At 60.4% G+C, this 57,115-nt stretch carries 51 protein-coding genes and 4 pseudogenes (1 of these 55 cut by a window edge); 12 read left to right on the top strand and 43 right to left on the bottom strand.

Annotated features, from left to right (window positions below):
• The 14 genes and pseudogenes from M0D67_RS31460 to M0D67_RS31395 all read right to left on the bottom strand — a co-directional run.
• Nucleotides 1-541: the 5' portion of a flavin reductase gene (locus tag M0D67_RS31460; RefSeq protein WP_266240909.1), read on the bottom strand. The gene continues 386 nt to the left of window position 1, outside the view; only the first 541 of its 927 coding nucleotides appear in the window; its start codon is at nucleotides 539-541; the stop codon falls past the left edge of the window.
• Between the two features lie 11 nt (nucleotides 542-552).
• The gene (locus tag M0D67_RS31455; RefSeq protein WP_154563639.1) at nucleotides 553-1,380 is read right to left on the bottom strand and encodes an alpha/beta fold hydrolase; all 828 of its coding nucleotides are present in this window, start codon (nucleotides 1,378-1,380) and stop codon (nucleotides 553-555) included.
• The gene (locus M0D67_RS31450; RefSeq protein ID WP_154563637.1) at nucleotides 1,370-1,957 is read right to left on the bottom strand and encodes an amino acid synthesis family protein; all 588 of its coding nucleotides are present in this window, start codon (nucleotides 1,955-1,957) and stop codon (nucleotides 1,370-1,372) included. The genes M0D67_RS31455 and M0D67_RS31450 overlap by 11 nt, the downstream gene beginning before the upstream one ends.
• A gap of 185 nt (nucleotides 1,958-2,142) precedes the next feature.
• On the bottom strand, nucleotides 2,143-2,835 hold the full coding sequence (locus M0D67_RS31445; RefSeq protein ID WP_154563635.1) for a GntR family transcriptional regulator: 693 nt from the start codon (nucleotides 2,833-2,835) through the stop codon (nucleotides 2,143-2,145).
• 91 nt (nucleotides 2,836-2,926) lie between these two features.
• Nucleotides 2,927-4,009 (bottom strand): ABC transporter ATP-binding protein, encoded by a 1,083-nt coding sequence (locus M0D67_RS31440; protein WP_168435831.1) that lies wholly within the window; start codon nucleotides 4,007-4,009, stop codon nucleotides 2,927-2,929.
• Complete coding sequence (locus tag M0D67_RS31435; protein ID WP_154563633.1) at nucleotides 4,006-4,803, bottom strand: ABC transporter permease; 798 nt, start codon at nucleotides 4,801-4,803, stop codon at nucleotides 4,006-4,008. The genes M0D67_RS31440 and M0D67_RS31435 overlap by 4 nt, the downstream gene beginning before the upstream one ends.
• Nucleotide 4,804: 1 nt before the next feature.
• Nucleotides 4,805-5,638, bottom strand: a complete 834-nt coding sequence (locus tag M0D67_RS31430; RefSeq protein WP_266240940.1) for an ABC transporter permease — start codon at nucleotides 5,636-5,638, stop codon at nucleotides 4,805-4,807.
• A gap of 85 nt (nucleotides 5,639-5,723) precedes the next feature.
• A complete protein-coding gene (locus M0D67_RS31425) occupies nucleotides 5,724-6,785 on the bottom strand; it encodes an ABC transporter substrate-binding protein (protein ID WP_308112620.1) in 1,062 nt (353 codons plus the stop codon).
• Between the two features lie 60 nt (nucleotides 6,786-6,845).
• Nucleotides 6,846-7,160, bottom strand: coding sequence for an NIPSNAP family protein (locus M0D67_RS31420; protein ID WP_154563629.1), 315 nt, complete (start codon nucleotides 7,158-7,160; stop codon nucleotides 6,846-6,848).
• A gap of 10 nt (nucleotides 7,161-7,170) precedes the next feature.
• Nucleotides 7,171-8,643, bottom strand: a complete 1,473-nt coding sequence (locus M0D67_RS31415; RefSeq protein ID WP_266240908.1) for an aldehyde dehydrogenase — start codon at nucleotides 8,641-8,643, stop codon at nucleotides 7,171-7,173.
• Between the two features lie 47 nt (nucleotides 8,644-8,690).
• Nucleotides 8,691-9,737: an LLM class flavin-dependent oxidoreductase gene (locus tag M0D67_RS31410; RefSeq protein ID WP_154563625.1), complete on the bottom strand. Its 1,047-nt coding sequence runs from the start codon at nucleotides 9,735-9,737 to the stop codon at nucleotides 8,691-8,693.
• 652 nt (nucleotides 9,738-10,389) lie between these two features.
• Nucleotides 10,390-11,487, bottom strand: coding sequence for a branched-chain amino acid aminotransferase (locus M0D67_RS31405; RefSeq protein WP_266240907.1), 1,098 nt, complete (start codon nucleotides 11,485-11,487; stop codon nucleotides 10,390-10,392).
• Between the two features lie 99 nt (nucleotides 11,488-11,586).
• A pseudogene (locus M0D67_RS31400) lies at nucleotides 11,587-11,709 on the bottom strand (Rid family hydrolase); the annotation flags it as partial.
• A 92-nt stretch (nucleotides 11,710-11,801) separates the two neighbouring features.
• Nucleotides 11,802-12,032: pseudogene (locus tag M0D67_RS31395) on the bottom strand (FAD/NAD(P)-binding oxidoreductase); the annotation flags it as partial.
• Between M0D67_RS31395 and M0D67_RS31390 the strand changes: the two are divergent.
• Nucleotides 12,033-12,284 (top strand): annotated as a pseudogene (locus M0D67_RS31390) (hypothetical protein); the annotation flags it as partial.
• A gap of 15 nt (nucleotides 12,285-12,299) precedes the next feature.
• On the opposite strand, the gene M0D67_RS31385 reads toward M0D67_RS31390, so the two are convergent.
• The 5 genes from M0D67_RS31385 to M0D67_RS31365 form a co-directional block, all read right to left on the bottom strand.
• The gene (locus M0D67_RS31385; RefSeq protein WP_154563621.1) at nucleotides 12,300-13,067 is read right to left on the bottom strand and encodes an IclR family transcriptional regulator; all 768 of its coding nucleotides are present in this window, start codon (nucleotides 13,065-13,067) and stop codon (nucleotides 12,300-12,302) included.
• A gap of 240 nt (nucleotides 13,068-13,307) precedes the next feature.
• The gene (locus M0D67_RS31380; RefSeq protein ID WP_266240906.1) at nucleotides 13,308-14,033 is read right to left on the bottom strand and encodes a class II aldolase/adducin family protein; all 726 of its coding nucleotides are present in this window, start codon (nucleotides 14,031-14,033) and stop codon (nucleotides 13,308-13,310) included.
• Nucleotides 14,018-14,860, bottom strand: a complete 843-nt coding sequence (locus M0D67_RS31375) for a VOC family protein (protein ID WP_266240905.1) — start codon at nucleotides 14,858-14,860, stop codon at nucleotides 14,018-14,020. Before M0D67_RS31375 ends, M0D67_RS31380 begins: the two co-directional genes overlap by 16 nt.
• 9 nt (nucleotides 14,861-14,869) lie before the next feature.
• Nucleotides 14,870-16,540: a bifunctional 3-(3-hydroxy-phenyl)propionate/3-hydroxycinnamic acid hydroxylase gene (locus M0D67_RS31370; protein ID WP_266240904.1), complete on the bottom strand. Its 1,671-nt coding sequence runs from the start codon at nucleotides 16,538-16,540 to the stop codon at nucleotides 14,870-14,872.
• A gap of 93 nt (nucleotides 16,541-16,633) precedes the next feature.
• The gene (locus tag M0D67_RS31365) at nucleotides 16,634-17,488 is read right to left on the bottom strand and encodes a fumarylacetoacetate hydrolase family protein (protein WP_266240903.1); all 855 of its coding nucleotides are present in this window, start codon (nucleotides 17,486-17,488) and stop codon (nucleotides 16,634-16,636) included.
• A 196-nt stretch (nucleotides 17,489-17,684) separates the two neighbouring features.
• Here M0D67_RS31365 and M0D67_RS31360 point away from each other — a divergent pair, with 196 nt between their 5' ends.
• From M0D67_RS31360 to M0D67_RS31340, 5 genes are read left to right on the top strand one after another with little or no spacing between them, the layout of a single operon-like run.
• On the top strand, nucleotides 17,685-18,473 hold the full coding sequence (locus M0D67_RS31360) for a porin (RefSeq protein WP_266240902.1): 789 nt from the start codon (nucleotides 17,685-17,687) through the stop codon (nucleotides 18,471-18,473).
• Nucleotides 18,424-18,723, top strand: coding sequence for a porin (locus M0D67_RS31355; protein WP_266240901.1), 300 nt, complete (start codon nucleotides 18,424-18,426; stop codon nucleotides 18,721-18,723). Before M0D67_RS31360 ends, M0D67_RS31355 begins: the two co-directional genes overlap by 50 nt.
• Nucleotides 18,724-18,762: 39 nt before the next feature.
• Complete coding sequence (locus M0D67_RS31350; RefSeq protein ID WP_266240900.1) at nucleotides 18,763-20,178, top strand: MFS transporter; 1,416 nt, start codon at nucleotides 18,763-18,765, stop codon at nucleotides 20,176-20,178.
• A gap of 24 nt (nucleotides 20,179-20,202) precedes the next feature.
• Nucleotides 20,203-21,024, top strand: a complete 822-nt coding sequence (locus tag M0D67_RS31345) for a LysR substrate-binding domain-containing protein (RefSeq protein WP_266240939.1) — start codon at nucleotides 20,203-20,205, stop codon at nucleotides 21,022-21,024.
• Between the two features lie 42 nt (nucleotides 21,025-21,066).
• Complete coding sequence (locus tag M0D67_RS31340) at nucleotides 21,067-21,264, top strand: hypothetical protein (RefSeq protein WP_171925604.1); 198 nt, start codon at nucleotides 21,067-21,069, stop codon at nucleotides 21,262-21,264.
• Nucleotides 21,265-21,377: 113 nt separating this feature from the next.
• Here M0D67_RS31340 and M0D67_RS31335 read toward each other — a convergent pair whose 3' ends face one another.
• A complete protein-coding gene (locus tag M0D67_RS31335; RefSeq protein WP_171925603.1) occupies nucleotides 21,378-21,563 on the bottom strand; it encodes a hypothetical protein in 186 nt (61 codons plus the stop codon).
• Between the two features lie 1,094 nt (nucleotides 21,564-22,657).
• Here M0D67_RS31335 and M0D67_RS31330 point away from each other — a divergent pair.
• Nucleotides 22,658-23,641: a GlxA family transcriptional regulator gene (locus tag M0D67_RS31330; protein ID WP_266240899.1), complete on the top strand. Its 984-nt coding sequence runs from the start codon at nucleotides 22,658-22,660 to the stop codon at nucleotides 23,639-23,641.
• A gap of 26 nt (nucleotides 23,642-23,667) precedes the next feature.
• On the opposite strand, the gene M0D67_RS31325 is transcribed toward M0D67_RS31330, so the two are convergent.
• The 9 genes from M0D67_RS31325 to rfbB form a co-directional block, all read right to left on the bottom strand.
• Nucleotides 23,668-24,216, bottom strand: coding sequence for a hypothetical protein (locus M0D67_RS31325; RefSeq protein WP_266240898.1), 549 nt, complete (start codon nucleotides 24,214-24,216; stop codon nucleotides 23,668-23,670).
• Nucleotides 24,217-24,268: 52 nt separating this feature from the next.
• Entirely contained in the window at nucleotides 24,269-25,360 is a 1,092-nt protein-coding gene (locus tag M0D67_RS31320; RefSeq protein ID WP_266240897.1) for an undecaprenyl-phosphate glucose phosphotransferase, read from the bottom strand.
• A gap of 24 nt (nucleotides 25,361-25,384) precedes the next feature.
• Nucleotides 25,385-26,404 (bottom strand): GlxA family transcriptional regulator, encoded by a 1,020-nt coding sequence (locus tag M0D67_RS31315; RefSeq protein ID WP_266240896.1) that lies wholly within the window; start codon nucleotides 26,402-26,404, stop codon nucleotides 25,385-25,387.
• A gap of 294 nt (nucleotides 26,405-26,698) precedes the next feature.
• Entirely contained in the window at nucleotides 26,699-28,945 is a 2,247-nt protein-coding gene (locus tag M0D67_RS31310) for a polysaccharide biosynthesis tyrosine autokinase (protein ID WP_266240895.1), read from the bottom strand.
• 14 nt (nucleotides 28,946-28,959) lie between these two features.
• On the bottom strand, nucleotides 28,960-29,409 hold the full coding sequence (locus M0D67_RS31305; RefSeq protein ID WP_266240894.1) for a low molecular weight phosphotyrosine protein phosphatase: 450 nt from the start codon (nucleotides 29,407-29,409) through the stop codon (nucleotides 28,960-28,962).
• Between the two features lie 37 nt (nucleotides 29,410-29,446).
• Complete coding sequence (locus tag M0D67_RS31300; protein WP_266240893.1) at nucleotides 29,447-30,685, bottom strand: polysaccharide biosynthesis/export family protein; 1,239 nt, start codon at nucleotides 30,683-30,685, stop codon at nucleotides 29,447-29,449.
• 97 nt (nucleotides 30,686-30,782) lie between these two features.
• Complete coding sequence (rfbC, locus tag M0D67_RS31295) at nucleotides 30,783-31,331, bottom strand: dTDP-4-dehydrorhamnose 3,5-epimerase (RefSeq protein WP_266240892.1); 549 nt, start codon at nucleotides 31,329-31,331, stop codon at nucleotides 30,783-30,785.
• A complete protein-coding gene (gene rfbA / locus M0D67_RS31290; RefSeq protein ID WP_266240891.1) occupies nucleotides 31,328-32,215 on the bottom strand; it encodes a glucose-1-phosphate thymidylyltransferase RfbA in 888 nt (295 codons plus the stop codon). Before rfbA ends, rfbC begins: the two co-directional genes overlap by 4 nt.
• Before the next feature lie 3 nt (nucleotides 32,216-32,218).
• Nucleotides 32,219-33,280, bottom strand: coding sequence for a dTDP-glucose 4,6-dehydratase (rfbB, locus tag M0D67_RS31285; RefSeq protein WP_266240890.1), 1,062 nt, complete (start codon nucleotides 33,278-33,280; stop codon nucleotides 32,219-32,221).
• Nucleotides 33,281-33,645: 365 nt separating this feature from the next.
• On the opposite strand from rfbB, the gene M0D67_RS31280 reads away from it, so the two are divergent.
• Nucleotides 33,646-34,908, top strand: coding sequence for a DUF1972 domain-containing protein (locus M0D67_RS31280; RefSeq protein ID WP_266240889.1), 1,263 nt, complete (start codon nucleotides 33,646-33,648; stop codon nucleotides 34,906-34,908).
• Nucleotides 34,909-35,327: 419 nt separating this feature from the next.
• On the opposite strand, the gene M0D67_RS31275 is transcribed toward M0D67_RS31280, so the two are convergent.
• Complete coding sequence (locus M0D67_RS31275; RefSeq protein ID WP_266240888.1) at nucleotides 35,328-36,698, bottom strand: O-antigen ligase; 1,371 nt, start codon at nucleotides 36,696-36,698, stop codon at nucleotides 35,328-35,330.
• A 40-nt stretch (nucleotides 36,699-36,738) separates the two neighbouring features.
• Nucleotides 36,739-38,238 carry a hypothetical protein gene (locus M0D67_RS31270; RefSeq protein ID WP_266240887.1) on the bottom strand — a complete coding sequence of 500 codons (1,500 nt, stop codon included), beginning with the start codon at nucleotides 38,236-38,238 and terminating at the stop codon, nucleotides 36,739-36,741.
• Nucleotides 38,239-38,800: 562 nt separating this feature from the next.
• Between M0D67_RS31270 and M0D67_RS31265 the strand changes: the two genes are divergently transcribed.
• Nucleotides 38,801-38,965, top strand: coding sequence for a hypothetical protein (locus tag M0D67_RS31265; protein ID WP_266240886.1), 165 nt, complete (start codon nucleotides 38,801-38,803; stop codon nucleotides 38,963-38,965).
• Between the two features lie 92 nt (nucleotides 38,966-39,057).
• On the opposite strand, the gene M0D67_RS31260 is transcribed toward M0D67_RS31265, so the two are convergent.
• The 6 genes from M0D67_RS31260 to M0D67_RS31235 all read right to left on the bottom strand — a co-directional run bounded on the left by M0D67_RS31260 (nucleotide 39,058) and on the right by M0D67_RS31235 (nucleotide 45,813).
• The gene (locus tag M0D67_RS31260) at nucleotides 39,058-40,518 is read right to left on the bottom strand and encodes a lipopolysaccharide biosynthesis protein (RefSeq protein WP_266240885.1); all 1,461 of its coding nucleotides are present in this window, start codon (nucleotides 40,516-40,518) and stop codon (nucleotides 39,058-39,060) included.
• A gap of 32 nt (nucleotides 40,519-40,550) precedes the next feature.
• The gene (locus tag M0D67_RS31255; protein WP_266240884.1) at nucleotides 40,551-41,663 is read right to left on the bottom strand and encodes a glycosyltransferase family 4 protein; all 1,113 of its coding nucleotides are present in this window, start codon (nucleotides 41,661-41,663) and stop codon (nucleotides 40,551-40,553) included.
• A 19-nt stretch (nucleotides 41,664-41,682) separates the two neighbouring features.
• Complete coding sequence (locus M0D67_RS31250) at nucleotides 41,683-42,837, bottom strand: glycosyltransferase family 4 protein (protein WP_266240883.1); 1,155 nt, start codon at nucleotides 42,835-42,837, stop codon at nucleotides 41,683-41,685.
• Nucleotides 42,834-43,670 carry a hypothetical protein gene (locus M0D67_RS31245; protein WP_266240882.1) on the bottom strand — a complete coding sequence of 279 codons (837 nt, stop codon included), beginning with the start codon at nucleotides 43,668-43,670 and terminating at the stop codon, nucleotides 42,834-42,836. Before M0D67_RS31245 ends, M0D67_RS31250 begins: the two co-directional genes overlap by 4 nt.
• A complete protein-coding gene (locus M0D67_RS31240) occupies nucleotides 43,657-44,370 on the bottom strand; it encodes a DapH/DapD/GlmU-related protein (RefSeq protein ID WP_302273676.1) in 714 nt (237 codons plus the stop codon). The genes M0D67_RS31245 and M0D67_RS31240 overlap by 14 nt, the downstream gene beginning before the upstream one ends.
• 72 nt (nucleotides 44,371-44,442) lie before the next feature.
• Nucleotides 44,443-45,813, bottom strand: a complete 1,371-nt coding sequence (locus M0D67_RS31235; protein ID WP_266240881.1) for a UDP-glucose/GDP-mannose dehydrogenase family protein — start codon at nucleotides 45,811-45,813, stop codon at nucleotides 44,443-44,445.
• A 463-nt stretch (nucleotides 45,814-46,276) separates the two neighbouring features.
• Here M0D67_RS31235 and galU point away from each other — a divergent pair, with 463 nt between their 5' ends.
• Nucleotides 46,277-47,158, top strand: a complete 882-nt coding sequence (gene galU, locus M0D67_RS31230) for a UTP--glucose-1-phosphate uridylyltransferase GalU (protein ID WP_266240880.1) — start codon at nucleotides 46,277-46,279, stop codon at nucleotides 47,156-47,158.
• 283 nt (nucleotides 47,159-47,441) lie between these two features.
• Entirely contained in the window at nucleotides 47,442-47,750 is a 309-nt protein-coding gene (locus tag M0D67_RS31225; protein ID WP_266240879.1) for a hypothetical protein, read from the top strand.
• Nucleotides 47,751-47,857: 107 nt separating this feature from the next.
• Here the strand turns inward: M0D67_RS31225 and M0D67_RS31220 are convergent, their stop codons facing one another.
• From M0D67_RS31220 to M0D67_RS31200, 5 genes and pseudogenes are all read right to left on the bottom strand, one after another.
• Nucleotides 47,858-48,589, bottom strand: a complete 732-nt coding sequence (locus M0D67_RS31220; RefSeq protein ID WP_266240878.1) for a carboxypeptidase regulatory-like domain-containing protein — start codon at nucleotides 48,587-48,589, stop codon at nucleotides 47,858-47,860.
• Between the two features lie 19 nt (nucleotides 48,590-48,608).
• On the bottom strand, nucleotides 48,609-50,987 hold the full coding sequence (locus tag M0D67_RS31215) for a YjbH domain-containing protein (RefSeq protein WP_308112619.1): 2,379 nt from the start codon (nucleotides 50,985-50,987) through the stop codon (nucleotides 48,609-48,611).
• A 421-nt stretch (nucleotides 50,988-51,408) separates the two neighbouring features.
• Nucleotides 51,409-51,882 (bottom strand): GNAT family N-acetyltransferase, encoded by a 474-nt coding sequence (locus M0D67_RS31210; RefSeq protein ID WP_266240876.1) that lies wholly within the window; start codon nucleotides 51,880-51,882, stop codon nucleotides 51,409-51,411.
• Between the two features lie 362 nt (nucleotides 51,883-52,244).
• Nucleotides 52,245-53,075: pseudogene (locus M0D67_RS31205) on the bottom strand (aldehyde dehydrogenase family protein); the annotation flags it as partial.
• Nucleotides 53,074-54,702, bottom strand: coding sequence for an AAA family ATPase (locus tag M0D67_RS31200; protein ID WP_266240875.1), 1,629 nt, complete (start codon nucleotides 54,700-54,702; stop codon nucleotides 53,074-53,076). The gene M0D67_RS31200 and the pseudogene M0D67_RS31205, both read right to left, overlap by 2 nt.
• Nucleotides 54,703-55,182: 480 nt before the next feature.
• On the opposite strand from M0D67_RS31200, the gene M0D67_RS31195 reads away from it, so the two are divergent.
• A complete protein-coding gene (locus tag M0D67_RS31195; protein ID WP_154558278.1) occupies nucleotides 55,183-55,806 on the top strand; it encodes a phospholipid-binding protein MlaC in 624 nt (207 codons plus the stop codon).
• Between the two features lie 500 nt (nucleotides 55,807-56,306).
• Here the strand turns inward: M0D67_RS31195 and M0D67_RS31190 are convergent, their stop codons facing one another.
• Complete coding sequence (locus M0D67_RS31190; RefSeq protein ID WP_266240874.1) at nucleotides 56,307-56,660, bottom strand: BON domain-containing protein; 354 nt, start codon at nucleotides 56,658-56,660, stop codon at nucleotides 56,307-56,309.
• Nucleotides 56,661-57,115: the final 455 nt, after the last annotated feature.

Below are 57,115 nucleotides of genomic sequence, written 5' to 3'. Positions count from 1 at the left end.
GTTCGAGAATCGCGCCGACTTGCGCACGTTGGCCAGTCGCCGCCAACGCTTCCTGCGACAAACTGAAATTCACATACGCGCCGCGGCAATACCCTAATGGCGTCGCGCTGGAATGCGTGAAGTCCACCACGCGCCCGATCAGGATGATGTGATCGCCGGCGTCCACCACCTGATGCGTCTCGCAGTCGAAGCTCGCCGCCGCGCCGTCCATCACCGGGCTGCCGGTGCGCCGTGCGTGCCAGGCGACCTGTGCGAACTTGTCCGCGCTCTTCGACGCGAACACGCCCGACACCGGCCGCTGGTCTTCCGCAAGCACACTGACCGCAAAACGCTGCGTCTGCGAAAACACCGGATGGCTCGACGCGGTCCTGGCGATGCACACGAGGATCAAGGCAGGATCGAGCGACACCGACGTGAACGAATTCGCTGTAAAACCGCGCGGCGTGCCGTCCGGCTGGATCGTCGTCACCACCGTCACGCCGGTGACGAACGCGCCCAACGCGCGGCGAAACTGGATGATGTCAAAAGAAGAATCGGTCATGGCGCTGCTCCTCAGGACTGACGGCTCACATCGCGAATAAAGTGCAGAAGCCGCTGATTCACAATCGACGGCGCCGTGACGTTCATCATGTGCCGTTCGTTGGCAATAATCTCGGCGCGGCCGAGCGGCGCTGCGGCCGCCATTGACTCCGACATCGCCGGACTCGAATTCGGATCGCATTCGCCGGTCATGAACAGCGCCGGCATCGCGAGTTGCGGCAAGCGGCCCAGATGCGCCTGGTCCGAACTCGCAAAAAGCCGGTACGCGCGCGCATAGCCTTCGAGATCGACGCTCTCCAGCAACGAGCGCACGAGCTCCGCGACGTTCGCCAGATGACCCGGCACCGGGTCGTCGAACCAGCGTGCGATCGTGGCATTGATGCTCGGCTGGTCGAGCCCGCCGTTCAGCGACGCCGCGCGCTGCATGACGGCGGCCCGTTGCGACGGCGTGCGGTCGTACACCGCATTGAGCGCGGTGACGCTCGTCACCCTCGGCGGGTAGCGCAATGCGAATTCGAGCGCGATCAGCGAACCCATTGAATGACCGACGACATGCGCCGTCCGAATGCCGAGGTGATCCAGCAGCGCCAGCAACTGCGCCGCGTATTCGTCCAGTTGCGGCGACGCGGCCGGCAGCCGGCTCGCGCCGTGTCCTAGCATGTCGTAGCTAACGACACGAAAGTGCGCTCTCAACGCTGCGACCTGCGGCTCCCACACGCAGCGATTCATCCCCACGCCATGGATCAGCACGAGGACATCACCCTCGCCGGCCACGCTGTAGGCCGTGCCGTCAAACACGCCTTTCATCGACGCATTTGCGATGTCGGTTTCACGCTTCATTGGAGCCCAGCTCCTTCAGATCCTGATAGCGGTCGCCGATCCGGTGGTGCGGCCGCCCGCCAATCGACGCACCGAGCGCAATCACGAGTTCGTCCGGCGCAGGCGCGTCGATGATCGAAAACTGGATGGTCAGGTAGTGCGAGCGCATGCCTTCGTCGCCCTTGTGCATCAACGGGATCGTGACCGGGCAGTTCGGGCCGCCACGCAGGTTCGTAAAGCTCAGATAACTTTTAGCGCCGACCGCTTCGCGAAACTTGTTGCCAAAGCGCAGCGTATGAATCAGCGCCGACGCGTGTTCGACTTCACCTGACGTCCCAACGATCGCCGCCTTGCCGTAACCCTCCACCGCATCGCCGGAACCGGCGATGCGCAGAATCTCGGCCGTCAGCACTTCACCGAGTTGCGGCGCGAGCGAGTGAATCTCCGGCCTCAGGTCCTCGACGAAGCCGCGCCCGGCCCATGGATTGCGCAGCACCGCCGCAGCCGCGAACAGTTTCAACGGCCGGGCAGCAGCTTTGCCGCCTTCGATGAACGTGTCTTCCACATAGGTGATCAGTTTGCGAATCTCGAGCTTCATCAGACTTCCTCCGGAGACAGATGCGCCTTGGCTCAGTGCGCGGCGCGCTGTGAGTATTATGGTATTCCATATTAGCGTATGCAAGATTTTTCATCCCGACGACGGGTTTACGAGACTCCCTTCAGTGCACGGACGAAAAAAAACCGTCGCGCGCGACGGTTTTTCTGGCGAACGATACGAAGTGTTCAGGCGCTTTCGCTTTGATCCGCGACACGCTCGGCGAGCGTGGCCATGGCGATGGCTGCCGTGCGCCGCACATGCTCGAGCGACGCGGCAGCAGCCGCAGCGCCGTCCTTCTTTGCAATCGCGCTCAACAACTTGTTCATTTCGCGATTCGAATCCACGCCGCGCCCCGGCGACGAGATCGTCACCGAACGTAACTGGTTGATGCGGCCGTTCAGCGATTTGACCACCTGATGCATCATCAGCTTGTGGCCGCCCGCGAACATCGCTTCGTAAAAGCGTTCGGTGTAAGCCAACACCCGGCGAAAGTCGGACTTGTCGAAAGCGTCTTCGATTTCCTTGCGGATTTCGCGCAACTGCTTCACGAGCGCGGGCGTTGCAAGCTCGGCGCAAGCCCGGGCCGCCTCCGACTCGAGCAACGCCCGAATCTCGTAGATTTCCTGCACCTGTTCCGGATCGAGCCGCGCGACGATGGGGCCGGAATGCGCGACCGTCTCCACCAGCCCTTCCGTTTCCAGATGGCGCAGCACTTCGCGCACCACGGTGCGGCTCACGCCAAGCTGATCGCACAATGTTCGCTCTATCAACCGGTCGCCTGGACGATAGAAGCCCTGCGAAATGGCCTCGCGCAGCTTCTCGAGCGTGAGTTCGCGAAGGGTCGGCGCACTACGGTCAACGCGCATCTGTTCGATCATGGCGAGCTTCCCAAGCGAGATGCTGGGTCAGTTGGTTTTTGGAATACCATAGTATCGCACAGTCGTCGGCTACGGACCGCGATGCCGCGCGTCATGCGGGAAACACCTGCGCATGGGCGCGGTCCCAGTCGAGCCAGGCTTGCGCGCCCACCGCGAGCCCCGCCTCATGGGCGCCCACCGCTGTGCGCACCGCGATCTCCTGCTGCCAGGGCGTCGCCACCGAATAGTGCATGGTGTCGCCCAGATACGTGATGTCACGCACGACGACCGGCAAGCCATCGTTCGCCATGTGCGGCGCCTGCACGCGGATACGGATCTGTTCGGGCCGCAGCATCAGCGCGCCGCCGTCGCCCGCGTTAAGCGCATGGTCGCAGCCCGCGATCGGCACCGGCCTGCCGTTGGGAAACACCGCATGCGAGTCCGCATGGCCGCCGGCCAACGTGACCGGCAGGAAGTTGGAATTGCCGATGAAGCTTGCCACGAAGCGCGACGCCGGCTTTCGGTAAAGATCCTCACCCGTGCCGACCTGCTCGATGCGCCCTTTGTTGAACACCGCGATCCGGTCGGACAGGCGCAATGCCTCTTCCTGATCATGCGTCACGTACAGGATCGTGACACCGGTTTGCTGATGAATGCGCCGCAGTTCGGTCTGCAGTTCTTCACGCAGCTTCTTGTCGAGCGCGGACAGCGGCTCGTCCATCAGCAGCACTGGCGGATCGTAGGCCAGCGCACGCGCAATCGCGACACGCTGTTGCATGCCGCCCGACAACTGCCCGGGCATCCGGTCACGGCAATCGGCCAGATGCACGAGCTTGAGCATTTCATCGACTTTCGCGCGCACTTTCGCCTCCGCCCAGCGTCGCACGCGCAACGGAAACGCGACGTTCTCGCCGACCGTCAGATGCGGAAACAGCGTGTAGCGCTGAAACACCATGCCGATGTTACGGCGGTTCGGCGCGACCGACAGCAGCGGCTTGCCGTCGAGCAACACGCGGCCGTCGGTCGGCGACTGGAAGCCCGCAACGATGTACAGCGTGGTGCTCTTGCCCGAGCCAGACGGCCCGAGGAAAGTCATGAACTCGCCCTTCTCGATGTCGAGCGACACCTGATCGATGGCGACGACCTGATCGTAGGTCTTGCGAAGACGCTGAATCTGCAAAAACGGCGCGCTCACGATTTACCTCTCTTCAATACAAGGCTCAGCAACATCAGGACGACGGTCAGTCCGACGAGCAACGACGACGCGGCGGCGATCACCGGGGTCAGATCCTGCCGCAGCGTGCTCCAGATGCGCACCGGCAACGTCTGCAGCGTCGGGCTGGCCATAAAGATCGACACGACGACCTCGTCCCACGACGCAAGAAACGAGAAGATCGCCGCCGCAAACAGGCCGAGCCGGATACCCGGCAGCGTGACGCGCCATTTCACTTCAAGCGGCCCGGCGCCGCAGATCAGCGCGGCATCCTCGAGCGACGTGTCGAAACTTTCCAGCGAGTTGCTGATCGCGATGATCGAAAACGGCAACGCGATGATCAGATGGCCGATCACGAAACCGACCAGCGTGCCGGTCAAGCCGATACGCAGGAAGAAGCCATACAGCGCAACGGCGAGCACGACGACGGGCAGCACCATCGGCGTCAGAAAGAACGCCTTGAGCAAGGCACGTCCACGAAAATTGCCGCGTGTCAGCGCCAGCGACGCGAGCAGCCCCAGCACTACCGACAGCACCATCACGACGAGCCCCAGCTCGACGCTCGTCAGCAGCGAGTCGAGCCAGCCCGGATCGGCAAACAGCATGCCGTACCACTGCAGCGTCCAGCCGGGTGGAGGAAACATCAGCCATTGCGAATTACCGAACGAGAGCGCGACGATGAACAGCACCGGCAGCAGCAGGAACAGCGACACCGCTCCGCCGACGCTCAGCAGCAGCCAGCGCAACGGGCCAAGACGATCGAAATCGAGCAGCATGTCAGTGAACTCCTGTGGCGCTCACGGCGCGGCTCGAGAAGCGAAGCTGCACCGCGTACAACGACAACGTGACGAGCAGCAGCACGAACGCGGCCGCCCCCGCCAGCCCCCAATTCAGCAACTGCTGGACAAGTTGGGCGATCAGTTCGGCAAGCATCATGTATTCCGGGCCGCCCAACAGCGCGGGTGTGACGAAGTAGCCGAGCGCCATCACGAACACCATCAGCGCGCCGCTCGCAATGCCTGGCATCGCGAGCGGCACCAGCACCCGCCAGAATGCCTGCCAGCGGGTCGCGCCGCAGATTGCGGCGGCGCGCAGCGTGGTCGGATCGATCGCGCGCAAGGTGGCATGCAACGGCATCACGAGAAACGGCAACATGATGTAGGTCATGCCGATTGTCACACCGGTGAGGTTATTCACGAGCGTGAACGGCTCATGGATCACGCCAAGCCACATCAGCAAACGGTTGATCGGGCCAGTCTGTTGCAGCAGCACCATCCATGCGAAAGTGCGCGCAAGCAGATTGGTCCACATTGACAGCAGCAGGATCGCGAACATCAGCTTGCCGATCCAACGCGGCGCGATCGCGAGCAGCCACGCGGTCGGAAAACCGATCACAACCGTCACGACGGTCACCACCGAAGCGACGAAAAACGTATTGCCGAACACGCGCAGATAGGTGGTCGAGCCGAATAGCTGCGCGTAGTTCTGAATGCCGGGCGTCGGCTCCAGCACGCTGCGCAGCAGCAGCGAAAGCACCGGCAACACGAAGAACACAACCAGCAGGAACAGCGCCGGCGCGATCAGCCGGATTTTCCTGAGGCCGACTGTCATCTTCGGCGCCACGACCGGCGGTTCCGCGATAGTACTGACGGCATTCGACATGATGACTCCTTCGCTGGGTTCGTCCGGCGGCGCTTTACTTCGACTGCCACGCGTACCAGCGCTTCGCGATTTCATCGCGGTGATCGGCCCAGTACTTCATGTCGAGATTGATCTGCGTCGTCTTGTACTGATCCGGCTGGGTCTTCGCGACATCCGGCGGCAGAAGCGCGGCGGATTTCAGATTGACGGGCGCATAACCGGTTTCCGCCGCGAAATTCGCCTGGGCCTGTGCACCCGTCGCGCTGGCAAGGAGCTTCATGGCCTCGGCTTTATGTTTCGTGCCCTTCGGCACGACCAGCATGTCCGCTGCGGTCAGGTTCTGATTCCACGATATGCCCACGTCCACACCGGTCTGCTGCAATGCATGCAGCCGGCCGTTCCAGAACACGCCGATCGGCGCTTCGCCGGATGCCATCAATTGCTGCGACTGAGCGCCGCCGCTCCACCAGACGATCTGGCTCTTGATCGTGTCGAGCTTTTTGAAGGCGCGATCGAGATCGAGCGGATAGAGTTTGTCAGGCGCGACGCCGTCGGCGAGCAAAGCGACTTCGAGCACGCCGGGCGCAGACCACTTGTAGAACGTGCGCTTGCCGGGAAAGCGCTTCGTGTCGAACAGATCGGTATAGTTCGCCGGCACGCCGCTCTTGTACGCCGCCTTGTTGTAGCCAAGCACGAACGAATAGTAAAAGCTGCCCACAGCGCCCGCCGACATGAAGCGCGGGTCCAGTTGCGCCTTGTCCACCACCGAATAGTCGATCGGTTCGACGAGGCCGTCACGCAGCGCCGCATACGCAAAATCACCTTCGACGTCGACCACGTCCCACTGCACGTTGCCGCTGTCGACCATGGCCTTGAGCTTGCCATAATCGGTCGGGCCGTCCATCAGGACCTGAATGCCCGATGCCTGCGTGAACGGTTGCGTCCAGTCCTTCTGCTGAGCCGACTGCGTCGTCCCGCCCCAACTGGCGAATACGATCGGCGCGGGGGCCGCTGACACCGGCGCATGGATCAACACGGCCGCTGTGGCGGCCACAGCGGCAACCACAGTGACGGCCACTGCGCGCGCCCGCGCGGGCATACGTAGCGCTTGCTTCATGACGACTGCTCCTTGAAAGGATACGGCTGGCTTCGAGAGGACGGTTTGCGAATACGGTGCTTACTTCAGCGGCGAAAACGCGGCGGGCTTCATGATCTTGCTTTCCATCGTTTCCATCAGCGCCTGAATCTTCGGAATGAAAGCCTGCCATGCGGGATCTTCCGCAAGCCGTTGACGGCGCGCTTCGCGCTCGTCGAGACTCGGATATGCCCACATGTGGACAATCTGGTTCAGCGGCCCGATCTCCGAGAAGAAGTAGCCGACGAGTTCACCGAGATAGCGCTTCTGCAGTTCGATGCCTTCTTCCTCGACCAGCTTCAGATACGCGGGCACCGCGCCTGTTTTGATCTTGTACGTGCGGATTTCGTAGTACATGTCAGCCTCTTTAGCGCATGACGAACGGGTCGGCGATCGGGTCGTCCGACGTACGGATCCAGACGGATTTGGTACGTGTGTAGTCGAGCACCGCATCGAGGCCGCCCTCGCGCCCGAGGCCGCTCAAGCCATATCCGCCGAACGGCACGATGGGCGACACGGCGCGATAGGTATTGACCCACACGATGCCTGCACGCAATTGCCGAATGAGCCGATGCGCGCGCGTCAGATCGCGCGTGAACACGCCCGACGCAAGGCCATACTTCGTATCGTTGGCGAGCGCGAGCGCTCCGGCTTCAGTGTCGAAAGTCATGACGCTCAGCACCGGACCAAACAGCTCCTGCGCGACGCTTGGAACGGTGGATGACGGGCAATCGACGATGGTCGGTTCGAAGAAGAAACCCTCGCCGTGTCCTTCTGGACGGCCGCCCCCCGTCAGCAGCGTGGCGCCCGCTTCGAGACTGGCAGCGAGCACGGCTTCGATGTGATCGCGTTGCTTGCGCGTCGCGAGCGGCCCCATTTCGGTACCCACGTCCTGCGGATCGCCGATCCTGATCGCGCGCGCCTTTTCGATGAGCCGCGCGAGCAGCCGGTCACGGATGCCGCGCTGCACCAACAGGCGCGAACCCGCCACGCAACTTTGCCCGCTCGCGGCGAAGATGCCTGCGATCACCGCGTTGCTGACGCTGTCTACATCCGCGTCGTCGAAAACGAGCACCGGCGATTTGCCGCCCAGTTCCAGCGACGTTGCCGCGAGGTTCCCGGCGGAGTTACGCACAATCTGACGCGCGGTGTCTGGGCCGCCCGTGAACGCGATCTTCGACACGAGCGGGTGACTCGTCAGCGCGCGGCCGCAGTCCACGCCGAAACCGGTCAGGATATTAACGACGCCCCGCGGAAAGCCCGCCTCATGCACGAGTCTGGCGAATGCGAGCAGCGGCGCAGGGCCTTCCTCAGACGCCTTCAGGACGATCGTGCAACCGGCGGCGAGCGCCGGTCCGATCTTCACGGCCGAGAGAAACAGCTGCGAATTCCACGGCACGATACCGGCGACCACACCCACCGGCTCGCGTCGCAGGAAAACGTCCATATCGGGTTTGTCGACGGACAGGCAGGCGCCCTGGATCTTGTCGGCGACGCCCGCGTAATAGCGGTAGTACTCGGCGACGTAGCCGATCTGGCTGCGCGTCTCGCGAATGATCTTGCCCGTGTCCGCCGTTTCGAGTTGCGCGAGCTCCAGCGCGTTCGCCGCAACGAGGTCCGCGAGCCCGTATAGCAACTTGCCGCGCTGACTGGCCGTCAGACCCGCCCACTCTGGCGCGAACAACGCGCGGTCCGCAGCGTTCACCGCGCGGTCCACGTCCGCCGCGCTGGCTGCGGGCATCGTCGCCCATGCGGCGCCGGTCGCGGGATTCACGCTGTCAAAGGTGTCGGCCGCCTCGCTGAACTCACCGTCGATGTAATGCTGGAACGACTTCAACATAACTTCTGCTCCTGAGTGCAGAACGTCGATTCGAGGACGACCGGCAATCAGCCGTGCGCGGCGAAGGCAGGCATCACATCGGAGATGAAGCGTTCAAGCGAGCGGCGCTTGCGCTCGAAGCTCATGTTGCTGTCGACCCAGAAACTGTATTGATCGAAACCGAGTTCCTCATACTGTTTGAGACGGTCGATCACGGTACCCGGTTGGCCGATCACGAGATTCTTGCGAATCTGCTCCGGCGCGTATTGCGGAAACGACGCGATGTCGGCGTCGGTCAACGGCTCGATGAAGCCCTGCGTCACCGGACGCTCGTTCTTGAACCACTTGCTGAAGTAGCAGTAGAAGCGCGACAGGTCTTCGACGGCCGTGTCGACTTCGGCGGCATCCGCGCCGACGAAGGTGTGCATTAGCATCATGATCTGCGGCCGCGGAACATTGGGGTTAGCCTTGCAAGCTGCGTTAAAGCGCTCCATCAGACTGACGACTTCGCCGTCGCCCGCGGCGAGCGAGGTCACCTGCACATTGCAGCCGTTGCGTACCGCAAATTCATGCGAGTTCGGATCCCGTGCGGCCAGCCACATCGGCGGATGGGGCTGCTGGACAGGACGCGGTACCGGCGTGGTGGACGGCCACGACCAGAACTCGCCCTGATGCGCGTAATCGCCCTTGAACAACTGGCGCAACGCAGGAACCAGTTCACGCATTCTGGCGCCGGCGCCGAAAGCATCGAGTCCGGGCAACAGACGTTCATATTCGAACGAGTAGGCGCCACGCGCAATGCCCAGGTCGAGCCGCCCGTTGCTCGCGACGTCCACCATGCCGGCCTCGCCCGCGAGGCGAATCGGATGCCAGAACGGCGCGATCACCGTGCCCGTGCCGAGGCGAATCCGCTCGGTGCGTGCGGCCAGATACGAAAGGTTGATGAAGGGATTGGGCGCGATCGTGAATTCCATCGCGTGATGCTCGCCGATCCAGGCGGTTTCAAAACCGCCCTTTTCCGCGATCCGAACGAGTTCGGTCAGCTCGTCGAAGAGTTGCCGGTGGGGCGTGGCAGCGTCGTAACGCTCCATATGAGCAAACAGCGAGAATTTCATGATCGACCTGTATGCAGAAAGCTGGGAGTCGGTCCTGCCGCGACCGGCGCTCGTTGAAGGACGCCGTCGCTCCGTGTCGACCGCTGGGACGCCGCGGTTGGTATTACGGTATTCCACCAGAGCGCTCAGATCAAGCGTTTCAATATTATGGAATACCATAATATATCGCGCTGCCGCCGGCGGAGCGCCCAAAGCGATGGTGTAGGCGTGGTTGGCCAGGAACAGGACTCGCCGAACCTGCTGCGGCGATCGGCACAGGTCACGTTCATGCAGGGTACGGCGCCGATTTCGTCCGCGGGAATCAGGGACTGGCGTCCGTCATCTCACGTGCGCTCAGACGCACCCAAGCGCCGCACCCATCAGGCCTACCGCGGGGGCTGTTGCCTTGGCAAAAGCAAATGAAAGTCGTCAGTGCATCCGCTACCGCTTCGCGAGAGTCAACTGACGCAGGTCTATGTTGAAGCATCCGTAGAGGTCCGCACGAGCACCGTAATTGGTGAGCCGAAACGGCGGACAATCACGAATTGCGGGGCCTGGATAACGCACTGACTCTGACGTCAATGATCGCGCCGCCGGTTCCTGGTAGGTGTCGCTATCTCCCTGCGGCGCGCATCAGACAAATTACTCAGTCCATATTATTCGGCCAAATCGCTCAAGCGACGTGATGGACCCAGCCGAACGGATCGGCGATCCTACCACGCTGTATGCCGGTGAGCCTGGTGCGAATCTGTTGCGTGACGGGGCCTTCGCCACCGTCGCCGATCCTGAACTCGCCGCCGGCATGACGGACCTCGCCGATCGCCGTGACGACCGCCGCGGTGCCACAGGCAAATGTTTCCTTAACGCGGCCGCTGGCGACGTCCGCTTGCCATGCTTCGAACGAGTACGGCGACTGGTCGACAGCGATACCTTCACGCTTGGCCAATTCGATGATCGAGGCGCGCGTGATGCCCGGCAGGATCGTGCCCGACAGGGGCGGGGTGCGCAGCGAACCATCGTCCAGCACGAAGAACACGTTCATGCCGCCCAGTTCCTCGATCCACTTGTGTTGCGCGGCGTCGAGGAACACGACCTGGTCGCAGCCCTTGCTGGACGCTTCGGTCTGCGCAATCAGGCTGGCAGCGTAGTTGCCGCCGCATTTCGCGACACCGGTACCGCCCGAAGCGGCGCGCGTGTATTTGTCCGACACCCAAACGGTGACGGCCGACTTGCCGGGCTTGAAGTAGGGACCAACCGCACAGGCGATCACGCAGAAGATGTACTCGTGCGCAGCGCGTACGCCCAAAAAACTCTCCGAAGCGAACATGAACGGGCGGATGTAAAGGCTGGCACCTTCGGCGGCCGGAATCCATGCGCGGTCGATATCAACCAGCTTTTCGACCGCTTCAACGAACGCGGTTTCAGGCAGTTGCGGCATCGACATGCGTTCGGCCGATTCACGGAAACGCCTGGCGTTGGCTTGCGGCCGGAATAGCAATATCTTGCCGTCCTCGCCGTGATACGCCTTCATGCCTTCGAAAATCTCCTGCGCATAGTGCAGCACCGCGCAGGCTGGGTCGATCTCGAACGGACGGCGGGCTTCGACCTTGGCGTCATGCCAGCCCGTACCCTCGGTCCAGCGGATCGTGACCATGTGATCGGAGAAGACGCGCCCGAACACCGGGTTGACTAGCTTGGCGGCAATCTGGTCAGCGGGGGTAGAGTTGGCGTGCGGCTCAATGACAAACCGCAGTTGATTCTCAGTGCTCATGTCTCAGTACCTCCCAAAAAAAATGCGTGTCCTGAATTCTGCCATCGTAAACGGCATTGGTGCCATTGGCCACGTATCCGGTCTTCTACATCTTCCAGCCTATACGACAGCGGCCACAATGGTGATTTCTACCAGCAGTTCCTCAGAAGCAAGATGTGCCTGCACAGTCGTACGCGCGGGGGCATCTCCGGCGGGAAGCCATGATTCCCACACCTCATTCAGCGTGACGAACGATCTTGCTCATGCGCGTGGTTACGTCAATGCGTTCAATTTGAGTCGTCATTCCGAGGCATCCTTATCAGTATTTGCTTCGCCTAAACCAATATGCAATCCGCCAAGCGAGTGCAGAGCGATTGTTTGGCTGGCGCACGCGCGCGATACGCTCCAATTTGCTGCGGCGTCTCGTGCCGTGATTCGGCCAATATTTGCGTGACGGTAATCCCACACAGACGACCTTGGCAGGGTCCCATACCGCACCGGCTGAAGAACTTGGTCTGGTTCGGCCCGGTGCAGCCGAGGCGTGCCATTTCGCGCACTCGTCCTGCCGCGCGACGGGTGTAAGCTGGATGCTCGGAATCGGCCGTATCGGCGGTATCGTCGGTGCGTCCATCGGCGGCATTCTGTTGACGATGGGCTGGGACTTCCAGCTCATCTTCAATAGCCTCGCGGTACCGGCCGCGCTGGCCGCTGTGGCCATTGGCGCGATGGGTATCCAGGCGGGGAAGATTTCGGCGCGTGGAAATCGCGAGGCGAGCGTCGATGCCCGGCCGGATCAATCTGCTCGCAGGCAGACCTGAAACCGGAGCAGCGAATCAGGACGGAACGGCAGCCGTTTCGTCGCGCAACTCCATCTCGATCTCCCGCGCACCGGTCGAGACCAGTGCGGCGAGGCGAGCAATCGTTTTCTCGTCTGTCTGCCCGGTCACGACATAGCTGATGCTTCCGACGCCCGTCCTGTCTGCCGACAGAATGGCCGCCGCGATCCCGACCAAACCGGTATCGACCTCTCCTCGTGTCACGACACTACCGGCTTTGCGCCATTCGCCCAGCACAGACCGGAAGGCGGGAAGTGTCTTGCCCAACCCCGCCTTCGCGATCGCTTTGGTGTGCTTCTCAAAGAGCGCCTTCACACGCCTCGGCGGCAGATACGCGAGCAGCATCTTCGAAGTCGCGCCATAGAACAGCGGCATAGGCCGTCCCCGTTCGTAGCTGACTGCCGGCGAACTGCCCGGCGCATGCACGCGGTGAATGCACAGGACGCTTTCACCGACTGCACGGCACAGCAGCACGACCGAGCCGGGCGGCGCGTAGGCAGACAGATCATTCATGACCGGGCGCGCGGCGATCAGCAGCGGGTCGGTCAACTGCAACTGCCGGTCGAGCTGCGTGATCGCCGGCCCCAAGCCGTAGCGACCAGGGCGGGTCGTGGCGATCAACCCTGCTTCGTCGAGCGCAGACAGATAACGATAGGCCGTGGCAATTCCAACGTCCAAAGCTGCGGCAACGTCTTCCGCGGTCCATTCCGGATGCTCGACCGTGAAGAGTTTCAGGACGGAAAGAGAACGGTCAGATGCGGCCATGGCAAGTATTTATTGGCAGGAAAATGGTTAAATTTTCTCACCTTTAGATAATTTTGTGCAATCCATGTAAACACCGCGCCCCACGCCGATCAAAGATTTGATCGGCGTGGGGCCAAGGCGGGAAGTCGCCGTCCGTGCGGACGGCTGGATTGCGGCCGATGCGGCCGTATTGAAGAATGCATCTTGACCGGACAATCACGGCAGCCGCGATGTCAGCGTCTCGAGTCGTCTGAACTTGCGTCAGATTTCCGTCTTGCGCCGCGCCGCCGCCTGCTCGGCCCACAGGTCCCAGCAGCGGCTGGTCTGGGTCGCGTTGGCCCGGGTAGCAGCACCGGATTCCGCAGCGCTCAGATAGTCGACTTCCGTACCGAGCGCAATCGCCTGAGCCTGGATCCGCGCGTTGACCTCTGTGTAGACAGCCCGATACACGGCCTCGCGCAGGTTGCAACCGACCACGACCGAACCGTGACCGCGAAGCAGAGACACACAGGCGCCACCAAGCGCCTGGGCCAGATAGCGGCCTTTCTCCGCATCGCGGATCAACAGGTCGGTTTCATCGCCGAAACCCTCACGGATCTCGAAGCGCGTAGCGCCATGCAGGAACGAGGCCATGTGAAATACAGGCTTCAGGCTCACCCGGGATATACCGAACGGAATGACGGATGCCGAGTGACTATGCACCACCGAAACGACGTCGGGCCGTGCCCGATAGATTTCGGCATGGATGAACCGTTCCAGATACACGCCTCGTCCATTCGCATCGACCGGTTCACCATTTTCGTCATGCTCGATGATGTCCTCGGCACGTACCCGCGATGGCGCCATGGAGCGCGAAAGCAGGAAATGCCCCGGCTTGCCGGGATGCCGTACGCTGACGTGCCCAAACGCGTCGACAACATGCTCGTCGAACAGAATATGATTCGCAACGACCAGCTCGGCAATGACCTGTTCTAGGTTCGAATCCATGCGCGTCCCCACGAATTCAGCGTACGTTCGCCATGCGGCCAGACGCCCGGCGCATCGTCAATACTGACGTGTGCCAGTTCCGCCGAGAATTCCAACCGGTTGCCATCCGGGTCCGTGACCATGAAGAAGAGGTTGTTGCCCGGTCCATGGCGGCCCGGCCCGAAGAAAATCGGCACTTCCGCCTTCGCGAACAGGTCGCCCCAATCGCGTATGTCATTCCATTCGCTCGTCTCGTAACAGTGATGATCCCAGACATTCTGGCTGCCCTGAAAGAACGCGAGCGTGTGGTGTTCGTCGTCAGAACGCATGAAGACCACCATCGGTTTGCCGCTGTCGTCGACCACCTCGTCCGAGATCGCAAAGCCGATGACTTCCGTATAGAAGGCAATCACACGTTCCAGTTCCGTCGTCTGGAATACGGTATGTTGCAGGCGCCCCGGCATACCATTTCGCTGCGGCCCGTCAGCCGCCAGCCCAAAAGAAACCAGCCGGCCCTGGGGATCACGAACCATGAACGCCCCGGACTGATACAGCACGCTATCGGTAGGCAAGCATTGAACGTCGCTCATGGTCAATCGTTGACGCAGTCTGTCGAGTTCCTGCGTGGAGTTGAGCACGAAACCCGAATGAGGCAAACGCCCGCTGCGGGAATCGCTGATTTCCACCGCGCGCGACGGCCCCGTTAACACGATCCGGTCGTCCAGCGACTCGACATCCTCAAGGCCAAGCCGGGCGCGATAGAAAGCAGCGAGCTGTTGCGGATCATCCGACACGATATGCAGATGATGCAGTCGTGCAGGCGTGGCCTGCTGAAGCGTAGTTACCATGATATTCCCTCAGACATGCGATGACGCAGCAGCAGCGGACTCAGCCACCGTTACGACATCCGCCACACGCTCGTCAAAGCGATCGATACCGAGTCGTGCTGCATAGACAGCGGCGAACCGTGACTGCTCCTCCACCTTGAACGACCCGGCAACATAGCGATCAGGGCGTAACAGCAGCACACGTCCTTCGTGGTGTGCGAGCGGCGTTTCAAACACGCCATTAACGTCAACAACAAATCTGTGCGAGGCGCCACTTCGAAGCGTCGGAAAGGGCGAGCCGGCAGGCAAGACATGCACCCTTGTACAACGTAACGTTCTCCACAGCGGATGATCGAGCGCAGCCAGCCCGCTGCCATTAGCCGGACCATACTGGATGAGTGCGAACTCCTGACCAGCCAGATCATCAAGCAGGCATGTCCTGCCATCGGCGGTCCGAACCAGGGGTTGCGGCAGCATGCGCCCGCGATAACTCTGTTTGCCGAGATCGTCCTCCGGTCCCAGCAACCCCTCCTTGAAGCGCGGCTTGGGCTTGAACTTCATCTGCAGGAAATAGTCGCGCAGCGGCGGGATATAACCGGCGAAGGTAAAGAACGACTGCCAGAGGAACGCGCTCAGACGCGATGACGGCGCCATCACCGTGCCAAGATTGAGCGCAAGGCGGATCAACGCCCATGCATGCTCGCGGCGCTCCATCTCGTAGGTGTTGAGCACCTGGGCAGGCAAGCGCCCCTCCAGCACAGCGGCGATCTTCCAGCCGAGGTTGAACGCGTCTCGCACGCCGCTGTTCATCCCCTGCCCGGCATAGGGCGGAGTCAGGTGAGCGGCGTCACCGGCGAGAAATACCCTCCCCTCCTGCCAGCGTTCAGCAACCCGCGCGTGGAACGTATAGACCACCTTGCGAATGATGTTCGTCTCCCGGTCGCCCCGGAACGGCATGAGCAGTTTCCGGATCGCTGCGGGTTCCATGATCGCGTCGGCGGACTCATCGGGATGAACCAGAATCTCGAACCGCCGCGTGCGGTGTGGTCCCGGCACGTCGACGACAGCCCGCTTCGCGTCGCAGTAGACCCGCATCTGCGAGAACGTATCGTCGTCGTCCTCCGTATCGATGACAAGCCATCGCGACTTGAACGTCGAGCCGACCATCTTGATACCGAGCATTTCGCGCACCGGACTGCGGCCGCCATCGCAGGCAATGAGGTACTGTGCGCGAATTTCCATCTGCGCGCCGTCGTGAGCCGTGACCTGGGCGACCACCCCCTCGTCGTCCTGCGTGAAGGACTCGAGCGTATGACCGAACAGCACCTGGCCGCATTCGAACCGGTTCAACCCCTCGCGCACCGTTGCTTCGAACAGAGGCTGTCGGAACGCGTTCCGGCGCGGGAAGCCATATTCGCTGGCAGTCGGAATCACTTTGCCAAAGCACCGCCCACCGTAACGCGTAAAGTAATGAACGCCGTAACCAGGAACGACGTCTTTCATCACGGGCTCCGCAAGCCCGATTGCCTGCATGGTTCGCAGCGACTCGTCGTCGATCGATACAGCACGCGGCTCTGCGATTGTGGATGGCTTGCGGTCCACGAGCGTGAACTGCACGCCTGCGCTCCCGAGCACATTCGAGAGCGCCAGCCCGGTCGGACCACCTCCGACTACGAGTACGTCGGCATGAATAATCTTCAATTCCTGACTCCATCAGCATCAGCTACCGGCGACGCCACCAGGGACGCGCACCAGCCGCCCACCGTAAGGCGGGCGCCTCCTGGACATTTATTCCTAGCGGGCCTCGTCGACCACCACATTGCGCAGCGTGCCGATGCGGAAGATCTCGACCTCAACCACATCGCCAGCCTTCATCCACAAGGGAGGTGAGCGGAAGGCACCGACGCCGCCTGTGGTTCCGGTGATGATCACGTCACCCGGGCGCAGTTCGGTGAACGTGGAGCAGTATTCGATCAATTGACCCACGTCGAAGATCAGGTCGTCGGTTTTCGCTTCCTGGACCGCTACGCCGTTCAGGCGCGTGACCAACGTCAGTTTCGACGGATCGCCGACCTCATCGGGCGTGACCAGCCACGGTCCAAATCCGCCGGTTGACGGAAAATTCTTGCCCGGAATGAACTGGATCGTATGCTTCTGCCAGTCCCGCACGCTGCCGTCGTTGTAGCAGGAATATCCGGCGACGTATTGCGCGGCATCCTCCCGACGCACGTGACGCGCGGTCTTGCCGATCACGATTGCCAATTCGCCTTCAAAGTCCAGTTTTTCAGACGCACTGGGCCGAACAATCGGGCCGCCGTGTGCGGTCTGCGAATCAGCCCAACGAGAGAAGATCATCGGAAACGTGGGAATCTCCCGCCCCGTCTCCTTCACGTGCGACAGGTAGTTGATGCCGACGCACAGAATCTTCTCCGGGTCCGGCACAACGGGTAACAGCCTCACGTCGGTCAGCGCGATGCGCTCCGTCGCGCCGGCGACCCATTGCGCGATTGCCGGCAGACTCCCTTTCGCCAGCGCCGCCCTCAACGTCCCGCCAACTTCGCCGGCGATGGGCGCCAGATCCACCAGGCTATCGCCATCCACCACGCCGAACGACGTGGCACCCCGATACTCGAAACTCACCAGCTTCATCTCATGTCCCTCCGGAATCGATGTGTGAATCATAACGCAACTGGAATTCACGTCAACAGATTTATCGTATTTCGATAATTAAGTGTTAACGATAGTTATGTTTGTATCGGTATAGGGTCAATATTCACGCCATTGCGCGGATGCCAACACACCGGCAAACGACCGGATGACACAACAACATGAAGGAGACAGATAGATGAGAGCAGCATGGCTGGCGGCCGCACTCTTATGCACAAGCGCCACAACCGCGTACGCGCAAAGCTCGGTCACGCTATACGGCATCGTCGATTCGTATCTTGGCGTGACCCATGCCACCGGTAAGGGAACGGCAGTCAGTATTGACAGCGCCGGGTATCAGCAAAGTCGTCTGGGCCTGCGGATCGTGGAAGATATTGGTGCGGGCTACCACGTCAACGCGGTGCTCGAGAATGGCTTCTCGCTTTCGCAGGGTTCGGTTGCCGATCCCACACGCGCATTCAGCCGGCAAGCCTGGGTGGGTCTTTCCGGCCCGTTCGGCGAAGTGCGCGCGGGTCGGCAAAACTCACCGCAGTACATCATGCTGGCGCGACTCGATGCTTTCTACGGGGCAACCTACGGTTCGATCATCAACAACTCGTCAAGCCTCGGCATCCGCTACGACAACTCGCTCAGCTATATCTCCCCGAGTTTCTATGGATTCAAGGTGCAGGGACTCGTGTCGCTTGGCGGACAGGCGTCGCCGCACACCGGCAACAACGTCTATGTCGCGATGATCGATTATTCGCGCGGCCCCTGGTATTTCGGTCTGAACTACGCGGAACAGAAAAGCCAGAACGCGTCGTTCTCGGTCAAATCAACCTTCGCTGCCGCGAACTACGACTACGGCCAGGGGGGGGGGGGGGGGGGGGGGGGGGGGGGGGGGGGGGGGGGGGGGGGGGGGGGCCAACGTACGCGGCGTGTATGCCAGCATCTACTCGCTCTCAGGCGACTGGCGCATCACGCCTGACTTGGCAGTGGGCGCCGGTTGGGGATGGATTGATGTCAGCGGCGCAAACGCCCCACGGGCATGGCAGGCAAGCGCAATCGGAACCTATGCGCTATCGAAGCGCACGCTCCTGTTCAGCACGCTCGCCTACGTCAGCAACAGCAACGGCGGTGTGTTTTCCCTTGGCGGAGCCGGGCCCATCACGCGCAATGTGCCGCTTGCCGGTGGCAGCGAGCTCGGCTTCCAGGCAGGTATCCGCCACACGTTCTAGGTTGGTCAATCCATCACGGATTAAATGCGAGGAAATGTCATGCGTATCGCTCACGTCACACTGGATGCCGCCGGCCGCGGCAAATCTGGACAATCAGACCGGCCACTCGCGAGCGGCGGCAGGCGCGAAGCGCTCGTGGGCGACGTCATCGACGCGCGCCCCATGTCGGCCCTGCAACGCTTTACCGTGGCCTTATGCATGCTGGTCGCAGTACTGGACGGGTTCGACACGCAGACCATCGGCTTCCTTGCTCCCGCCATCTCCGCCGACCTGCACATTCCGTTGCACCGGTTCGGACCGGTATTCACAGCGGGACTCGTCGGCCTGATGATGGGCGCGGTCGTATGCGGCACGCTCGCCGACCGTTACGGCCGGAAAAAGATTCTGATCGCGTCCACACTTTCGTTCGGCGCATTTGCACTCCTCACCGCTTACGCGACGACACTGCCACAACTGCTGGTCGTCCGGTTCCTGACCGGTGTCGGCCTGGGCGGTGCCATGCCGAACATCGTCGCCATCGCTTCCGAGTTCTCGCCCCGCCGCCTCGCAAGAATCTCCGTGACACTGCTCTTTTGCGGCATGCCGGCCGGCGCGGTGTTAGGCGGGCTGGTCAGTGCGGCATTGTTGCCCCACTTCGGGTGGCATGCCGTGTTCTATGTGGGCGGAGGCCTGCCGCTGATCATCGCAGCGGCGCTGGCGGCATGGATGCCCGAGTCGGTGCGCTACCTCATCTGTCGCGGCGATGCGAACCTGCGCGTCAATGCAATCATGCGACGGATCGCTCCGGATCTTGACTCGAACGCCGTCGCCTTTGTCGACACCGTCCGCGGTCCAGGTGGCGCAACGATCCGGCAATTGTTCACGGACGGCCGCGCGCCCACCACAATCCTGTTGTGGATCCCCTATTTCCTCAACCTGATGGTTCTGTATTTCTCGATCAGTTGGCTTCCCGCCGTGCTTGTTTTGAACGGGCAGAATGTGTCGATCGGGATCGAGGCAATTACGGCATTCAGCGTCGGCGGCATCATCGGATCGATCGCTCAGGGCAAATTGATGAACCGGTTCGGCGTGACACCGGTGCTCTTTACAGAATTCATCCTTTACATGGCATTTGTTGCGATGCTGGTGCTGCTGCCCCTCGACAGCGCGCTCATTCTGGCCTGCACGCTGGGGGCAGGCTGTGCCGTACAGGGCGCACAGGCGGGCCTCAATTCGCTCGCGGCGGAAATCTATCCTGTCTCGATGAGGGCGACGGGCGTCGGGTGTGCACTGAGCGTCGGCCGTATCGGATCGATCCTCGGTCCGGTCGCCGGCACCCTGATGCTCGCGCAGCACTGGAATGCCAGGCAGATCTTTCTGTCCGGACTCGTGCCGGGCGCCATCGCCGCACTCGCATTGCTGAGCGGCGCGCTGCTCCAGCAACGCACGCGAATTCCGGCCGGGGAGCAAAGATAACGCGGTGCCGGTAGCAGCGGGACGATCCGGAATCTTGAGCGCCGTGTCGGGCTTGCGCTGTTCAACCGCAATACCCGAGGCGTTAGCCTGACAGAGACAGGCGAGATTTTCTTCGAGCGAATAATGCCGGCAGTACGGGAGCTCGTGCAGGCTTCGGACGAGTTAGGCGCCATTGCTGAACTTCCTGCCGGCTTGCTACGCATCAACGTCGCGCGTGCCGGGCACATGATCGTCATGCAGCCTGTTTTGCGGCGTTTTCTCGATCGCTACCCGGAGATCCGCATCGACATCAGCGTCGAGAACTCGCTCGTCGACATTGTCGGGCGCGGCTTCGATGCCGGCATCCGCTTTGGCGACCTCGTCGAGCGTGACATGGTTGCGGTCAAGGTCGGGCCGGCGATCTCCGCCTGGATCCTCGGGCTTTTTTACGGGCGGAGCGCTACTGACCCGGCTGGCAACGCTCGTGTGGGCGGCGCATGGATGGTATGGCGTGTGTACGCTAGGACTCGTTGCCACCGCGGTTGCCGCAATAGTGAATTTCGTACCGGGCAGGCGTCGTGCCATAGACATCAGTGTCGATCATTCGCTGGCGGAGTAAAGGACGAGGAAGAGCCCTTTTTCATGTCCTGTTCCGTCAAGAGCATGACACCATCCGCCGCGTACCTCCACCGTCTGCTTCGAACGACTAAACTCAGCTTCGGTCTTTCGAGGGGGCGCTTCTCTCAAGCGAACCCCACCCCTCGAACTTTTAGCCTGCCGCTCCCTCGGGCGGCAGGTTCTTTTTCGTGGACCTCTTCTATACCAGGCGGTATGAGATTGCCGTCCACGGCCATAGACGAAGGATGATCAGTTCCTGCGGGAGAATCGCACGACGTTGTCGAGGGAAGCATGCAGCTACCGAACGTAGACAATTTCATCAAAGACCGGCAGCACGGCGTCACGTACAACATTTGCGCCTATCGCAAGCTTTCAGGCCAGGAGATGACGCGCGCGATGCAAGTCTTCATTCAGCAACAGGGCGAGCGTCAACCGAAACCAGGATCAGTCGTCAAGATCTTTTCCCTGGTGGGTCTTGGTGACCAGTAGTTGTCGTAAAGCTTCAGACGCCGGACCTCGGAACGCCCCCAATCGTGCGCCACGCGGCCGATTGTGCCGCGAGCTGTGGAGATGCCTCGCCTGAGCCGTGTCGACGACGCCATCTATTCGAACATTGACAGCAGATCGGCGATATTCGTGTTAGGCAATCGCTTAGCAAGCATGTCCCAGAAGATCACATCGCGCATTGCGCTCGCATCTTCGGCCGTCTTCCACTCGCGCGCACCGACGATAGAATCGGCCGTTTCGCGAGCTGCGGAGACAATTGTCTGAATGTCTTGTTTATGCATGAACCCGTTAACGGTCGCGCGCAAAGCTTATTTAGCCTTATCCGCAATCGTTTGCTAAAAATTTTTATCCCCCTCGACCCCGCCTGCAACGATGCTTGTGCAGTGAACCAGCTAAACATAGCGCTTCACGTGATACAAGCGATCCCCGTGCGCAAGGAGGCAGGCAACGCCCTCCTTGAAAATACGGGCGAATCGTAAACGAACACCTGTCGAACGATAGCAGACCGCGCACGCCAAAAAAGCCGCCATTCGGCGGCTGGCGCAGCGTCAGAGCACGGATTAATTCGAAAGGCGATCGACACGTTTGAAGCCTGCGGCCCAAACGATGCCAGCCCCCAATTGGAATCGCCGGATTCCGCCGTAACGGAAAAGTCGAGTCGGCGCGCGGTGCCGCATTGGATTAATGTGCAGACGGCCGTATTCCGTGACATATGTCGTTGCAGTGCCCTGAAACATAGACAAGCCCGCCGGATTACGGCCCAGTCGGGTAACGATACACGTGGGCACTCGCCTGCAAGCGCATATCACGAGCGGCCAAGCGTAATTTTACCGCGTCCAGATTGCTGCACCACTTTGCGGCGGTTATCGGAAAACTTCTGTCCGAGAAGACCAGGCTGTCAAACACCGCGTCACGAATGACCTGAGCCACCCGCGTTCCCGGCGTCAACGGCTGCCCCTTGGGGAAGCGCGCGAGGCGGCATAGCGGATACGCCAGACTGGGTCAATACAATCCTTAAATGTATTCGCTACAAAATATTTCTCTTGCATTTATCAATTCACCAGTATTGGGCACCGGTATTGGCACAACAATTATGCTTAATCGCATATAAATGGATAATATTCCGCTATACATTCCGTCCCAGTTTTGTTGCGATATGCATTTCCAATTCTTATCTCTGTTTCAAGCGGTAGAATCAGAAACTACGCAAGGCTGTTCGCCAACTCGCCACTCAGTGTCCTCAACAGCCAATGTGTTGGCTAATTCGGCCATGAAATACTGACAACAGAATCAAATCTATAGCATGCTCCAATAAGAAAAATTACAGAGTCTAGGAGAGAAGACTTTGCAGACCACACATTCCGGGGAAAAATAAATGGACTTGGTACATACTCTGTCGCGCAGCTCGCGGCAAAGTGCCGTGCCGATGCAAACGAACGCTGTGACTCGCGTCGACATCGCGCTGTTCAATGGATTCGCATTGCCTACGGTCGCAGCAATCATTGAGATATTCCAGAAGGCTAACTCGCTCATCGCCGCGCAGCGATCTGGCCGTGCACGCTACGACGTGTCGTTGCTTTCCGCCGCAGGTGGGCGCATCGCCAGTTCGTCATCGGTATTTGTCTGGACCGACGACGTCCAGTCGCATCGAGGAACGAACGAGACGCACCTGTTGTTCATTGCCGGCGGTGCGGGCGTGCAGCAGGCATGCCGCGACGAGCGGTTGAGCAACTGGCTGCGCCGCAGGCATCCGTTCAGCGAGATCGTGCATCCGATCGCGGAAGGTCAACTGCTGCTCCAGGCGGCCGGGCTGCCTAGTCGCTACTGCTCGCTTCTCTATGAAGATAAAGAAGCGCACGGCCTGTATCCTGCGCGGTCGCTGACAGAGGCGCCGGGCGCCGTATCGACAGCGCTGCGCATCGTCGAAGAGGATCTCGGGGCCGATCTGGCACAGCAGGTTGCCGAGTCGATCGCGCCGCAACCCAAGACGCCTTTCAGCTCGTCGGTCACGCTTGGCGTGACGCCCCAGATCAGCGAGAAGATCCTGGCGTCGGCACGCTGGTTGGAAGCGAACGTCGATCGCCCCATCTCAATCGACGATGCAGCGCAGGTCGCGGCGATGAGCGAGCGCAACTTCCTTCGCCGCTTCAAGAGCGAGATCGGCATGACGCCCTCCGATTATCTGCTTCGCGCACGTTTGAACATGAGTTGCCGGATGCTCGTTGAATCGCGTCTGCCAGTCGACAAGATCGCGCGCCGCTGCGGTATCGGCAGTGGCGGGCAGTTGTCGAAGTTATTCAGGAAATATCTGGCAACGACGCCGACGGACTATCGGATGCGCAACCAGGTGGCACCGTAGAAGGCCTCAGGCACAGGTGTACCGGATCAACGGCACGAGCTCGATCCGGGGAGCATGGTCGCCGTCCCTGGTAGCGACATCGAACAGGCGGCGCCGGACATGTTCAGCATCGATGCGGGTGACAGCGAAACCGCGCCCATTCCCGCCACCATCGAAGGCAGGAGGGTCCGCCTGCCCGCTTTTCTCATTCCAGGCTGACTCAACAACGCATTACTCATCAACGCACTGCCCTGCATCGACATCGCACTGTCCAGCGCACCTACGCCGCCCGCACCGGCCAACATAGTCCGGGAAGGTGTGATCTGCGCTGTCGGCGACAGCGGGTCGGCGTTCGACGTGAGCTCACGCAAACGCCGGTCCGGATCGCTCTGTGCAATGAGTGCCATGTACGGATCGTTCGATGTTCGCCGACGATGCTTTTGCTGCGTCGTTTGCAGAAGCGAGGACGTCAATGCCGATCGCAGGCCGGAGTCGCCCAGCGCCTGCGCCTGCGCCTGCGCGACTGGAATACCGGGCGCTGCAAGCCATGCGGAGATAATCAGGGCGCGGGCGAAATGCTTCGCGAAAGATGTCATATGAGCCTGGAAATCGAAATGGAAACGGCAAACGGTTTGTGTAAAAGCAGGCTCAATACGCGGCCTTGCCGGCGAAGCCTTTGAGGAGCGTCATCCCAATGATCTTGATATCCAGCCAGAAACTCCAGTTCTGAATGTAGTAGAGGTCGAACATGACGCGCGCCGCCATCTTCTCGACGCGGTCGGTTTCGCCACGCAATCCGTTGATCTGCGCCCAACCCGTGATTCCTGGCTTGATGCGATATCGGTACATATAGTCGTCAACGAGGTCCTTGTACAATTCGTCGTGTTCAACGGCATGTGGCCGAGGGCCGACCACCGACATCTGTCCTTTGAGCACGTTGACGAACTGCGGCAACTCGTCGAGGCTCGTCTTGCGCAGGAATGCACCGACTCGGGTAATGCGCGCGTCGCCGCGCCGGGCCTGGGTCAATCGGCCTGCCTCCTCGACATGCTGGCGCATCGTGCGGAACTTGTAGATCGCAAACTCGCGGCCGTCGACGCCTTTGCGCATCTGTCGGAACAGAATCGGTCCCGCCGACGAGAGACGTACGGCAATTGCAATCATCACGAGCAGCGGCGAGATCGACAACAGCACGAACGCTGCGAACAGACAATCGAAAAGGCGCTTCGGCCACTCGACGCCCGGCGTCAGCGGCGAGGCCACGAGGTTAATTGCCGGCAAACCGTGCACGCTGACGAAAGCCGGCTTCGCGAGTGCAAAGTCGCGCAAGTCCGGTATCAACCGGATATTGACGAAGTCGTGCCGGAATTCGCGAACGTAGTGCTCGATCGACGGCTGACGCATCGGATAGCCGAGAAGCCACAGCTCCCTGATTCCGCGCAGGCGCACGAGGGCGCCCAGTGCTTCAAGCGAGTTGACAAGCGGCAGGCCCGCAACGTTGCCCGCTTCCTGCGCGTGCTCGTCGAACACGAGTTCTGGTGAAAACGGACCGGACGTGCAGGCGAGGACGCGCTCCAGCAGCGCCGCAGATGCGGGGCCAACTGCGATCGCTACCGGCGAGCTATCGCGCGGCGTACGGCCACCGAACCTGGCCACTTGACTGAGCGCGGCCTTGGCCACCAGCGACGCGCCGATGACGGCGAGCACGAGGTAGGTCAGGTTGAGCATAGCGGCGAACATGAGTGAGCCCCCAAAAACATTGGCTTAATTGGACCGAAAGACCTGCCGATGATTGGCGCGATAGTCAGTCGGGGTCTTGCCTAGATGCTTGCGGAACAGCTTCGCAAGCCGACCGCCGCTACCGATGCCGCAGCGCCGCGCGATCTTGTCGACCGGCAACGTTGTTTCAGCCAGCAACCGGCACGACATGTCGAGCCGGACGTAGAGCAGATAGTCGGAGGGCGTCACGCCAAGCTCGGCCTTGAAGCGCCGCAGAAAATTGCGCTCGCTCATTGCAGCAACCTGCGCAGCTTCATCAATCCCCACCTGACGATGCCCGTTCTCCTCGAGCCAACGGGCCGAGGCCTGGATTTTTTCGCTAACACTGTGCGTCGCATTCCGGCGAACAATATCGGTGAACTGGGTCGGAGCGGGAGGCGACACGACGTCGGTGATCCGCCGAGCCGCATGCGGCCCCAACTCGTCCTGGATCAGCGCCAGGGCCGAGCGCAGCGGACTTGGCACGCTGCCACGCACCATTTCCCGCGCGTTGCGCTCTCCCGCGGCACGGTAAGTCGTTCTTTCGCCTACCGACTCAGTGACGAAATAGCACCGGTAGCCCGCAGCTTCAAGCAGCAGCCGTCCCTCACCGACCGGAAAGACGTTTTCGGCCACGGGGCACGTGCGGTGCAACCACGCCAGCAGTTCTTCGTCACGCAATGCATGATTGACATCCGCACCACCTGCGACAAAGAGCGCATGGAAGCGGTCCGGATGTCGTCGTGCCTCGATGCTTTCCGTCCAGACGAAGACCGATGACGAACTGGCGATGCGGCCGCCGATTGTCGAAAGCAGACAAACGTTAAAGCCCGCCGAACCGCTCTGACCAGACCTGGTGATTTCATTCGCGCACTGGAACGCTTCCATGATGCAAGCGATCTCAGGGAGCGCAAAGCCATCGAATAATGCGATGCCTATTGTTTTCACTGTGCCATTGCTGTGTAAGGTGCGTCGGTCATATCCGCTGTGCCGATCTCGCTGCGCAAACACCGCGATGTTCGACAACGACGCCGTCTTTCAAACAGACCCATGTTACGAAACACATCGCTCGAAACGACTGGGCTGGCCGAATCAAGCCACATCTTGACCGTTCCGGGACATCGCAATTAAATTAGGTATCCGACATATATTGAATGGATATTGAGCATGATTTGGTTTGCAGATTTCGTGATTTACCGGAACTTCTCTGAACGCTACTCGAGCCATGAGTCGCGCGCTTCGCCCTCACCTTCAAAGCACGGGGTGCCTTGAAGAAAACCCCCCGTCTGGTCCCACGCGCTGTCACGACCGCATCTTCACTCAGCTTTGACGACCGTACCGGTAGCCATAGCCGTAGTCGTAGCGCGTCGCGTGGAAGCCGTTGAACACCTGCCCCGCGACCTTGATGCCCAGTTGATTGAAGCGATTCATGGTTTCAATCAGTTGATGTCGGCTCGTCAGATCAGCGCGCGAGACCACAAAGACGGCGCTACAGACCTGCGCGACCGTGACGGCGTCACTGACCGGCAGAACGGGGGGCGAGTCGACAATCACATAGTCGTAGTGGGTCTCGGCGTCTTTGAGCAACGCTGCGAACGCCGGCCGCTCCAGCAACTCACCTGGATTCGGCGGTAACACCCCTCCGGCTGGCAGGAGATCGAGCCCGTCGAAGCCGGTCTTGACGATCGCCTTATCGAATGTCGCGTCGCCAGCAAGGACATTCGCAAGCCCAAGATGCGCCGGTGCCAGCGAGAAATACCGCTTGAGCCCCGAGCGCCGCATGTCGGCGTCGATCATAAGCACACGCAGCCCTTTCATCGCGAGCAGATAGGCGAAGTTTGCGGCGACGAAGGTCTTGCCGACACCCTGCGTCGGACCCGTGAACAGGATCGAACCGCCCTCCTTGCCGAGCAGAGCAAATTTGAGCGTGGTTCTCAACGAGCGTAAGGCTTCCACGCTAGGGTCGGACGTATCCTTGCCGGCGAGCAGCGCCATCACCCGCTTGCCACTCTTATTGCTATCTCTCACGATCTCCAACTCGGCCGGGCTGGACGGTACGACCGCGAAAATCGGCACCTGCGCCACGCGCTCCACCTCGAGCGGATCACTCAATGCATCTTTCATCGCGGCCAAAGCCTGCACCACAACGAACGCGATCAGCAATCCTCCAAATACACCACCAGCGATTACGATCGGGGCCTTCGGCCAGTCGACCAATTCCGGCGGCACCGCGAAATCGATGATGGATACGTTACCCGTCGTTCCTGCCTCGGCGACCTCGAGCTGCTGCGCATTGGCTACCAGCGCCGTATAAAGCTGAGTGTCCACCGCCACATCTCGTGCAAGGCGCAGGTAGTCCTGCTGTGTCGAAGGCAGCGCCTGCACTTCCTTGTCGATCCCGTGCAGTGCCTCGTCGAGCGCCGCGTCCTGGGCCTGCAGCGTCTGCACGGCAGGATGCCCGGCACGGAACTGCTCACGCGTCGCCTGTAGATTCAGGTCGACCAGCGTCTTCTGTTTCGTCAGGTCCACGGCACGCGTGAGCAGCGCCTCGGTTTGCGCCTCCACATCGATCGTTTTCGTGCGAATGCGATATGCGTTCAAGCGGTCTTCGGATTGCTCGAGCTCCTGACGGAACGCGGGCAGCTTGCGACTGAGGAATTGCAGGCTCAGGCGCGACTGTTCGGCGCGATGGTGAATGTTCAGGGCCACATAGGCACGGGCGACCTCGTTGGTAAAGCGGGCGGCCAGTTCCGGGTCCGTATTTTTGAAGGACAGCGCGATCATCGACGAATCCTTCGTCGTTTCCTCCACTTTCAGGCGCTTGCTGATCGCGTCGATCGTATCCTGGAGCGACGCTTCGACCAGCTTGAACGATGTGCCTGGACGTCCGCGCAGCGTACGCACCTGGATTGAGCCTTTGCCGGGGCCATAGTCGGTTTGCACCGTGAAGTCCACGCGCTGACCAACGCCGCCCGACGCCACCGTCACGCCATCGCGATCGTCGAGTGTCCAGCGATTGCCGGGCTGCACGTGCAGACGGAATTTTTCACCGTAGAGTGCTCTGGGCACATCGAAGGCGGTCAGTTCCAGCCGCTCACCGCCCCAGGCGAATTGTGAGAGTCCGAGCGGCGGATCGGCGAGACCGTCCGGTGGCGTGGCATAGCGTCCATAGAGCCGCCCCAGTACGGGGATCCGGTTCGCCACGGATATCGCGGTTCGCGCCTGAGTGGCGTTGATAGCCTGCTCGAGTACAGCGCGTGACGCGACGATGTCGAGCTCGCCGTCGATCGGCTTGTTGAGGCTAAGCGCACTGGCCACGTCCGACAACGCGCCGAGCGCGGAGCCTTGCTGCTCGTCGACCTGGATCAGCGCGTCGGCCTTGTACACAGGCGCCGCGACCAGCACATAGAGGAGCGCCAGGGCCGCGACGCTCACGGCTACGCCTGCAAACAGACGGGCATGGCTCTGAACGTTATGCCAGAGCGTCAAAAGACTAATATCTTCTTCGGCACGGGCAGACGCCCCGTTAGGGATCGGCATGCTATGCAGCGTCGATTCTGACTTCATGTTGAGTGTCGCCTTCATATGGCAGGTTGCATGGTGAGTGCGGGCAGCCAACTGTCCGCACTGCGCTCGATCAGCGCCAGCGATGCTTCGAACAATGCCTGGTCACCGCCAACCGGGTCGTGGACTTCGCTGCCGAGCCAGTGACCCAGCGTCCATACCTTGCCGGTCGCGAACGGATAACGTCTGAGTACTTCGTAGCGTTGGCCCGTCTCCATGACGAGGACGAGGTCCGCCCAATGCAGCATCGGCATCGTCAGGCGCATCGAAGATGAGTCGGCCGGGATCGCATAGCCCTTCGCGACGAGCACGTTGTACAAGATCGGGGGCATCGGCACCCCGCTCAGCGCCTCCAGGCCTGCGGACTGGACGGACACGTTCGCTGCGTCGGACAGGACATGACGAAACACGCATTCGGCGATACGGCTGCGGCACACGTTCGCATGGCAGATCAGCAGGAGATTCAAAGTTGACTCCGTATGTCGTTCAAGGTCATCGCGCGCCTTACTTGAATGCCTGGGCCCCGAGGTAGAAGGAACTCGCGAATGGCAGGACCTGCGAGACCACGCGATAGAAACGGGTGACATGCGCCGCGTCAACAAAGACCACATCGCGGGGTTGCAACGGAAACTGATCTGCCAGCACCAGCATCCCTGGCGAGGCCGCATCGAGTTGGAACACATCGACTGTGCGGTCGGGCCCCTTGCGGAATACGTAGACTTGCGAGGCATTCGCCGACAGCGGATTGAGGCCGCCAGCATCGGCAATCGCTTCAGACAGACTGAGAGGGCCAACCGGCATCACCTGCGATACGGGCTTCGCGACCTCGCCGAGTACGAACACTTTCTTCAAACGACGCTCCGGTACGTTGATAACGTCACCGTCCTTGAGCAGCACATTCTGCGAGAGGTCGCCGTTATAGAAAAACGCGTACAGATCGAGCGGGAACACTTGACCGCCTCGATTGAGCGTTGCCGCCGCCAGGTCCGCGCCGGCGCTATAGCCACCCGCGCCCGAAATAGCATCCGCCACCGTTTCCGGCGTATCCGTCACGGCAAGCGAGCCGGGCGCCTTGACCGCACCAGACACGTAAACCTTCTGGCTGCGGTACGACGAGATCGTGACGTCGAGCTGCGGGTCCTTCACGAACTTGTTGAGGCGGTTGGTGAGGTCGATACGAATCGCGTCCGTAGTCTGGCCGGCCACCTTCACCTTGCCGACATACGGAAAGTAGATCGATCCATCGGGCTGCACAACGCGACCCACGGGGTCCAGGTTGCCGCCCGCGGTGGCCGAAGGCACGGCGGCGCTGTCCGCGCCGCCAATCGAAACGATCGATGTGGTCAACGCAGAGAAACCGGGGTTATTCAGCTCCGGCCGATCCCATACGATCACGCGCAGCGTATCGCCGTTGCGCACCCGGTAGGCCGAAGGCACGCTCAGAGGCAGGCGCGGCAACGCCTGTTCAGCGGCACCCGGCCGCGACGACAGATGCGCGATCAGGTCGCTGCTTACCGGATGCAGGCGAAATGTGATGCCGTCCTGCACCAGTTCCGTCACCTGCGGCTCGCCGCCCGTCTGCGCGCTCGTGCCCTGAGAGGGTGGCACGCCCATATAGGAACCGGGGGCAAACGCGCACCCGCTGAGTGTCGTCAGCAATGCCAGTGACAAACCGAGCGCGACCGTGGCCTGTTGCGGCAGGCGAGCTTTGAACGGTCCGTGAATAAAAGAGGTTTTAATCAATTGTCGATCCTTGACTGCATGAGCCGTTACATCACGGCGCGGTGCGCGCGTCACTACTCCCGATGTCAGACACGCGCTCGCCTGGCATCGATGTGCTTCAGTAAATTTCCGCCGAACTGAAAGTGGCACCCGCGGCGTCTTTCGCCGCTATCAGAGGCAAGCCGTCGATACCCCAGTCGATGCCGACATCCGGGTCGTTCCACAGCAGCGTGCGTTCGTGCTCGGGAAACCAGTAGTCGGTTGTCTTGTAGAGAAACTCGGCGACGTCGGACAACACCACGAAGCCGTGCGCGAAACCCGGCGGGATCCATAGCTGATGACCGTTCGCGGCCGACAGACGCGCGCCGACCCAACGGCCGAAAGTGGGCGACCAGCGGCGCAAATCGACGGCGACATCGAACACTTCGCCGGCCACGACCCGCACCAGCTTGCCCTGCGGACGATGGATCTGATAGTGCAGTCCACGCAACACGTGACGCGTCGATACCGAGTGGTTGTCCTGCACGAACTGGAAGCCGCGTGCGACCTTTTCTTCGAACTCGTTCTGGTTGAAGCTCTCGAAAAACGCGCCGCGCGCGTCGCCGTGGATTCTCGGCTCGATCAGCTTCACATCGTGAATGGCGGTGTGCTTTACGGTGATGGTCATGGCAAAACAGCGGGAAGAAGTGAAGACAGATAACGGCCATAGTCAGTCTTGCGAAGCGGCTCGGCCAAAATGTCGAGTTGCTCCGCATTGATCCAGCCGTGTCGGAACGCCACCTCTTCCGGACTCGAGACGAGTAGCGCTTGCCGTTGTTGTACGGTTGAAATGAAGGTTGCGGCTTCGATCAATGATTGATGCGTGCCTGTATCGAACCAGGCGAAACCGCGGCCGAGCGTCTCCAGGTGCAAGTCGTCGCGCTCGAGGTAGCGACGGTTGACGTCGGTGATCTCCAGCTCGCCGCGCACCGATGGTGCAATGTCGGCGGCGATATCGCACACGTCCTTGTCGTAGAAGTAAAGCCCAGTCACTGCGTAGTTCGAGCGGGGTTTGACCGGTTTTTCCTCAATCGAGACGACCTTGCCCCGGGTGTCGAACTCCACGACGCCATAGCGCTGCGGATCATGCACGTGGTACCCGAACACCGTCGCGCCCACCGTGCGAGCATCCGCTTCGCGCAGGTGCGCACCAAGATCCGCGCCATAGAAGATGTTGTCGCCGAGAATCAATGCTGACGGCTTGTTGTCGATGAAGTCGCGGCCGAGCAGGAAGGCCTGTGCGAGACCGTCCGGCGAAGGCTGAACCGCATAGCTGATATTCATGCCCCACTGGCCCCCGTCACCCAGCATCGACGTGAAGCGCGGTGTGTCATTGGGCGTCGAGATAAGCAGGATCTCGTCGATGCCGGCCATCATCAGCGTCGACAGCGCGTAGTAGATCATCGGCTTGTCGTACACCGGCAGGAGTTGCTTGGAGATCACGCGCGTGATCGGATAGAGACGGGTGCCGGACCCGCCCGCCAGAATGATGCCCTTCCGTGTCGATCTCATCGCTCAGGTACCTGCCAGTTCGTAGGAAAAGCGTACCCGGCGGTACTCGCCGGAGAGGATGGCGCTCGACCACGCTTCGTTGTCGACGTACCATTGCACGGTCCTCGCAAGGCCGCTATCGAACGTCTGGCCCGGCTTCCAGCCGAGCTCGTTGCCGATCTTGCTCGCGTCGATCGCGTAACGGCGGTCGTGACCTTTTCGGTCGGCCACGTAGGCGATCTGCTCGCGATAGCTGCCGCTCCGGCGCGGACGCCACTCGTCGAGCAGCGAGCAGATGCGGTTGACGACATCCACGTTGGTGTGCTCGTTGCACCCGCCGATGTTGTATGTCTCGCCAGGCCGTCCTTTTGCCAGTACCGCGCGAATCGCATCGCAGTGGTCGCCGACATAGAGCCAGTCGCGCACGTTGCGCCCATCGCCGTACACCGGCATCGGCTGACCATACAGCGCACGCTGGATCATCAGCGGGATGAGCTTCTCGGGAAACTGGTAAGGGCCGTAGTTGTTCGAACAGTTCGTCGTCAGCGTCGGCAAACCGTAGGTGTGGTGATACGCGCGCACCAGATGATCGGACGAGGCCTTCGATGCCGCGTACGGGCTATTCGGTGCATAGGGCGTGGTCTCGGCAAACGCGTGATCGTCAGGACCGAGGGAGCCGTACACTTCATCGGTGGACACGTGCAGAAACCGGAATGCGCTCTGCTCCGGCTGCGGCAACGCGTGCCAATAGAAACGCGCGGCATCCAGCAGCGTTGCCGTGCCGACCACGTTCGTGTTGATGAAGTCGCGTGGCAGATCGATCGAGCGGTCTACGTGGCTCTCCGCTGCGAAATGCACGACGGCACGCGGCTGGTATTGCCTGAAGAGCGCGTCCAGCGCTTCGCGATCAACAATGTCCACTTGCACAAACGCGTGCCGGGGATCGCCGTGCAACTCACGCAGCGTTCCGTAGTTACCTGCGTAGGTGAGCTTGTCAACGTTAAGGACCGGCTCGCCATTGCAGGCCAACCAGTCGATGACGAAGTTCGCTCCGATGAAACCGGCGCCGCCGGTCACAAGGATCATGTTGAGCCCTCGTTGGGTTGTTGGAAATGTCGCGACCACGTGGTTCTATTCCGACACAGGTCTTGAGTCACACGCAGTCGTGACGCACTGCACGAATAACGCGCTTGGCGGATGGCTATGTTAGGAGCGGCGATGTAGCCGATTCGGCCAATTCGTTGGCGCATTCCGACATCGTCAGGAAACGCATCGGGACACGTTCGTCGCGTCGACGCGAAATCCGCCGGCAATGGGGACGCGCAGGTTACTTTGGCGGAATCGATAACGACAGTGGCCGAATTCTCCACGCCCCTTGCCCTACCCTATTGCCTGGGTAGCTTTTGTTCAGCGCAACATCGGTGCGCGAATCAACGACGGAATCGAGCGATATGCCAGTCAGCGAACTTTTCATTTTGGGCACGCGGGGGATCCCGGCGCGTCATGGTGGTTTCGAAACGTTTGCGGAAAGGCTTGCGCTTTATCTCACGCAACGCGACTGGAAAGTCACGGTGTATTGTCAGGGCGAGGTCGGTCAAACCGAAACGATCGAAGACACATGGCGTGGCGTACAGCGAATCATCATTCCCGTTACACGCGACGGTGCTTTAGGCACGATGGAGTTCGACTGGAAGTCGGTACGCGACACGGCTGCGCGCAAGCCCGCGCTCGTACTGACGCTCGGCTACAACACCGCCGTCTTCTGCACGTATTTGCGCTGGCGCGGCATCACGAATCTGATCAACATGGACGGGCTCGAGTGGCGCCGTCAGAAGTGGAAGCTCCATGAGCGCGTGTGGCTCTGGCTCAACGAGCGCATTGGTTGCTGGACGGGCAATCACCTGATCGCCGATCACCCTGCGATCGCTTTGCACCTCGCAACACGCGTCAATCGCCGAAAGATCACGACGATTCCGTACGGAGCGGACCCGGTCGGCGCAGCAAGCCTTGAACCGCTCAAGGAGCTTGGGCTCGAGGACACGCTCTATGGCCTCGTTATTGCACGCCCGGAGCCGGAGAACTCCGTGCTGGAGATTGTGACCGCATTCTCTCGCCGTCCGCGCGGCGCGAAGCTCGTCGTGCTGGGCAAATACGATGCCGAGGCTCACACGTACCACCGCGCAGTGATTGAGGCGGCAAGTGACGAAGTCGTTTTTCCCGGCGCCATCTACGATCAATCGGCGGTGCGCGCTCTACGACGGCATGCGCATTTCTATCTGCATGGTCATCGCGTGGGTGGCACCAACCCGTCGCTCGTCGAAGCGCTCGGCGCCGGCAGCGCGGTGATCGCTCACGACAATGTGTTCAATCGATGGGTGGCGGGGCCAGAGGCGCGTTTCTTCGCCACCGAGTCAGATTGCGATCTGCACATCTCGGCGCTGCTCGGCGATCCCGCAACCGCGCAAGCCATGGGCGAGTCGAGCGCGCAGCGCTTCCAAAGCTCATTTCGGTGGGACAGCGTGCTCGCACAGTATGAAGCGTTGCTGCATCGTCATATAGGAGGCGGCAAACGCAGCGCGGTATTCGCTTCACGCCCGGCTCCTCGTGTTCCCGACCGTAAGCCGGCGCTCGACACGCTTGCTCGAGTGTCCAGTTCCGGTCCGGCGGTGGCGGCCGCGGTGAGTGTGGAGCAGCTTGAGAGCAAGGTGGAATGACTGACCAAAAATTGTCCGTTTGCATCTGGCACAAAGCATCGCGCCCTGCCGCGCCAGTCGTGGTGGCGGGCGTACTACCGTTACTAGCCCCGCCTTCATGCTTCTGAGCGTTCCTCCTCAGCGTTCATGACCCATTGCTGCAGGTTTGATTCCGCCCGGCACAACATGGTTGCTCTCGCCCGAAAGAGTGACACTGTGGCACCCCATTCCGATATTCCGACTGCCCCTGTTTCAAGCTTGCAGATCTTTTTCGTGGAATTTTGATGACCCGGCGAGAGGCCTATCCTACGCACGGGTAGAGGGTCCGCGGAACAAGGCACGCATCGCAACCAACCGCGGCACACACTCCTCCCGAGATAAATACCTAACCACGCGCGCAGTCATGGGTGCGCGAGCAACCGCGGTTTCGAAAACGACCGCTACTGCGGTTGATGCGCGCCTCCTAGCGGCAGTCGACTCGCTTTTCCGGCCGGAAGTGGCCGCGCAGCGGCCGCAGCATTTCGCTGCCCACTGGCGACCAAGATCAGCATGACGATGATGAGAAAGAACTGCATCGTCTCAAGTACGCCGGTAGAAACAATAAAGACGAGATAGCCGGTGGTCATTCCGTAGACCAGAGCCCTTGAAAACCGATTCTGCATTCGCCTTGCAACGGTGAACGTTTGTAGAAAGAGTGCAGAGAACGCCAGAATTCCCACGGTTCCAAGGTCGATGGCCCATTGAAAAATCGCACTTTCCGCACCGTAAAAATCGGGGTATGCGCCTGAGCTTAGGATCGACCGCGTCTGCGAGACGCCGCCGCCAAACACAGGCGCCTGGGAGAAGAACTTCCACGCAACCAATACCTGCCCAAGCCTCATCTCGAGCGAGCTGCCAGTCTGGCTGGCCGCGTCAGTCTGGCTGAAGACGGACAGCACGAAATCCATCACCTTCTCGATATACTCAAGACCGACCACACTGCCTACCGCACAAATCACCACGCCGATTTGCACGACTATCAGCTTTTCGCGATTCCGCGCGAAACCTGTAAAGGTCAGGAGCGAAAGCAGCACAAACACGAGCGGCGTGCGGGAGCCCGTAGCGACTATCCCAACGAACAGGATGACCTGGGCAACAACAAACCAGATTAGCCTGGCCGCCGACCGATTCGCGCGCATCAGGAAGACACCAATCATGAAGGTCATTGCCTGGAAAGCGCCGTAGGTAATCGCGTGTGACATGGTGCCCACCGCCCGCGCGCCTCGGACAGACGAGCTATAGTCCGCGGCAAGAACGCGTCCCGTCGGCGTCGTCTCTTTGATGTAGTCGAAATAGGGATTGAAGTGTGTAACAAAAGCCAACGTGCCATAAATAGAAACGATCACGCCTACGATATAAATAAGCTTCAGAGCACGTTCAGCCTCTCCCGGCGATTCGCAAAGATACCAAATGAGGTAGCACGGGAAGAATATTTCCGACAACAGCATGATTGCGGTCACGGCGTCTGATGACAAGGTCGCGGGGTTGAACAGCAGCGAGCCAAGATACGACAAACCAAGCAACATGAAGGATCCGGCAAGCGGAAAATGCGTCTTTTTGACTTTGAAGCCAGCCGCCATAGTGTAAAGAACAAAACATATCACCATGAACAAGACGATGGCGCGGTTGACTGATAGATAGGGCAAGCTGGCCACATCGATCAACCCAAACCCTTTCGGCGTGAAAAAGCACAGCACCGGGAATAGCAGTGCCATCCGACGCTGACGGAGCAATGAAAGAGAAAGGCAATAGACGGCGAGAACGTAGTTCATTTTGCGGGTGGGTAAATTACCTGGCTACGGCCGAAGCCGGCTATTTTGAGTCGTACGTCGCTTCGAGTTCGAACCACGCCGACAGCGCCCGTTGGTCCGTCTGCAGGCCGATCTCGAAGCCGTCCCCGGTTTTCCGGACGAAGCGGGAAGCGATGCTCGCCATGCGCTTACCAGATGCGTCCAAAGGAAATACGCGCAGCGATTTAGCGCGTGTGACAAAGGTGAATGTACACGGTATGCGCTCCATCCAGATGGGCGCCTGGGTCGCGCGAAGGCTAACCACCTGGCGCGTTGCGGGGTCAATCGCACTCCAGCGTTGCGACGTGGCCTCAAGTGGGTGAACAATCGAGTCTTTGAGCGGAACGGGAACGCTCGAAACATCGAGCGGAACAGGGCCGGTGCTCGTCAATGTGGAACCGACCGTATAGCCGGGTAGCGTCAGCAAAAGAGAGCGAGACTGATCGATCGCCCGGCCATCTCGTGAGGACAAGGTCAGCGAAACAAATCCCCGCGCCGCTGCGCCCAGTCTCAACTGGAATGTTCCGTAATCGTATTTCCGGCCGGGTACAAGATATCCGGTCACGCCCTTCACCATCGGCGCGCTGACAACCAGTTGTCGTTCCTTGAGATCGAACCGGGCTTCGGGAGTCGACAACGTCGGCGCGACCGACGTCAGCGTGACGGAACTCGCGGCACTCGCTGAATAACCAACACGCGCTGACAGCGGCCGTGACGCCCCGGCAAGCGTGTGCTGTTCGAGGAACGAGGCCAATCCGTCGGTAATTCGGGCTCGGGTCGCGTCCAGGACAACGGCGTCGCCGAAAGTATAGGATGACACCGGCTCAAGGCGGGAGATCGCTCCTGTTCGAAACATCCACGCGGCCTGGCCAAACTGAACAAGTTTCGTGGCGTCACCGACAAGACCGAATTCCTGGGGCGTAGTCGAGGTATAGGTTTCGCGTGACTGCGAATAGTCATGGAACGTCAGGCCGCTCCAGTCCTGCATGCTGGCAAACGCTGCGGTTTCAGGCAGTATTTCCGCCGCCTGGCGGTTCGGCCATGGCTGATTGAATTCGGTGATCAGGAACGGCTTGCTGAACGAGCGGTAAAAAGCGACACCGAATAGCGGAACCAGACCGGTGCCGATATTGGAGCGATCCGTGATCTGCCAGTCGTCCCAGCGCCACATTCCGTTCGGGAAACGATACTGATCCACATAAAAATGCGCGTCGAGCACGTCCGTGCCGGACAAAGACTTAAAGTTCGCAAGGCTGCCAAAGTTCATCTGTGTGCCAATGACCAGCAAGTTCGGGCCGGCTGCCTTCACAGAAGACGATAGGGTATCGACATAGTGCTTGTCTTCGTCAATCAGGAATTGCAGAAACGCCTGCCCGGTGATGGAATTCACACGATCCAGAGAAATGATACCGGCGTCGTCATCTGAAACAACGATACCTTTTTCCAAACAGTATCGACGCCACTTTGCAACGAGCGCCGATCTGACCTGCCCCGTCACGAGGCGGTTCAACGTGCCGTCCATCCAGTGGTACACCAGCGAACTCTCGTTATTGATCTCGACCAGTGCGAGGGCGGGCTCGCCTGAGCCGCGCAGTTGTTCGACGAGCTTATGTGCATACTCAGCCTGAAGCTGGATAGCTGCGTCGTCGATCATCAGGAACGGCTTCGACTGATTCGGCCATGGACCGCTACCGTCCAGCGACAGCGTTTTGTCGAGTGCGGGCCTGAACTGATACACAACGTGAAGGTTCAGGTCAGCGTAGATTCCGTTCCGACGCAGTTGTTCGAGGAAGTTTCTGAGCAGATCGACAGCGTCCCGATTCAGGCTTGGAAAGGGTCCGGACTCGAGGAGACCGTTTGGCGCCCCTGCGTTCGAAGACGAGATTGAATCGAGTCCGTGCAGGCGCACGAAGTTGACACCCAGGCTGCGCAGTCGCGCCGTCAGTTGGACGGCCTCGGTGGCGTTGGGAAGCGCAGCACCGAATAGCAGGTTGACACCAAAGAGGCGCACAGGTGTCATCGTTGCGCTTCTGCAGAGCGCGGACCCGCACGCGACCAGACGGTCCTTCGCTGTCAAAGGCGTATTGAGCGAACTGAAATCGACGATGGGTGTCATCGCGCCGCCCGGCACATCAAAACGGAAAAAAGCTGTTTGCGGTTCACTCGCTTTCGCGGACGAAACGTTCACCAACCCCGCTACCGAAACGAACAGCCCCGCAATCGCCAGCACCTTGGTGCGGCTCAGTTGACCGGTGCTGGAACGCCCAGGCTTCCGCCCTGATCGGACGGACCCTGGAAAGATTTTTCGAGTCAGTCTCTGCGTCTGATTTTTCATATTCATCTAACTACCCATTATCTTCAACCGCCGGCAGGTCGAACTCACGACCCAAGCTGCCGCCATTGCCACCCCGAACAACAGGACAAAAGCAGCACCCGCGGCCATGAAGCTCCACAGATTGCCGTCGAAGTGCCACGACGAAGAAACACGTCTCGAGAAAAACGACGCAGTGAGCGCGAGTACCGATACTGTTGCCAGCCAGTCGATCCGGATCCGCCACTTCACAATCTTCCGGCCTTGTACGGTGCACAGCACACAATAGAGCGCACCAGAGGCCAGTGCCGCCGTGCCGGCTCCGACGCCGCCCAGCCGCGGAGTCAGCACGGCGCTAAGGATTGCGTTCGCTAACAGCACGATTGCGGCAAACGCACACATCGTCGCCTTCTTTTCCTTGAACTCCAGCGGCTTGTGGAAAAACGGCCCGAGTGAAAAACTGAATGCGGACGCCGTCAGCAAAGGAAGCAGCGAGGACGCCCCGCTAAATTTCTCGCCGAGGAACAACCGCGTAGCCGGCTCGGCAACCGCATTGACGATCGCTACCAGCGCGACGCCCGCGCACATCAGATAGGTCAGGAGATCGCCCAGCAGGCGCGAAGCCGCGCGCTCATTCTTCATGTTCCACGTCGCCATGAGCTGCGGCCACGTCGCCGCGAGGATCGGTGCCATCACCAGGCTCACTGAGCCGACCACCAGCGTCGACGCCGCGCCGTAGAGACCGGCCGCGGCCGGGCCCGCCAGCGCGCGTACCAGCAGCCTGTCGCAATACATGGCCAGATTCATGAAGATGAACCAGAGCGTCATCGCTCCGCCATAGACGCGCAGCTTGTGCAAGATCAGTAAGGTACGTGGCGATCCAAGCTTGCGTAACACCGCCGGATCGAAAAAGCGGGCTCGCCACACACCGAATGCAACGCCGATCAGTTGCGCTGCAGCGCCCGCATACAGTAATCCGTCGACGTCCTGCTGCGATGCGCGGCACACCAGCACGGAAAACCCGATTTTCAGAGCGCCAGAACATGTCTGCTGCATCGAATAGGGCCAGGCCCGCTGTTCCGATTGCAGTGAGGATCCCACCAACGTGAAGAGCGTCTGTGCTCCAACGCCGAACAGACAGGCAAGCCAAAGGCTGGAGCCGTGCTTGCTGTCGAACAGGACGAAGAGCGCGACCAGCACGTAGAGTACGAGAAGCACCAGCGTAATGCCGCCCGCACCCAGCAATACCGCAGCCTTGGTGTAGCTCGAAGCGACGGCCGACGAACCGGCCAAATAGCGCCCGGTTGCCTGTTGCAGCCACTGCCCCACAACCGAACTCGCCAGAACGATCACCGTGATCGTCACGGAGTAGGCGCCGTATTCGGAAGGCGCCAATCGATGCGTCAGAAGGGAAATCAGAACGATGTTGAGTGCCGCGTTGCTGGCAATGCCGAGAGCATAGGGCACATAGGTGGCCCAGATCTTCCGCAAGCGGGGACTGCTCGCAACACGGCTCAGGCGGCTCAGCATCGCACTTCCGCAGCAGGCCTGTTTTCTAACGCAGTGAGGAACTTCGAAACCGATGCCTGCAAGGTGAACTGCTGTGCCAGCACAACCGAGCGCGCTGCAAAGCTCGTACGCCGACCGGCATTGGCGAGCAAAGACGTGAGTGCCTCACCCAGCGCCCTTGGCGCCTGAGGCGCGACCACGAGGCCGTTCACACCATTCACGACGAAATCCCGCGTGCCGCCATTGTCCGATGTGACGATTGCACATCCGCACGCCATCGCCTCCAGCACGGGAAGACCCCAGCCTTCCGTCCAGCTTGGGCATAGATAAATCGACGAAGCGTTGTAAATCTCCTCGCGCAGCACGCGTTTTTCCGGATTCTGAACGTACTTTATCCAGCCGGGCAAGGCCTCCGGCCGGGGCGATACGCCGAACAGAATCGCCTCCAGGTCGGGAAACTGACGCTTCGCGAGATCGAGCGCCGACACGCCGTCGGCCGCCCCCTTCCATGTATGAGGCGAGTACAGCATGCTAACTACGCATCGCCGACTAGCGATCGGCGACGTCGGAAAGAACTCATCGTGGTCGACAGGATTGGGAACCTGCTGAGCCTCGACGCCGGACAGATCTTTGACGAGGTCTCCGAGCCACCCGGAGATGACGATCTTGTTCGTTCTCGACCTGAGCGTCTGGTTCACCCGGCGCTCGGGTCCAGACCACGTCTCATGGTGCTGTACGAAATAGAACTTGGCACCCTTGCATGCTGGGTAGTTCTCCACGTACTCAGCGGTACGCCACAGCGAAGCCACGACGACATCTGCATTTGGGATGTATCGCGAAAACAGAGCGGGCACAACACTGATCTTCACTGCCGGATCGATCTTCATCCACGGTACGATCGCTGCGCGCTGCCTCATCCACCCTCTCAGCAGCCTCGCGCAATCGGCCGCAAGAGAGAGCAGCATGAGGAACAGGTTCTTGCGCAGGCCCCAGAGAAAGAGCGTCTCCGGATGCAGGACTTCGATCGAATGACCGGCATTCGCCATAGCATTCGCATACTGATACACGATCTTGCCGCCACCGGTCGGATGCCGCGTAAGCTTCGGAAGAATAAACGTAATTTTCATTGATTTTCGGCGATCGTCATCAGGGTATTTCGCGTCGTAAAGCAGACGCTTTGCACGTCGGCCTTGTGTCGTCGGGCAAAGGCCGCACGGTGTCGGCAACCGAACGCCTGTAAGTTTGGACCGTGAAAGCGCCGAGGTACTTCGCCCGTGCGGCTTTCGCCATCTCGGCATATGCATCGTGCGTCGTCGCCAGCGCCCTCTCCACCACCCTCAAAAAATCCGTCATATCGCCGGGCACGAACAGAAAACCGTCGACACCGTCGGTCACGATCTCCTGTAAACCGCCGGAAGCGGCGGCGATCACCGGTCGCCCGGATGCGAAGCTCTCAATCGCCACCCGTCCGAAGGGCTCGGGCAGAACCGACGGCACGACCACAAAATCGGCCCACGAAAAATGCACGCCAGGATCGCTCGTGAAGCCTTCAATTTCCACGGTTTGCACGCACGTTTTCGCAGTCTCGCGGAGCGTGTCCAACAATGCCTCGTAGCCCGGAAAAACGTCGCCAACAATACGCACCTGCACCGGCAACCGTCGCCCGAGCGTGGACAACGCATCGAGCACGAATTGTTGCCCTTTCCATAGATTGATACGACCGATGATCGCGAGCCGCCGCGTACGGTTTTGCGTCGGGTCGATAGGAGCAACAGGACCAGTGACGTCGACACCGTTGTGGATCACGTCACCCGGCAATGCGAATACCGCCGCCGTCGCCCGCGAGTTATAGATCAGCGAGGCGCCCGAGATCTTAAGCAAGGCCCTGAAAAATCCACACGCGAGCGAAGACGGAATTTCCCGCACATGCACGTAAGCACCCGCACGCTGTCCGCGCAGCGCGGCGATCGCGGCCACGCACACGACCGTATTCACATAGCAGATATGGTACGAGCGGAACATGCGCCGATATTCCAACCAGGCCCTGATCATGCGCCAGCACGTTTGCCATGGCCGCGCCTTCAGTTCCTTCTTGCGCAGTACGCCATTGGCGTTATAAATGATCCGGCTCGCATAACGCGCGACGTGATCGACGATGGGGCCAGACTCCGGCAACACCACGTCGATTACCGCATCCGGATGCCGTTCGCGCAAGGCGCACAACGCGGAGACGAAACTACGGTCCGATCCATAGAGTTCCGCACCCTGATGGACCATCACGATGGCAAGCGATGTATTCAACGAAACACCTCCGCAATCACGTCAAAGAAATTTCCGCGCGCGCGCGCACCTACTGACACGCGAAGGGCCTTCCACAGCACATAACATCGGATCGCCAGTACTTCGAAAGGATTACGGTCGAATACGCACAACCAGGACTGCCATAGCCATATCTGACGCTGCAGCGCCGCTCGCGGATCGGTCGTGCTGCGCAGTGCCGAATCGTGGCCGAGCAATGCTCCATGCAAATAGGCCCGTGCACCGTGCCGCGCAAGGTCGCGGCAGAAGCGGGTATCGACGCCGTAGAGGCGTAGCCGCTCGTCGAACGGCTGCGGTGCAAGTTGCGCGAGGAAGGAGCGATTGATGCACATGCCGCTCATCATCGCCGTGAAGTCGGTCGGCAACATGGCCTTCGTGGTGACACTGCGGAGTGCCTCACCCTTGATCCATCGTAAGCGTCCCGGACTGATCAGTTGCCCGTCGTGCCGGATGACAGGGACGAAGACGTCGACCCCGAGTTCAACCTTGCCCAGGCTGTCAACCAGCTCTTCGAAGAACGCTGCATCGATGCTGGAATCCTGGTCGAAGATCACCACATGCGGGCGTGTCGATTCGCGCACGAGCAAGTTGTACACCTTGGAGAGCGGTTCGTTCCCCGGAGACGCCTGATAGCGCCAGCGGAACGGCAGAAAATCCGGCTTCGGGGGCGCAGGGACCACTCGCGCGTTGTCCCAGATGTGCACTTCGACATCAATGCCGAGCGCCGCGAAATCAATGCGGCTCAACGTCACGAGCGTTTCGGCCACCTCGGGATCGCGCCGGTACAGGACGACGAAGATATCAAGCGCCGGCATCGTCGCCTCCACGCCGGCTGCCCACGACGCGTCCTGGAACGCCGGCGACAATGGAGAACGGCGGCACGTCGCGCGTAATCACCGAACCCGCGGCGATCACGCTGCCCTTGCCGATCGTCACCCCGCCGAGCACCGTGACGCGCGCGCCCAGCCAGCAGTCTTCCTCGATGTCGATCGGCATACGCGTGGTGCCCTGCGCTCGAATCGGCCGCGACAGGTCCTCGAAATTATGGTTTTCCGGATGCGCACTGAAGTATTGGCCGATGATCGTGTCCCGCCCGATCGATACACCACCCGAGCCGCCCACGCTTGAGTACTCGCCGATGCCGCAACGCTCGCCGATATGAATGTGGCGGCCCGGTCGTGCGACGTCCGTACCAACGACAAGCCGCGAGTACGCCCCGATGGTGGCGCGCGCGCCGACGCGCAGGCCGCCGCAACCCAAACCGCTAAGAATCGCTCCATCACCAATCGTGACGTAACGCCCGATTTCGATACGCCTTGCGAAACGCAGCCGCACGTTGCGCCCAACAAAGCATATGTCCGCACGCTTGCAGCGCAGCGATAGTATCGACCCGCGCAGCGCATTCCAACTCTGTTCCGCGAGATAGAGCAGAAGATCCATGCCCCCTACTTCGCTGGCGATCTGCTTGCCGGGCCGAACGTGCACCAATGCCCGGTTGACTATCTTTTTCAACATCGCATCGCCACTCAAAGTGCGCGCGCCGGCCACGCGAAGCGGCCGGCGCGCGTAATGGATCTTTTTGCCCGCTCAGGCCGTGGCTCGAGCAGCGTCGCGACCAATCGTGTAATAGACCCAGCCGGTCTGCTTCATCACGTGCGGGTCGTACAGATTACGTCCATCGAAAATCAACGTGTCGTTGAGCGCGACCTTCATCTGTTCGAAATCAGGGCTGCGAAATTCCTTCCATTCCGTGAGGATGACGAGCGCATCCGCGCCAACGAGCGCCTGATCGCGGTCTTGCGAGAAATCAACACGTGCGAAACTTTCGGCGTCGAGGTCATCGCTCAGGCAACGCCGGGCCTCCTCAAGGGCGACAGGGTCGTAGACGCTCAACGTAGCGCCGTGGCGCAGCAGATCGGCGATCAGGCGGCGGCTTGTCGCCTCCCGCATGTCGTCTGTGTTCGGCTTGAACGACAACCCCCACACGGCAAAGCGCGTGCCCCGCAGTGCGCCGCCGAAGTGCCTTCGTATCTTGTTGAAGAGCACCGTCTTCTGACGCTCGTTGACGAATTCGGCGGATGCAAGGATGTTCAACTCCATGTCGTAGTCACCGGCGGTTCGCATGAGCGCCTGTACATCCTTCGGGAAACACGAGCCACCGTATCCGCAGCCCGCATACAGAAAGCTGTAGCCGATGCGCGGATCGGAGCCGATGCCGCGGCGAACATTTTCGATGTCGGCGCCGACGCAGTCCGCCAGGTTGGCCATCTCGTTCATAAACGAGATGCGCGTGGCCAGCATCGCGTTCGCCGCATATTTGGTGAATTCGGCCGAGCGCACATCCATGAACAGCGTGCGCTGGTGGTTCCGGTTGAACGGTGCGTAGAGCTGCTCAAGCAGGCTTCGGGCACGTAAGCCCGAGACGTCCTCGTCGCAACCGATCACGATGCGATCAGGCCGCATAAAGTCCTCGATCGCGGCCCCTTCCTTGAGGAACTCGGGGTTCGATACGACCGCAAACGGCACGTCGACTTTGCGCGACGCCAGTTCTTCTGCAATCGCCGCGTGCACCTTGCCGGCTGTGCCGACGGGCACCGTCGATTTGTCGACGATGACTTTGAACCCGTTCATGTACTTGCCGATGTTCTTCGCGGCGGCGATCACGTATTGCAGATCGGCAGAACCGTCCTCGTCCGGTGGTGTGCCCACCGCGATGAACTGTATATCTCCGTGGGCGGATGCCTGCTCCACGTCAGTCGAGAACGCGAGCCGCCCCGCTTCGCGATTGCGGTCGATCACGTTCGCCAAACCTGGTTCGTAGATCGGCACCTGGCCGTTGTTAAGCATCGCGATCTTCGCTTCGTCGACGTCAAGACAGAGCACGTCGTTGCCCAGTTCTGCCAGACACGCGCCCGTGACGAGGCCGACGTATCCGGTTCCGATAATGGTGACTTTCATTGATCCGGGTAGCAGGAGTGAGAATAGGCGGCGTGGCGTCGACAAGTACGGCTGTACGCGCCACGATGGTTAATACTCGATCGGTGCCCATTCTTCACGAACCATCCGGTGAGGTGATTTATGTGGCGGATTTCGCCAACATAATTTCCGTATATCGCAAAGTCTCTCCCTCGAGCTGCCACGACACCTGCGCCGGCGGATGCTGTACTCATGACGAGCGCAAGGCATTGCACGCCTCATTGCCTACGTCGAGCCAGCTTTTATTCGCTTTAGCCAAAATTGGGACGTCTTCCGCCAGCGCTCTCCAGGCGCCGGTTGGCTCTCCTATGCTTAAGCCAGGTCATCCGCAAGATGATCTGCGGGGCTCGCGCAAGCGAGGCCTTTTCACCTCGGAATTAGGCCTGCCTCTTTCAGAGCGCAGGCTCCTTTTTTTTTGTTGCCATCTCATACAGCCGAACAGCTCATGCTTAAAGTTACCAAGGCGGTTTTTCCGGTAGCAGGTCTTGGCACCCGGTTCCTCCCTGCCACGAAGGCAAGCCCGAAGGAGATGCTGCCGATCGTCGACAAGCCGCTGATTCAATACGCGGTGGAAGAGGCAATGGCGGCCGGCATCACCGAAATGATCTTTGTCACGGGCCGCAGCAAGCGCGCGATCGAGGATCATTTCGATAAATCATACGAAGTCGAGGCCGAACTCCAGGCGCGTGGCAAGGACAAGCTGCTGGAACTGGTGCGCAGCATCAAACCGAGCCATGTGGACTGCTTCTACGTGCGTCAGCCGGAAGCGCTTGGCCTCGGCCACGCGGTGATGTGCGCTGAAAAACTGGTGGGCGACAACCCGTTCGCCGTCATCCTCGCGGACGACTTGCTGTACGGCAAGCCGCCCGTGATGACGCAGATGATCGGGGTGTTCGACCACTATCACAGCTCGGTGATCGGCGTCGAAGAGATCCCGCACTCGGAAACGAAGTCGTACGGTATCGTCGACGGCAAGAAGTGGGAAGACTCGATCATCAAGATGTCGGGCATCGTCGAAAAGCCGGAGCCGAGTGTGGCGCCGTCGAATCTCGGCGTGGTGGGCCGCTACGTGCTGAAGCCGCGTATTTTCGAACATCTGCGCGCGCTGAAGCCGGGCGCGGGCGGCGAATTGCAACTGACGGACGCGATTCAGTCGCTGCTCGCCGACGAACAGGTGCTGGCGTACAAGTATCACGGCACGCGTTTCGACTGCGGCAGCAAGCTGGGTTACCTGAAAGCGACGGTCGAGTTCGCGCTGCGTCACCCGGAAGTAGCCGCCGACTTTGAAGAGTACCTGGTTGAGCGCTCGCCAGTGCTTGCGGGCTGAGCGACTGGTCATCGCGGATACGGCCAATGCGACCGCGGGTCTTGCAAGGAAGGGAGTGTGCGATCGTTTGACGGGCGGTGACTCTTGACTATATCGGCCAAGATTATGGTTCATTCAGCCGTGCTTTCATTGCGCTAGTACGGCTTCGGTAATATCAAAACCTGTCGGCTCGTTCCTGAATGTCGAAGAACGACCGCCCCAAGCAGTTGGCCATCCGATCGCAAAGTTCGAACGGACGGCTTCCAATTTCAGGCGGCTTAACGTAGCGCGTGCACAGGAAGTTATGGGCGAGTTTATTCCAGAGTATCTGCTCCGCGAACAGGCGGCTGTGGGTGCGCTCGTGTTATTCGGCGTTCTGCGCATTGTCGCCGCCGCCGTCGCCTTCGAGAAGGGTTGGCGCATATCCGTCGTGCAAACCTGTTGCATTGCGATCGCGGTGCTTTACAGCCTGCCCCAGCTATTTGATCTGTTCGTGAACCTGTATGGAATGCGGGCCGCGGCTGCGGCCGCGGAGCTTGAGGGTAAGGCAGCGGGCTCTGCGATTGCGCTTTTTTTCGCACCTATTCTGAGCCACAGGCTCGGCTACGAATAGTTGCCCTTCACGTATTGGACAAAGATTTTTTGGTGAGCGACCGGTCCAGCTCCGCTGAGAGCCTGGACCGGATTGGTAGCCCGATCTCCTCCTTCCGCGCGCGCACGTTATTTCGTTGTGGTTCCCGTGCCACCGGTGCCACCCGTTCCGCCGGTTGCTCCACCGCCGCTGCCTCCGCCGGAGATCGGCGCTGCCGCCCCCGCCGCTATCGCAGCGGCCGTCAACGACGCCGCCGGCTGACCATTCGCGGTAATTGCGCCAGCAGTCTGCAAAGTGTCCAGATCCGCATCCGCACCGGGCTGCCCTGGCGTGAACGAAACCGTCAGGAACGAGGAAGAAGAAAGCGTGATCCCATAGGTGTTCTTGATCAGCGTCACAACTGCCGCCTGAGCATTCGCAATCACCGTGCTATTCGACAGGGCGCTCTGATACGACGGATTAGAAGTAATCCCCGCGAGCAACCCACTAACCGTCGTGCCCAACTGCCCCGCAAGGTAGTCCAGCAGCAACTCTGTCAACGGCGTCACGTTGTACGTACCCGCACCGGCCGCAAACGAATGAATCGTGATCGCGCCGCCGGTCGCCGTAATCGCACACGGTCCGTCAAACTTGAAGGTCGCCGAATACGCGCCGCTTGCGTTAGCCGTCGCACTACCCGTGCCGTTCTTGCAAGTCAGGACAATGCTTGCGTTTGCCATTGCTACACCCACCGCGGCCGTACCACTCACCGTCGCGCCCGGCGAGTCGCCGCTGCCACCGCATGCGACCAGCGCACTGGTCGCAAGCACTATCGATCCGAACTGCAGCGTGCGCAGCGTGGCGCCGTTTAGAAGCTTCATCGCCTATCTCCAAAGAAATTCATTCACAATTGATCGGCACCAGCGCCCGTCCGTCGCTTACACCCTGCAAACCGTTTCCGCAGGCGCCATGTGAAAGCGCCGCGCCCGTCGATACAGCGGGCACACTCACTTGCGGCTTCGGCTTCGTTCCGTCACTACCAGGCCTTCCGTAACGCAGATACGCATCACGCATCCGGTAAAGCTGGGTCGAGAAGTACTCACCGCTAAAGCGGCCCTGATTCAGCAAGAACTGCTGCGTGCTGTACGGGAAGGTCATGTTCTCCGCTCCATTGGCCGACAGATAATTCGTCGATCCCACCCGCGTGCGGAAATCAAGCCCGAACTCTTCGGAGCCATACACCTGACTGATCCCCGGCTTCATCCCCTGACGCAACGTCAGCGGGAAGCTGATTGCGGCGCCCACAAACGTGCCCTGCCCGCTATGTTCGCCATGCACGCTCACCGAAACGTCGTCGAACCAGCGCGTCAGCGTCGCGACCGGCCCCTTGTCTCCACCCACAAAGCGCGCCACGCCCGCTTCGATCCACAGCTTCCAGGACGGCTGCACCCAGCGGTACGTCAGCTCGGCATTCTTCACGCTCGGCAATTCGTCATGGCCGGGCTCATGGTGCAAATAGGCAAGCCGCAAGCGGATCAGGTCGGGACGGCCCGGCACGAACACCGTTGTTTCGTTTTGCACACCCACGTACGAGTAATCGAACTTGCCGACCGATGCCACGTTGAACACTTGCGGCACGATCCAGAAGCTTTGTGCCAATGCGACCGCATTCAGGCCGCCGCGCAGGCGGTAATTGCTGAACACGCGGCCGTCGTCCATGTTCTTCGTGTTGTAGATCGGCGCGATGTAACTCGCGTACAGCTCCGCGCCGCGCCACAACGGCACGAACCCTTCAATGTTGGCGCCGAGCGAAATGTCGAAGTTGCCGTACTCGGTGCCGTACAGGTAACTGACGATTGGTTCGATCTGAATCCGCGTCAGCCCATGCGTATGCTCGTTGCCATGCCATGCGATCGAATCCGCGTCGTAAGTCGGACGCGCGCGCATCGTCATTGATGCGCTTGCGGCCGTCGGCGCGCCACCCGCAACGAACTGCGCAAACGCATCGCGATCGACAATGACTTCGCCTAACGGCTCATTGGCCTTCTTGATCACCACGTGAATCTTGTCCGTCCCGTGCGGCGCATTCACGCTTGCCACGCCAAGCACAATGCCGAGCGCGTCGGCTTCGTTCTGGTTGTAGCGGTGGTTCTCGTACTCGACCACCAGATCGCGACCGCTCATCCCGACACGCACACGCTCGAGGCCGGCGGCAAAGAGTTGCGCGGCGATTTCGTCGAGCGCGGAGGTGTCCAGCGCTTCCGGAATAGCGGGCGACTGCGCATCCGACGATTTGGCCGCCGTCACATCACTCAGCATCACCGACGCATACGACTGCAGTGGCGGCACATACGTAATCGGTGCCGTGGCCAGCGCATTGTTGTTGGCTGTGGCGGCACGCATGTCCACCGGTTGCAGGCTGGCGAGACGGATCGGACCGTCATCGTCGGCGTCCGCAGTCTGCGCGACCGGCACCTGTGGGCCCTCGCACAAACCGTCTGCACACCGCGCACTGCTAAAGCGTTTGCCCAGCGGAATCTGAATGCCCACCGAAAACGACGTGCGCGGCGACACACCGTCCGTCGAACGGATCGAACGCATGAACGTGCCGATCACGTTCGCATCGGCCAGCCAGCTAATCCGCGGAGACTGATAGCGCACGCCGGCGTAAGGCGTCTTCGAATCGTCTTCTGCAAGCAGCGACAAGCCCGTGTTCCACAGCGAGACCTGCACGCCGCCGAACAAACCATCGAGGCGATCGCCCTGTCCGTAACCGGCGGTCAACGTCACCGGTCCAAATGCCTGCGACACCACGCCGTACTTCGAACGGAAGAAATGCGTCTGGCCGCCAATGTCGCTAATGCCGAATGCAATGCTCGGCTGATACTTGAAGAACTTCGGTACTTCGAGCTTAATGTCCGCCATCAGGTGACGAACTACGAAATGCTCCTCGTGCGCAAGCGGGACCCCAACATTCGCTGGATAGTTTGCCAGTCCGCCTGCCAGCTCGACATACGGAAACAAGCCGACGGCACCCCAGTAGATCTGCGATCCAGTCGCCGTCTTCCCGTACCGCGGGTCGATGAAATCGTTGTACTGCACTTCGCCGACACCTCGAGGCAAGGCGAATCCATATGGAATGACCAGACCGCCGGCCTGACCCAGCGCGTTCAGCGCTGGCTCTACCGCATGCGCCGGGGTCGAAAACGTCAGAGCGGCAGCTAACGCCAACGTCTTACGTATTCCTATTTGATCCTGTCCAAACAAGTTTCCGCTCATTGTCTATAGTTGTTGGTATTAGAACGCACAGCGGTGGATGGAACCGTTCTCGACCGTCACCGCAACTCGTCTTCGCAATGCGGCGATCAATTCAATTAATAGATATGCAAACCGAATTAATACTGATGGCAATGGCTACATTTTTAGTGGCTGTACGGCGTGCCGCGGCAACTACTAAATAGCAACCCCAAGGAAAGTCGTGCGGGAAAGTGTCTTCTGGTTGCCGTTCATCATACATAGTCCGCTTCACCGGAAATGGCGCTGACGGAAAAAGCTAACATGTTGGCGGATTACTACATTTATGCATTCCATGCAGAGGACCGGAGACGACCCCAAGCGGACTAACAGCGTTCCCGTTCACGCTCGTTCAACGTGGCCTTCCAGCCAACTGCGGGCGGCAGCAGTCGGCCAGGGAGGCAATCTACGCGGAAGCAAGGGACTTAGTCATCGGCACGCAAGCCAATTCCAGTCCGCGCGACGTGCGGTACGTCGAAACCGAATCTCCCGACCAACCACAATGGCGATAGAACGGCGCCGCGTTCAGCGTGGCGTCGAGTCGCATCGAGGCCAGTCCGTGATCGCGAGCTAACGCTTCGAGCAATGCCAGCATCTCGCGTCCGATACCGCGCCCCATGTGAGACGGCCGGATGAAAATGGCGTCCACTTGCCCGCTTGCGACGGTAAGCATCCCTGTGGCGACGACCAGTCCTTCATCGACGGCAACGTAAAAATCGCGTTCGACAACGCTGGCCCATTTGTCGGTCGGCGCGCCATCGACCCACGCCGATAGGGATGCTTCGGGATAGTATCCAGCGCACGCAGCATGCACCGAGGTTTTGCGGATATCCCAGGCGTCGGGCACATCGCCGCGACTCGCTTTTCGTATCGTCAGCATGCCGCGCTCCTCAGCGCGATCTGCCAGGTCGAGAAGTCGGGAAGATTCAGAAGATCGGAAACACGTACTCTGTGATGCATGCAATCACTCCTATTTGCGCCAATACAAATCGGAGCGACTGAAAAGACACGGCCCCGTCGTGACTGGCGGGGCCGTTGAGGAAATCTATGTGCGATGTATGAACGTCACGATTCCCACGACTCGCCAGTGGCTGTCATGGTGCACATCATGAAATTGCGCGCCTCGTAGTTCATAAAAGGAGATTGCCGTTCTAGAGCGTAGCTGTCAATAGTGATGTAGAAATTGAATGATGCAGGGTGTCGTCGCCAGACTCTCAAATTGGCCGAGGGCGCCCCGGCAGGTCAGATCGGGTAGTGCTGCGGTCCGGACTGGATCGTGATCCAGCGCAGCTCAGTAAACTCATTGATTGCCGCGTTGCCGCCGAAGCGTCCATAGCCGCTCGCCTTGACGCCACCAAACGGCATCTGCGCTTCGTCATGGACGGTCGGCCCGTTGATGTGGCAAATGCCGGATTCGATCCTGTGTGCAACCGCTAGTGCGCGCTGTACGTCACGCCCGAAGACGGATGCGCACAGACCGTACTCCGTGTCGTTTGCCAGAGAGACGGCCTCTTCAACGTTGCTGAAACGCGTAATAGCCGCAACTGGTCCGAACGACTCTTCACTGTAAAGACGCATGGCCGGGGTTACGCGATCGATGACGGTCGCCTGCATGATGCTGTTGCGCGCACCACCGCCTACCACCAGCGTAGCGCCTTGTGCGACTGCGTCGTCCACGAGCGCCCTGACGCGTGCAGCAGCGTCGGCGCCGATCATCGAGCCCAGCGCGTAACTGTCGTCCGTTGGCAATCCAGCCTTGAGCGATGCGGCTTTTGAGCCGAGTTTGTCGACAAACTCGCTTGCTACATTGGCGTGGACGATGATGCGTTCGGTCGACATGCAGATCTGCCCCTGGTTGAAGAAAGCCCCAAACGCGGCGGCTTTGACGGCTTCGTCGATATCGGCATCGTCGAGCACAACAAAGGGCGCTTTGCCTCCGAGTTCCAGCAGACACGGCTTGAGATGACGCGCGCTGAATTCGGCGATCAACCGACCCACGCGAGTTGAGCCGGTGAAATTGATCCGGCGCACCGCACGATGCGCGATCAATGCCTCCACGATTGCTGCGGCGTCATCTGAAAGCGTCGCAAAGCAATTCGCTGAAGTCGTTCGGCGAGAGTGGGCCGAGTACGATCTCGTGCACCGTCGTCCCGGCCTTGCGAATCGAACCGAGCGTCCCCATCAGTGGATGCCCGCGCCCGACTTCGTTGTCACGATACGCGCCGATCAACAGCAGGTGGCGCGTGTCCAGATGCGTTATCAGATATTCGACCATGGTCAAGGTGGCCGGATCGAGCCACTGCAGGTCATCGACGAAAATGACGAGCGGATGCTCGGCGCGCGCGAACACGCCGACAAACTTTTGAAAGACCGATTGAAACCGCAACTGGGTTTCCAGTGGCGAGAGTACGGCAACCGGGGGCTGCGGCCCGATCAAGCTCGCGAGTTCAGGAATCAGATCGGTCAGCAACCGCCCATGCTGGCCAACGGCTTCTTCGATCGCGCCGCGCCAACGCGCAGCGTCGGTATCTTGACCGTTCAGGATTTGTCGGATCAATTCCGCAAATGCCTGGGCCAACGTGGAGTATGGGATGTCCCTCAGGCGCAGGTCGAACTTTCCCGAGATGAAGATACCCCGAGGCAGCACGATCACCTTGTGCAACTCGTTGACGACGGAGGATTTGCCAATCCCCGAGTAGCCGGAGACAAGGACGAGTTCCGGCGTGCCTTGCGTTACGACGCGCTCGAAGGCATCCAGAAGCGTCGTGATATCAATGTCGCGCCCGTAGAGCTTCTCGGGGATCAAAAGCTGCCGCGTCGTATCGTGCGTTCCGAGCGGGAAAGGATCGATCTGATGAACGGCTTCCCACTCCGCCAGGCATCTTCTGAGGTCCCACTCCAGACCGCTTGCGGTTTGATAGCGATCCTCGGCGGGTTTCGACAGAAGTTTCATCACGATTGCCGAGAGCGCGGCAGGGATGCCTTTGGCGCGCGCACCCGGCGCAGCGGGCTGCCTCGCAATGTGGCAGTGCACCCATTCCAGGGGATCCAGCGCAGTGAAAGGGAGGGTCCCGGTCAACATCTCGTATAGCGTCACCCCTAGCGCGTATAAATCGCTGCGCGAATCGATCGACCGGTTCATCCGTCCGGTCTGCTCCGGAGCCATATACGCGAGGGTTCCTGCGATCAGCTCGGGATGTTCCGGCCTCTGGCGTTCACGCGGAAGTCGTGAGGCGATGCCGAAGCCGGTGAGCCTGACTTTGCCCGTTGCATCGTTCACCAGGATATGAGCCGGCTTGATGTCCTTATGGATGAGACCGCGCTGATGGGCCTGGCCCAACACAGTGACGATGCCGATGGCGAGCTGCAGGAAGCGTTCCAACTGAAGGGGGGCGCCGAGCAGCCGGTCGAGCGGCTCACCGCCCGGATCCTCAAGCACCAGCAGCGTCCCACCGCCTTCGTGCACCAGCTCCAGCGGTCGCACCGCCCACGCGCCATCGAGTTCATCCTTCAGCTCGAATTCGTGAGCGAGCCGATCGAGGCTGGCAGCTGAAGGTACCTCGACGGCGGGCCGCGCAATGAGTAGTAGTGTCTCGTCGCCGCCATCGGCCGGCCGACGTGCCCGGCTGAAGACGCGCTCGCCATCCTCCCACAAGGTCTGGAGGCTGTTACACATCTCGCCGTAATCATGGGTAGCCATTTGCCGCCCCCCGTCATCTCGCCAGAATACACCCGACGACTTATGAAGGCGGAGCCCGGTCTTTGACGAGAAATGGGTCCTGCGCGACACAATTCGCATCCCGCATCCCGCGGCCAGCGGACCTCGGCTGGTGACCGTTTACGCTGACTCCGAGTCACCCACGTCGTAAGGATCCGGGACGCTCATCCAGTCCGGCTCAACGTCGCTCAACTCAACGTGGTGTGTTCGCGGATGAATCTCGATCGCCTCAATCTGCGAACGTGGTGGTGACGTTCCAGAAACCAACTGCAGGGCCCGACCGGGTTGACCTGTGCCGCACTCGGACCAACGACCTTCGGACGACCTCGCCGATCGAACATCGGTCCTTGCTCCGCCAGTTTCGGACTTGAAACAGCGACGAGTGCTGCCGCGACGCGTTCGGGCGTAGATGGAGGATACTTGCGTAGCAGCAAGCCAACGCATCCAGCCAGGATTCTGCACATGAAGACACTTTCTCTACTGACTCTTTGCGCTGCGTTGTTCTCGTTCGGCGGCGCGGCGTATGCGCAAGTCGACCAATCGGAGCCTCAGCTTCTGATCAAGACCGCGACGCAACAGGTACTCGACGAGGTGCGCGCCCGAGCGATCGCGCCAGACGATATTCCCCGCATCATGGATATCGTAAACCGGGACATTCTTCCCTACACCGATTTTCGCCGCACCACGTCACTGGCGATGGGCCGTTACTGGCGGACGACTACGCCCGCGCAGCAGCAGCAACTCGTCGAACAGTTCAAGATGCTCCTGATTCACACATATTCGGGTGCTATCGGTCAGCTCCGTCCAGACCAGCGGATCGACTACCCGCCGATACACATCGCTCCAACCGATACGGACGTGGTGGTGCGCACGATTGCAACCAGGAACGGTGAACCAGCAGAGATCGATTACCGGCTGTACCGCACGTCGCAGGGCTGGCGGTTGTATGACCTGAATGTACTCGGCGTCTGGCTAATCCAGACATATCGGCAGCAGTTCAGTGACAAGATCCAGGAAAGCGGCGTTGATGGTTTGATCAAGTTTCTCGCTGAGCGCAACCAGCAGCTCGCTTCGGGCAAGCAATAAGTGACCGCTGGGTATGATGGCGACGGACGCTTACAGCAGAATGTCGGTCGCGCAATGGACGTTTCGCGGACGTGCCCGAAAGTGGTTTGAGCGGCGCCCGCGAGAGTATGGAGCCGGCGGAAATTCCCGCGAGCTGTGAAAGGTCTGGACCCGGCCAGTAGCTGTCGTTGGCTGCGTCGGTGACGTCGCCATTCGAGCGACGGTTCGGCTCATGAAGCGGCCATTAACTTGGCTTCGTTCCGCGTGGCGGTATTGGGTCGAGGGTGTGTGAAAACCCACGTCAAGCGGGCCGATCGAAAAACTCGACCTTCAGATCGCGCTGTGTTGGCTTCGTGACGACTCGGGAAGGATGAAGCGACACCGGGCCAATATCGAGCAGAGCACGGTCTTCACTCAGCCATGCAAGTGCTTTCCCCGGCAAAGGCGTCGCCGTTGAGAACATAACATTCTTGTTCTCAAGGCGCGCCAGTGCAGTCAAAGGATGCGGTTGGACTCAAACATTAATGTCCTTCTTCTTCCACTGTCAAATTGTTCTTGACCGACGTAACTCCAGGAACACTCTCAGCAACTTTCCCTGCGAGATCTATCTGCGCCTGATCTGGAACCATTCCTACAAGCGTAATCTTGCCGCTACGAGCGATGGCGTGAAGATCAGGCGTCTCCAAGCCCTTTTGCTTGTACAGCGCCGTCTGAACTCGCTTCGCCAACTCCCTATTTGCTGCTCTAATCGACGAACGAGAGGGAGCTGTTGCTGAAGTTGCCGCAGCCGTCTCTTGTGCATTAACAACGGGCACGATCGCAACAATGGCGCTGACGGCGATCGCTGTGGCAACGTAGGTCTTCATGGATTTCATCTCTTCTCCTTCAGGTGGGTAGCAAAACTGGGTGGGAGAGACTCGAAAAGATCGCTGGTCAATCAAAGTGCGGCGAAATATGAGCACCCCGACGTTGATGACCAGCGGCCACGACGTTCGGCAATTGAATTGTAGACTTTTCCTCGTCGGATGCGCACTTCAAGCGCGTCTAGAACCGCTGGAGAGTCCTTTCCGCCGGACCTTCGACTAGTAGGTCAGGGCCAACCCTTTGTGTGAATGAGGGTAAGGGAACCCGATGACTCGTCGTTCGGCGTGCCTAGGCGCACGGCCGCTGTCAATTGGAAGCCGCCGTTGACTTCGGACGGACTCGAAGGGCCGTTGAGGGTCGCCTCCGGTCCTTGGCGTTTTCGGAGTCTGGTTTTCGATTCACAACGCCCGACAGATCCTATGAGCAGGGGACGTCGACGAACTGATACGTAAAATCAGCGTGTCGA

The sequence above is a fragment of the Paraburkholderia sp. SECH4 genome, from assembly GCF_030511745.1.
Classification (GTDB): Bacteria; Pseudomonadota; Gammaproteobacteria; order Burkholderiales; family Burkholderiaceae; genus Paraburkholderia; species Paraburkholderia madseniana.
The sequence above is the reverse complement of the archived record's forward strand: the minus strand, read 5'-3'. Positions and strand labels throughout refer to the sequence as shown.

What these genes read in the sequence shown, in the direction of transcription:
- rfbB (WP_266240890.1), bottom strand. Translation starts at nt 33,280, where the DNA reads ATGATCCTTGTGACCGGCGGCGCCGGTTTCATCGGAGCGAACTTCGTC.
- M0D67_RS31415 (WP_266240908.1), bottom strand. Translation starts at nt 8,643, where the DNA reads ATGTTGAAGTCGTTCCAGCATTACATCGACGGTGAGTTCAGCGAGGCG.
- M0D67_RS31245 (WP_266240882.1), bottom strand. Translation starts at nt 43,670, where the DNA reads ATGCCGGCGCTTGATATCTTCGTCGTCCTGTACCGGCGCGATCCCGAG.
- M0D67_RS31350 (WP_266240900.1), top strand. Translation starts at nt 18,763, where the DNA reads ATGCGTATCGCTCACGTCACACTGGATGCCGCCGGCCGCGGCAAATCT.
- M0D67_RS31420 (WP_154563629.1), bottom strand. Translation starts at nt 7,160, where the DNA reads ATGTACTACGAAATCCGCACGTACAAGATCAAAACAGGCGCGGTGCCC.
- M0D67_RS31455 (WP_154563639.1), bottom strand. Translation starts at nt 1,380, where the DNA reads ATGAAGCGTGAAACCGACATCGCAAATGCGTCGATGAAAGGCGTGTTT.
- rfbA (WP_266240891.1), bottom strand. Translation starts at nt 32,215, where the DNA reads ATGAGATCGACACGGAAGGGCATCATTCTGGCGGGCGGGTCCGGCACC.
- M0D67_RS31215 (WP_308112619.1), bottom strand. Translation starts at nt 50,987, where the DNA reads ATGAGCGGAAACTTGTTTGGACAGGATCAAATAGGAATACGTAAGACG.
- M0D67_RS31255 (WP_266240884.1), bottom strand. Translation starts at nt 41,663, where the DNA reads ATGAAAATTACGTTTATTCTTCCGAAGCTTACGCGGCATCCGACCGGT.
- M0D67_RS31435 (WP_154563633.1), bottom strand. Translation starts at nt 4,803, where the DNA reads ATGCTGCTCGATTTCGATCGTCTTGGCCCGTTGCGCTGGCTGCTGCTG.
- M0D67_RS31190 (WP_266240874.1), bottom strand. Translation starts at nt 56,660, where the DNA reads ATGAAATCCATGAAGACCTACGTTGCCACAGCGATCGCCGTCAGCGCC.
- M0D67_RS31425 (WP_308112620.1), bottom strand. Translation starts at nt 6,785, where the DNA reads ATGAAGCAAGCGCTACGTATGCCCGCGCGGGCGCGCGCAGTGGCCGTC.
- M0D67_RS31195 (WP_154558278.1), top strand. Translation starts at nt 55,183, where the DNA reads ATGAAGACACTTTCTCTACTGACTCTTTGCGCTGCGTTGTTCTCGTTC.
- M0D67_RS31340 (WP_171925604.1), top strand. Translation starts at nt 21,067, where the DNA reads ATGCAGCTACCGAACGTAGACAATTTCATCAAAGACCGGCAGCACGGC.
- M0D67_RS31330 (WP_266240899.1), top strand. Translation starts at nt 22,658, where the DNA reads ATGGACTTGGTACATACTCTGTCGCGCAGCTCGCGGCAAAGTGCCGTG.
- M0D67_RS31365 (WP_266240903.1), bottom strand. Translation starts at nt 17,488, where the DNA reads ATGAAGCTGGTGAGTTTCGAGTATCGGGGTGCCACGTCGTTCGGCGTG.
- M0D67_RS31325 (WP_266240898.1), bottom strand. Translation starts at nt 24,216, where the DNA reads ATGACATCTTTCGCGAAGCATTTCGCCCGCGCCCTGATTATCTCCGCA.
- M0D67_RS31360 (WP_266240902.1), top strand. Translation starts at nt 17,685, where the DNA reads ATGAGAGCAGCATGGCTGGCGGCCGCACTCTTATGCACAAGCGCCACA.
- rfbC (WP_266240892.1), bottom strand. Translation starts at nt 31,331, where the DNA reads ATGACCATCACCGTAAAGCACACCGCCATTCACGATGTGAAGCTGATC.
- M0D67_RS31240 (WP_302273676.1), bottom strand. Translation starts at nt 44,370, where the DNA reads ATGTTGAAAAAGATAGTCAACCGGGCATTGGTGCACGTTCGGCCCGGC.
- M0D67_RS31430 (WP_266240940.1), bottom strand. Translation starts at nt 5,638, where the DNA reads ATGACAGTCGGCCTCAGGAAAATCCGGCTGATCGCGCCGGCGCTGTTC.
- M0D67_RS31310 (WP_266240895.1), bottom strand. Translation starts at nt 28,945, where the DNA reads ATGAAGTCAGAATCGACGCTGCATAGCATGCCGATCCCTAACGGGGCG.
- M0D67_RS31405 (WP_266240907.1), bottom strand. Translation starts at nt 11,487, where the DNA reads ATGAGCACTGAGAATCAACTGCGGTTTGTCATTGAGCCGCACGCCAAC.
- M0D67_RS31450 (WP_154563637.1), bottom strand. Translation starts at nt 1,957, where the DNA reads ATGAAGCTCGAGATTCGCAAACTGATCACCTATGTGGAAGACACGTTC.
- M0D67_RS31380 (WP_266240906.1), bottom strand. Translation starts at nt 14,033, where the DNA reads ATGGATTCGAACCTAGAACAGGTCATTGCCGAGCTGGTCGTTGCGAAT.
- M0D67_RS31220 (WP_266240878.1), bottom strand. Translation starts at nt 48,589, where the DNA reads ATGAAGCTTCTAAACGGCGCCACGCTGCGCACGCTGCAGTTCGGATCG.
- M0D67_RS31375 (WP_266240905.1), bottom strand. Translation starts at nt 14,860, where the DNA reads ATGGTAACTACGCTTCAGCAGGCCACGCCTGCACGACTGCATCATCTG.
- M0D67_RS31235 (WP_266240881.1), bottom strand. Translation starts at nt 45,813, where the DNA reads ATGAAAGTCACCATTATCGGAACCGGATACGTCGGCCTCGTCACGGGC.
- M0D67_RS31385 (WP_154563621.1), bottom strand. Translation starts at nt 13,067, where the DNA reads ATGGCCGCATCTGACCGTTCTCTTTCCGTCCTGAAACTCTTCACGGTC.
- M0D67_RS31445 (WP_154563635.1), bottom strand. Translation starts at nt 2,835, where the DNA reads ATGATCGAACAGATGCGCGTTGACCGTAGTGCGCCGACCCTTCGCGAA.
- M0D67_RS31320 (WP_266240897.1), bottom strand. Translation starts at nt 25,360, where the DNA reads ATGTTCGCCGCTATGCTCAACCTGACCTACCTCGTGCTCGCCGTCATC.
- M0D67_RS31280 (WP_266240889.1), top strand. Translation starts at nt 33,646, where the DNA reads ATGCCAGTCAGCGAACTTTTCATTTTGGGCACGCGGGGGATCCCGGCG.
- M0D67_RS31410 (WP_154563625.1), bottom strand. Translation starts at nt 9,737, where the DNA reads ATGAAATTCTCGCTGTTTGCTCATATGGAGCGTTACGACGCTGCCACG.
- M0D67_RS31270 (WP_266240887.1), bottom strand. Translation starts at nt 38,238, where the DNA reads ATGGACGGCACGTTGAACCGCCTCGTGACGGGGCAGGTCAGATCGGCG.
- M0D67_RS31200 (WP_266240875.1), bottom strand. Translation starts at nt 54,702, where the DNA reads ATGGCTACCCATGATTACGGCGAGATGTGTAACAGCCTCCAGACCTTG.
- galU (WP_266240880.1), top strand. Translation starts at nt 46,277, where the DNA reads ATGCTTAAAGTTACCAAGGCGGTTTTTCCGGTAGCAGGTCTTGGCACC.
- M0D67_RS31210 (WP_266240876.1), bottom strand. Translation starts at nt 51,882, where the DNA reads ATGCTGACGATACGAAAAGCGAGTCGCGGCGATGTGCCCGACGCCTGG.
- M0D67_RS31275 (WP_266240888.1), bottom strand. Translation starts at nt 36,698, where the DNA reads ATGAACTACGTTCTCGCCGTCTATTGCCTTTCTCTTTCATTGCTCCGT.
- M0D67_RS31225 (WP_266240879.1), top strand. Translation starts at nt 47,442, where the DNA reads ATGGGCGAGTTTATTCCAGAGTATCTGCTCCGCGAACAGGCGGCTGTG.
- M0D67_RS31335 (WP_171925603.1), bottom strand. Translation starts at nt 21,563, where the DNA reads ATGCATAAACAAGACATTCAGACAATTGTCTCCGCAGCTCGCGAAACG.